46 protein-coding genes and 1 other RNA gene (1 of these 47 only partly in view) are annotated in these 57671 nt (G+C 45.6%); 14 read left to right on the forward strand and 33 right to left on the reverse strand.

The genetic code is table 11. From position 1 onward, the window contains the following. The 3 genes from IE163_RS17755 to IE163_RS05535 form a co-directional block, all read left to right on the forward strand. On the forward strand, window positions 1–1249 hold a 1249-nt coding region (locus tag IE163_RS17755; RefSeq protein ID WP_229833444.1), incomplete at its 5' end, for a PrkA family serine protein kinase. A gap of 13 nt (window positions 1250–1262) precedes the next feature. Then, window positions 1263–2528 carry a YeaH/YhbH family protein gene (locus IE163_RS05530; protein WP_189431075.1) on the forward strand — a complete coding sequence of 422 codons (1266 nt, stop codon included), beginning with the start codon at window positions 1263–1265 and terminating at the stop codon, window positions 2526–2528. Between the two features lie 11 nt (window positions 2529–2539). Continuing rightward, window positions 2540–4045 (forward strand): SpoVR family protein, encoded by a 1506-nt coding sequence (locus IE163_RS05535; protein WP_189431077.1) that lies wholly within the window; start codon window positions 2540–2542, stop codon window positions 4043–4045. Window positions 4046–4063: 18 nt separating this feature from the next. Here the strand turns inward: IE163_RS05535 and IE163_RS05540 are convergent, their stop codons facing one another. Further along, complete coding sequence (locus tag IE163_RS05540; protein ID WP_189431660.1) at window positions 4064–5032, reverse strand: sensor domain-containing diguanylate cyclase; 969 nt, start codon at window positions 5030–5032, stop codon at window positions 4064–4066. Next, a complete protein-coding gene (locus IE163_RS05545) occupies window positions 5032–6048 on the reverse strand; it encodes a response regulator (protein ID WP_189431079.1) in 1017 nt (338 codons plus the stop codon). The genes IE163_RS05540 and IE163_RS05545 overlap by 1 nt, the downstream gene beginning before the upstream one ends. A 63-nt stretch (window positions 6049–6111) precedes the next feature. On the opposite strand from IE163_RS05545, the gene tpx reads away from it, so the two are divergent. Further along, the gene (gene tpx / locus IE163_RS05550; RefSeq protein ID WP_189431082.1) at window positions 6112–6729 is read left to right on the forward strand and encodes a thiol peroxidase; all 618 of its coding nucleotides are present in this window, start codon (window positions 6112–6114) and stop codon (window positions 6727–6729) included. 73 nt (window positions 6730–6802) lie between these two features. On the opposite strand, the gene adk is transcribed toward tpx, so the two are convergent. From adk to IE163_RS05600, 10 genes are all read right to left on the reverse strand, one after another. Then, window positions 6803–7447, reverse strand: a complete 645-nt coding sequence (gene adk / locus IE163_RS05555) for an adenylate kinase (RefSeq protein ID WP_189431085.1) — start codon at window positions 7445–7447, stop codon at window positions 6803–6805. Window positions 7448–7670: 223 nt separating this feature from the next. Beyond that, window positions 7671–9599: a methyl-accepting chemotaxis protein gene (locus tag IE163_RS05560; protein ID WP_189431088.1), complete on the reverse strand. Its 1929-nt coding sequence runs from the start codon at window positions 9597–9599 to the stop codon at window positions 7671–7673. 180 nt (window positions 9600–9779) lie between these two features. Next, window positions 9780–11708, reverse strand: coding sequence for a molecular chaperone HtpG (htpG, locus tag IE163_RS05565; RefSeq protein ID WP_189431091.1), 1929 nt, complete (start codon window positions 11706–11708; stop codon window positions 9780–9782). Between the two features lie 234 nt (window positions 11709–11942). Beyond that, a complete protein-coding gene (gene recR, locus IE163_RS05570; RefSeq protein WP_189431094.1) occupies window positions 11943–12545 on the reverse strand; it encodes a recombination mediator RecR in 603 nt (200 codons plus the stop codon). A gap of 16 nt (window positions 12546–12561) precedes the next feature. Next, on the reverse strand, window positions 12562–12888 hold the full coding sequence (locus IE163_RS05575) for a YbaB/EbfC family nucleoid-associated protein (protein ID WP_189431097.1): 327 nt from the start codon (window positions 12886–12888) through the stop codon (window positions 12562–12564). Window positions 12889–12965: 77 nt separating this feature from the next. Beyond that, window positions 12966–15113, reverse strand: coding sequence for a DNA polymerase III subunit gamma/tau (dnaX, locus tag IE163_RS05580; RefSeq protein WP_189431099.1), 2148 nt, complete (start codon window positions 15111–15113; stop codon window positions 12966–12968). Window positions 15114–15155: 42 nt separating this feature from the next. Next, window positions 15156–15704 carry an adenine phosphoribosyltransferase gene (apt, locus tag IE163_RS05585; protein ID WP_189431102.1) on the reverse strand — a complete coding sequence of 183 codons (549 nt, stop codon included), beginning with the start codon at window positions 15702–15704 and terminating at the stop codon, window positions 15156–15158. 349 nt (window positions 15705–16053) lie between these two features. Beyond that, window positions 16054–19017: a TonB-dependent receptor plug domain-containing protein gene (locus IE163_RS05590; RefSeq protein WP_189431105.1), complete on the reverse strand. Its 2964-nt coding sequence runs from the start codon at window positions 19015–19017 to the stop codon at window positions 16054–16056. 308 nt (window positions 19018–19325) lie between these two features. After that, a complete protein-coding gene (locus IE163_RS05595) occupies window positions 19326–20264 on the reverse strand; it encodes a class I SAM-dependent methyltransferase (RefSeq protein ID WP_189431108.1) in 939 nt (312 codons plus the stop codon). A 95-nt stretch (window positions 20265–20359) separates the two neighbouring features. Then, window positions 20360–23023 carry a TonB-dependent receptor plug domain-containing protein gene (locus IE163_RS05600; protein ID WP_189431110.1) on the reverse strand — a complete coding sequence of 888 codons (2664 nt, stop codon included), beginning with the start codon at window positions 23021–23023 and terminating at the stop codon, window positions 20360–20362. 500 nt (window positions 23024–23523) lie between these two features. Between IE163_RS05600 and dinG the strand changes: the two genes are divergently transcribed. Genes dinG through IE163_RS05620 form a run of 4 tightly spaced genes read left to right on the forward strand, consistent with a single transcriptional unit; the run spans window position 23524 to window position 27879 of the window. Next, window positions 23524–25581 carry an ATP-dependent DNA helicase DinG gene (gene dinG / locus IE163_RS05605; RefSeq protein WP_189431111.1) on the forward strand — a complete coding sequence of 686 codons (2058 nt, stop codon included), beginning with the start codon at window positions 23524–23526 and terminating at the stop codon, window positions 25579–25581. Window positions 25582–25598: 17 nt separating this feature from the next. After that, window positions 25599–26384 carry a sulfite exporter TauE/SafE family protein gene (locus IE163_RS05610; protein ID WP_189431113.1) on the forward strand — a complete coding sequence of 262 codons (786 nt, stop codon included), beginning with the start codon at window positions 25599–25601 and terminating at the stop codon, window positions 26382–26384. Further along, the gene (gene priC, locus IE163_RS05615) at window positions 26381–26944 is read left to right on the forward strand and encodes a primosomal replication protein PriC (protein WP_189431116.1); all 564 of its coding nucleotides are present in this window, start codon (window positions 26381–26383) and stop codon (window positions 26942–26944) included. The genes IE163_RS05610 and priC overlap by 4 nt, the downstream gene beginning before the upstream one ends. Further along, complete coding sequence (locus IE163_RS05620; protein ID WP_189431118.1) at window positions 26941–27879, forward strand: histone deacetylase family protein; 939 nt, start codon at window positions 26941–26943, stop codon at window positions 27877–27879. Before priC ends, IE163_RS05620 begins: the two co-directional genes overlap by 4 nt. On the opposite strand, the gene IE163_RS05625 is transcribed toward IE163_RS05620, so the two are convergent. Next, entirely contained in the window at window positions 27850–28947 is a 1098-nt protein-coding gene (locus IE163_RS05625; protein ID WP_189431119.1) for a tryptophan 2,3-dioxygenase family protein, read from the reverse strand. The two genes, IE163_RS05620 and IE163_RS05625, sit on opposite strands and share 30 nt — an antisense overlap. Before the next feature lie 127 nt (window positions 28948–29074). Between IE163_RS05625 and IE163_RS05630 the strand changes: the two genes are divergently transcribed. Next, window positions 29075–29332: a late competence development ComFB family protein gene (locus IE163_RS05630; protein WP_189431121.1), complete on the forward strand. Its 258-nt coding sequence runs from the start codon at window positions 29075–29077 to the stop codon at window positions 29330–29332. A gap of 19 nt (window positions 29333–29351) precedes the next feature. Here IE163_RS05630 and ffs read toward each other — a convergent pair. After that, window positions 29352–29448: signal recognition particle sRNA small type (ffs, locus tag IE163_RS05635), an RNA gene on the reverse strand. A 108-nt stretch (window positions 29449–29556) separates the two neighbouring features. Beyond that, on the reverse strand, window positions 29557–30429 hold the full coding sequence (locus IE163_RS05640; protein WP_189431122.1) for a DUF3014 domain-containing protein: 873 nt from the start codon (window positions 30427–30429) through the stop codon (window positions 29557–29559). Between the two features lie 126 nt (window positions 30430–30555). Between IE163_RS05640 and IE163_RS05645 the strand changes: the two genes are divergently transcribed. Together IE163_RS05645 and IE163_RS05650 are read left to right on the forward strand one after the other, a co-directional pair. Next, window positions 30556–31704, forward strand: coding sequence for a patatin-like phospholipase family protein (locus IE163_RS05645; protein ID WP_189431124.1), 1149 nt, complete (start codon window positions 30556–30558; stop codon window positions 31702–31704). Between the two features lie 115 nt (window positions 31705–31819). Beyond that, window positions 31820–32761, forward strand: coding sequence for a GGDEF domain-containing protein (locus tag IE163_RS05650; RefSeq protein WP_189431126.1), 942 nt, complete (start codon window positions 31820–31822; stop codon window positions 32759–32761). Here the strand turns inward: IE163_RS05650 and tilS are convergent. From tilS to rpsB, 18 genes are all read right to left on the reverse strand, one after another. Further along, complete coding sequence (gene tilS / locus IE163_RS05655; protein WP_189431128.1) at window positions 32706–34058, reverse strand: tRNA lysidine(34) synthetase TilS; 1353 nt, start codon at window positions 34056–34058, stop codon at window positions 32706–32708. The two genes, IE163_RS05650 and tilS, sit on opposite strands and share 56 nt — an antisense overlap. 67 nt (window positions 34059–34125) lie before the next feature. Then, window positions 34126–35082, reverse strand: a complete 957-nt coding sequence (gene accA, locus IE163_RS05660) for an acetyl-CoA carboxylase carboxyl transferase subunit alpha (protein WP_189431130.1) — start codon at window positions 35080–35082, stop codon at window positions 34126–34128. Between the two features lie 17 nt (window positions 35083–35099). After that, window positions 35100–38603 carry a DNA polymerase III subunit alpha gene (dnaE, locus tag IE163_RS05665; RefSeq protein ID WP_189431132.1) on the reverse strand — a complete coding sequence of 1168 codons (3504 nt, stop codon included), beginning with the start codon at window positions 38601–38603 and terminating at the stop codon, window positions 35100–35102. Then, window positions 38603–39229, reverse strand: a complete 627-nt coding sequence (rnhB, locus tag IE163_RS05670; RefSeq protein ID WP_229833465.1) for a ribonuclease HII — start codon at window positions 39227–39229, stop codon at window positions 38603–38605. Before rnhB ends, dnaE begins: the two co-directional genes overlap by 1 nt. After that, window positions 39225–40388, reverse strand: coding sequence for a lipid-A-disaccharide synthase (lpxB, locus tag IE163_RS05675; RefSeq protein WP_189431136.1), 1164 nt, complete (start codon window positions 40386–40388; stop codon window positions 39225–39227). The genes rnhB and lpxB overlap by 5 nt, the downstream gene beginning before the upstream one ends. Before the next feature lie 211 nt (window positions 40389–40599). Next, window positions 40600–41370, reverse strand: coding sequence for an acyl-ACP--UDP-N-acetylglucosamine O-acyltransferase (lpxA, locus tag IE163_RS05680; RefSeq protein ID WP_189431138.1), 771 nt, complete (start codon window positions 41368–41370; stop codon window positions 40600–40602). Window position 41371: 1 nt separating this feature from the next. After that, a complete protein-coding gene (gene fabZ, locus IE163_RS05685; RefSeq protein WP_189431139.1) occupies window positions 41372–41824 on the reverse strand; it encodes a 3-hydroxyacyl-ACP dehydratase FabZ in 453 nt (150 codons plus the stop codon). 2 nt (window positions 41825–41826) lie between these two features. Beyond that, entirely contained in the window at window positions 41827–42882 is a 1056-nt protein-coding gene (lpxD, locus tag IE163_RS05690; RefSeq protein WP_189431141.1) for a UDP-3-O-(3-hydroxymyristoyl)glucosamine N-acyltransferase, read from the reverse strand. 4 nt (window positions 42883–42886) lie between these two features. After that, window positions 42887–43405, reverse strand: coding sequence for an OmpH/Skp family outer membrane protein (locus tag IE163_RS05695; protein ID WP_189431143.1), 519 nt, complete (start codon window positions 43403–43405; stop codon window positions 42887–42889). Between the two features lie 18 nt (window positions 43406–43423). Then, window positions 43424–45913, reverse strand: coding sequence for an outer membrane protein assembly factor BamA (gene bamA / locus IE163_RS05700; RefSeq protein WP_189431145.1), 2490 nt, complete (start codon window positions 45911–45913; stop codon window positions 43424–43426). Window positions 45914–45939: 26 nt separating this feature from the next. Continuing rightward, the gene (gene rseP, locus IE163_RS05705; protein WP_189431147.1) at window positions 45940–47295 is read right to left on the reverse strand and encodes a sigma E protease regulator RseP; all 1356 of its coding nucleotides are present in this window, start codon (window positions 47293–47295) and stop codon (window positions 45940–45942) included. Continuing rightward, entirely contained in the window at window positions 47295–48485 is a 1191-nt protein-coding gene (gene ispC, locus IE163_RS05710; protein ID WP_189431150.1) for a 1-deoxy-D-xylulose-5-phosphate reductoisomerase, read from the reverse strand. Before ispC ends, rseP begins: the two co-directional genes overlap by 1 nt. After that, a complete protein-coding gene (locus IE163_RS05715; RefSeq protein ID WP_189431152.1) occupies window positions 48482–49342 on the reverse strand; it encodes a phosphatidate cytidylyltransferase in 861 nt (286 codons plus the stop codon). Before IE163_RS05715 ends, ispC begins: the two co-directional genes overlap by 4 nt. Window positions 49343–49347: 5 nt before the next feature. After that, complete coding sequence (uppS, locus tag IE163_RS05720; RefSeq protein WP_189431154.1) at window positions 49348–50112, reverse strand: polyprenyl diphosphate synthase; 765 nt, start codon at window positions 50110–50112, stop codon at window positions 49348–49350. 159 nt (window positions 50113–50271) lie between these two features. Beyond that, window positions 50272–50829, reverse strand: a complete 558-nt coding sequence (frr, locus tag IE163_RS05725; protein ID WP_189431156.1) for a ribosome recycling factor — start codon at window positions 50827–50829, stop codon at window positions 50272–50274. Window positions 50830–50876: 47 nt separating this feature from the next. Then, complete coding sequence (gene pyrH / locus IE163_RS05730) at window positions 50877–51617, reverse strand: UMP kinase (RefSeq protein WP_189431158.1); 741 nt, start codon at window positions 51615–51617, stop codon at window positions 50877–50879. A gap of 99 nt (window positions 51618–51716) precedes the next feature. Beyond that, entirely contained in the window at window positions 51717–52589 is an 873-nt protein-coding gene (tsf, locus tag IE163_RS05735) for a translation elongation factor Ts (RefSeq protein ID WP_189431160.1), read from the reverse strand. A 107-nt stretch (window positions 52590–52696) separates the two neighbouring features. Beyond that, window positions 52697–53425 carry a 30S ribosomal protein S2 gene (rpsB, locus tag IE163_RS05740; protein WP_189431162.1) on the reverse strand — a complete coding sequence of 243 codons (729 nt, stop codon included), beginning with the start codon at window positions 53423–53425 and terminating at the stop codon, window positions 52697–52699. A gap of 452 nt (window positions 53426–53877) precedes the next feature. On the opposite strand from rpsB, the gene map reads away from it, so the two are divergent. The 3 genes in view from map to dapD are tightly spaced (at most 20 nt apart) and all read left to right on the forward strand, a layout consistent with a single transcriptional unit that may run on beyond the window. Then, on the forward strand, window positions 53878–54666 hold the full coding sequence (gene map, locus IE163_RS05745; RefSeq protein WP_189431164.1) for a type I methionyl aminopeptidase: 789 nt from the start codon (window positions 53878–53880) through the stop codon (window positions 54664–54666). Window positions 54667–54686: 20 nt separating this feature from the next. Next, window positions 54687–57311 carry a [protein-PII] uridylyltransferase gene (gene glnD, locus IE163_RS05750; protein WP_189431166.1) on the forward strand — a complete coding sequence of 875 codons (2625 nt, stop codon included), beginning with the start codon at window positions 54687–54689 and terminating at the stop codon, window positions 57309–57311. Between the two features lie 8 nt (window positions 57312–57319). Next, window positions 57320–57671: the 5' portion of a 2,3,4,5-tetrahydropyridine-2,6-dicarboxylate N-succinyltransferase gene (gene dapD / locus IE163_RS05755; RefSeq protein WP_189431168.1), read on the forward strand. Its footprint extends 476 nt past the window's final position; only the first 352 of its 828 coding nucleotides appear in the window; its start codon is at window positions 57320–57322; its stop codon lies off the right edge, out of view.

Raw genomic sequence — 57671 nt, forward strand, 5'->3', positions numbered from 1 at the left:
AGATATCAGGCAGCTGGAACATTTTGCTCAAAATGACCCAGACGCTTACAGTTATTCAGGCGCACTCTGCCGGGCCAATCAGGGGCTGATGGAGTTCGTCGAGATGTTTAAAGCCCCTATTAAGGTGTTGCACCCGCTGCTTACCGCGACCCAGGAAGGAAATTATAACGGTACTGAGGGGCTTGCCGCCCTGCCGTTTGATGGCATTATCCTGGCACATAGCAACGAGTCCGAATGGCAGACCTTTCGTAATAATAAAAACAATGAGGCCTTTTTAGACCGGGTTTACATTGTGAAAGTGCCTTATTGTCTGCGGGTTAGTGAGGAAATGAAAATATACCAAAAGCTATTGGAACACAGTGAGTTAAAACGAGCACCGTGCGCTCCAGGCACACTAGCTGCTCTGGCGCAGTTTGCGGTGCTATCCCGGTTAAAAACACCCGAGAACTCCAGTATTTACTCAAAAATGCGTGTGTATGATGGCGAGAGCTTAAAAGATACTGATCCTAAAGCAAAATCCTATCAGGAATATCGCGATTATGCTGGCATTGATGAAGGTATGACTGGGCTCTCCACCCGCTTTGCTTTTAAAATCTTATCGCGGGTGTTTAATTTTGATACCACCGAAGTAGCCGCAAATCCAGTGCACTTGTTTTATGTGTTGGAGCAACAAATTGAGCGTGAGCAATTTCCAGCAGATACGGCAGAGCGCTATCTGGAACATTTGAAAGGTTTTTTAACACCTAAGTATGTTGAGTTTATTGGTAAGGAGATTCAGACCGCTTATCTGGAGTCATACTCTGAGTACGGTCAGAATATTTTTGATCGTTACGTAATTTATGCAGACTTTTGGATCCAGGATCAAGAATATCGCGATCCGGAAACAGGGCAGCTATTTGACCGCTCGGCGCTAAATGCAGAACTGGAAAAAATCGAAAAACCAGCAGGTATCAGTAACCCCAAAGATTTCCGCAATGAAATCGTTAACTTTGTGCTAAGAGCCAAAGCCAAAAACAATGGCAAAAATCCAACCTGGACCAGTTACGAAAAATTGCGCACCGTCATTGAGAAGAAAATGTTCTCCAGCACCGAGGAATTATTACCGGTCATTTCCTTTAATGCGAAGACCAGTACTGAGGATCAGAAAAAGCACGACGATTTTGTGAATCGCATGATGGAGAAAGGCTACACTCGCAAACAGGTCCGGTTATTGTCGGAATGGTATTTGCGCGTCCGTAAATCTCAATAGCTCCGGAGGTAGTATGGCGCACTTTATTGATCGCCGTCTTAATGGAAAAAATAAAAGCGCGGTAAATCGCCAGCGCTTTATCCGGCGCTATAAGCAGCAAATTAAGCAAGCAGTTTCCGACGCCATTAGTAAACGCAGTGTGACAGATCTCAACAGCGGCGAGAGCATCAGTATACCGGCGCGGGATATAAAAGAACCGTTTTTTCATCAGGGTAAAGGCGGTAAACGCGATCGTGTTCACCCTGGTAATGATCAGTTTAGTCCGGGCGATAAAATCGCCAGGCCGCAAGGCGAAGCTGCGGGCAACGGCAAAGGTGATGCCAGCCAGGATGGAGAAGGCAATGATGATTTTGTATTTGCCATCTCAAAAGATGAATACCTAGACCTACTGTTTGAAGATTTGGCATTACCCGACCTAAAACAAAATCAGCTAGATAAGCTGGTGCAATACAAAAATGTACGTTCAGGCTACAGAGCGGAAGGCATACCGGCAAATATTGATATAGTGCGCTCGCTACGTGGCTCTTTGGCGCGGCGAATAGCTATGACGGCAGCAAAGAAACAGCAACTAAAAGATGCTGAACAACAACTTGCTGAGCAGGAGAAGCTTGCTGTACCAGACGAGCTACAGCGTCGCGCTTTAACAAAGCAAATTGCTGAACTTAAACAAAAGATTGCTGCAGTCCCCTTTATTGATAGCTTCGATCTCCGTTTCAGAAATTATCAAAAAAGACCCGAGCCTACCAGCAAGGCGGTGATGTTTTGTTTAATGGATGTGTCCGGCTCTATGGATCAAGCGACCAAAGAGATGGCAAAACGCTTTTATATTCTGCTCTATTTATTTTTAAGCCGTACTTATAAAAATGTTGAGGTAGTCTACATCCGCCATCACACCCAAGCGAAAGAAGTTGATGAACAGGAGTTTTTCTATTCTCAGGAAACGGGCGGCACCATTGTCTCTTCGGCATTAAAACTGATGCTGGACATTGTGCAAAAGCGTTACAACCCGCAAGAATGGAATATCTATGCTGCCCAAGCATCAGATGGTGACAACTGGGCCGAAGATAGCGCCCCCTGCGCTAAGTTACTGGCTGAGCAGCTACTTCCCTTATTAAGATACTATGCTTATATAGAGATCACGCCCAGAGCACACCAATCGCTTTGGGAGCAGTACCAGCAGTTGCTCGCCAGTCACCAGAACCTTGCCATTCAACATATCCGGGAAGTCAGTGATATTTACCCGGTATTTCGTGAACTCTTTAAAAAGCAAGCCGCTTAATAGGAGGCAACATGAGTAGCCTTGCCTTAAACACAGGACCTTGTTTAGATGACGGCCCAGATTGGAGCTTTGAATTACTAGAGAACTATCAACAGCAGATAGCTCGTGTTGCTGCATTATATAAGCTTGATACTTATCCCAACCAAATTGAAGTGATTACTGCCGAACAGATGATGGATGCATACTCCAGCATCGGTATGCCGCTTGGCTACAACCATTGGTCTTACGGCAAAAAATTTATCCAAACAGAACAGCACTATAAACGCGGCTATATGGGCTTAGCTTATGAAATTGTTATTAATGCAAACCCCTGTATCGCTTATTTGATGGAAGAAAACACCTTACCCATGCAAGCTTTAGTCATAGCGCATGCCTGCTATGGCCATAACTCATTTTTTAAAAATAATTACCTATTTCGAACCTGGACGGATGCCAGCTCTATTATCGACTATCTGGTATTTGCCAAAAACTATGTGAGCCGCTGCGAAGAAAAATATGGTATCAGTGCTGTTGAAGACTTCCTGGATTCCTGCCATGCGCTAATGAACTATGGTGTAGACCGCTACAAAAGACCACAAAAAATCTCGATGGAAGAGGAGCAAAAACGCCAGGAAGAGCGCGAAGCCTTTTTGCAATCTCAGGTCAATGCCCTCTGGCGCACCGTACCAGGAAAAGCTCAGAATGCAACAACGGTGAGCCATTTTCCGGAAGAGCCGCAGGAAAATATTCTGTACTTTATTGAAAAACATGCGCCCTTGCTACACCCCTGGCAGCGCGAGTTAGTCAGGATAGTTCGAAAAATTGCGCAGTACTTTTACCCGCAAAAACAAACGCAGGTGATGAATGAAGGTTGGGCGACCTTTTGGCATTATACCTTGCTTCAGCATCTGTATGCTGAAGGCAGAGTTAGCGATCGTTTTATGCTGGAAATTTTACATAGCCATACTAATGTTGTGCTACAGCCTGAATACAACAGTAAATTTTATTCTGGCCTAAACCCTTATGCGTTAGGCTTTGCGATGTTCACTGATCTAAAACGCATCTGTGAGCAACCCACCGCAGAAGATAAGAGCTGGTTTCCAGAGCTTGCTGGCAGCAATTGGTTGGAAACTTTACATTTTGCGATGCAAAACTTTAAAGATGAAAGCTTTATCAGTCAATATTTGTCTCCCAAAGTCATCCGCGATTTTCGCCTCTTTGCTATCACAGACGATAGCAAAGTCGCAAATCTGGAAGTGGCTGCAATCCATAATGCTGAGGGCTATCAGCAAATCAGACAACTACTCTCTGCTCAATATAATTTAAGCCAGCTAGAACCCAATATTCAGGTACAACAGGTAAATATTAATACCGATAGAGCATTAACCCTCAGGTATATACCTCATAATGGAATTCCTCTTGCAGATAATATGCAAGAGGTGCTACGTCATTTACATCGGCTATGGGGGTTTGAAGTCAGGCTAGAACAACAAGACAACCTTGGCAATATCACGTTACTCGCCAGTTGTCAGAGCTGAATAGGTATGCGGCTAAGGCTATAAGTCTGTTGTGTATTGCGTCACCTGATTCCGCCCTTGCGCTTTAGAAGTGTATAGGGCTTTATCAGCAGCCTCCATCCATTGGATATAGTCTTGGATAAAGGTGGAGCGTTCTGCCAAGCCAAAACTCATAGTAAAGGTGATTGCTTGATTATTATAAATGATCTCGGCCTGCTCTATTTTACGGCGGATCCGTTCCGCCAAATAGCTAGCCTGATCTTCTGTGGTATCCAGCAGTAAAATAGCAAACTCTTCGCCACCATAACGCCCGGCAATGTCAGTACTGCGCAAGCTTTTACGAATAATCTCAGCAACGTTTTTTATAACTAAGTCACCCGCAGCATGGCCATAGGTATCGTTGATCCGTTTAAAGTGATCGATGTCACACATAATAAGACTACTCTGGTGCTGAGAGTAACGTTGTAAGCGATTAAACTCTTGCTTTAAGCCCTCTTCCCAAGTGCCTCTATTACGCATTTGCGTTAAATAATCGGTGGTCGATAGCTGACGGAGCTGACCATTCATCGACTGTAATTCCAACTTACTGACAGCGGCATCAGTCACATCGTAAATAATAAAGCACAGGTGACTAACATTACCACGGGTGTCAGTTATCGGAAAAATTGTACTATTTTGATACATATAGTCGGCATTACCAGTAATAGGCCGATAATTTTTAAAACGAAAGATATACGGGCGCTGTTCCCATATCGTAAAAGCCCGGTTTTTTAACAGTAATACAGGATCGCATTTACGTCTTAGCCAATCCTCATCAATCTCAGGAAATAAATCAAACAGGTAGCTATCACGCACCTGCCGTGGTGTTAAGCCACTGTGATTCTCCATAAAACCGTTCCACAATTGAATCCGATAGTCCGCATTTACCACCACTAAGCCGACATCGACGGTTTGCAGCATATCCATTAACCAATGTAACTCTGAGACGCCTGTACTTGTATCAGTCATCATGCCTCATCCATCAAAAATGCCAGTTTATAACGTAATGTCTTTAAGCTGTCTTCGGTAAATAGTAATAGTAAGTCGCAATTGATATTAAAACTTTCTATCCCATAACTTAGCTCAATAGTGAGAGTGGTGCGCCAGCGCTTAGCATTAGCTTTAATTAACTCGCTAATCGGCGCATGCTGGCCAAGTACAACAGGGTGTCCCTGGCTAAAGGTCATATCAACTTGCTCAGCGATCCCTTTTAACACAGCACCAATCAAAATGTTAGAGACATCCATCAACAGCTCTAGCTCAACAGCACTATTAAGTTCACCATGGTAATTAAGTAAACGGGCGATATCCTGGAAGCTAGAATCGGTAAGAATCAGTAATGCTTCTCCGGCAACGCCACTACCGATAAAGCCCTGACAAATCGCTGAGGTTTTACTTTCAGGCTCAATCGAAGCTAGCGCCATCGTCAGCTCGCTTACTTCAATCAAATTAACATTTGGGATAGGTAATTTCACGAACACATTTAACAATCTGGCTAATAAGTCACCCGCTTGTCCCATGGCAACGTTAGCAACCTCTTGGAACACATCGCGCAGTTCAGCATCCAGCTGCACTACATCCGGTATCTTATGTTGACGTGTTTGCGCAAGTGTTTGCTGTTTTTCAGGAACGGTAGTTTGCAAAAATACCGATAATTCTGTCGCGCTAACCGGCTTTTTTAAAAAGGTTAAAGCCCCCATCGCCATTACCCGCTCATAGGCTTCAGGCTGGATATCACCCGATACCACTATAACGCGCACAGGTAACTGCAGTTTCTGTAATTCGGTCAATACTTGGTAACCATCCATTACCGGCATATTCAAATCCAGAAACAACCAATCTATCGCCCGTTTTTTCAGAGTTTCAAGCGCATCTGCACCATGACCAGCAAAAAAAATGGTTGGCTGCCATTCCTGTGGTAAAATTCTGGCCAGTTGTTTTCGGGCCAGATTAGAATCATCACAAATCAATATAGCTGGCGTCATAACTTTCTCGCGTGGCGACGGTCTTAACTAATCATAACGTTGATTGACAATCGGAGCAGCAAAATGTTTTTGAATTTTCAAAATAGTAGCAAAATACTAGCCGCCTTGTGCTTCAGCACCTTCAGTTTAAACAGTATAGCAATAGACAGCACTGAAAAACTAACGGCTAGAGTAAGTAATGTTAAAGCTGGTGAACGACAAATTGTACTATTGGGTAATAAGTTGCAAACTGGGCAACCTGCACCGCCTTTTAAAGTCGTTGACAATAACTTTAAAAGCGTAAGCCTGGCTGATTATAGCGGTAAGACACTGTTACTTAGTGTAGTACCTAGTATCGACACTGGCATCTGCTCACTGCAAACTAAGCGATTTAATGATGAAGTCAGTAAGCTGCCTGCAGATGTGGTGCTATTAACTATCTCCACCGATTTACCTTTTGCCCAAAAACGCTTCTGTCAACAAGAGCAGGTAGAAGCTATGGCAGTGTTATCTGACGCAGTATGGCGCGACTTTGGCAGTAATTATGGCTTGTTAATTAAAGATATGGGGTTACTGGCCCGCACTATCATTATTATTGATAAAAACGGTGTGGTTGCTTATCAACAAATGGTCCCTGAACTAGCGCAGGAACCCGATTATGACGCGGCACTAGCAGCCCTACAAAAAATCCTGGCCAGTTAATTCGTTGTGTTACCTTAACGCAGTAAAAAACCGGTACTCTTAAAGAGGTACCGGTTTTTTAGCTTTAGTGTATTTAACCTAGTAATTTAACTAAGTGCGCGCTAACGGTTTCCACAGCTTGAGTACCATCCAAGTGATGGTACTGGGTTTGCCCCTGCTCAGCTGCTTTACGATAATACCCTACTAGCAACTCAGTTTGTTCATGGTAGATAGCCAAGCGCTTGCGTACTGTTTCCTCAACATCATCAGCACGGATCACTAACTCCTCACCGGTTTCATCATCTTTGCCTGTTATTTTCGGTGGATTATAAACTAAATGATAAACCCGACCAGAAGCTGGATGCACGCGCCGACCGCTCATACGCTCGACGATAACATCGTCTGGTACGTCAAACTCTATAACGTGGTCAACCGAGATTCCAGCATCTTTCATCGCATCAGCTTGCGGGATAGTACGCGGAAAGCCGTCCAGTAAAAAGCCATTAGCACAATCGGCTTTTGCTACGCGCTCTTTTACCAGCCCGATAATCAAGTCGTCTGACACTAATTGTCCAGCGTCCATAATTTTTTTTGCTGCCAGACCAAGTTCAGAGCCTTCTTTAATGGCGGCACGTAACATATCACCGGTAGAGATTTGCGGGATACCGTATTTGCTCATTAAAAATTGTGCCTGAGTACCTTTACCGGCACCAGGGGCCCCTAACAAAATTATGCGCATCGCGTTTACCCTCGTATTCTGGGATTAATATGTAGTTTATATAGTGCTTAATCTTTGCATAATGCGCGTTTTGAAACAAGAAATTTGTCAACTGGTGCTACCTGAAGTGGCGTTGTTACTCGCCTTTAGTCGATAGCCTGTGCTATAGCGCCATCTCAGGTAATAAACAATGACAAGTGCCAAAAAATGACAATTTACTGCATAATTTTGCAACACTATCAGACTAAAGTCTGAAGCGACGTACCAATTCCTGCAATTGCTCAGCTAGTGCAGACAGAGCACTGCTGGCCTGGGCCGACTGACGAACATTCTCATTAGTTTGATAAGCTACATCACTAATTAAATGGAAATTTTGATTAATATCACGCGAAACCACTGTTTGTTGCTCTGTAGCGGTGGCAATCTGATGCGTTGTACTGCTAATTAACTCTACCGCTTCATTAATCGCCAACAAAGCTTGCTCTGCCAGGCTGGCTCGCTCAGCAGTTTGCTTAGCGGCTTGCTCACTGTTTATCGTCGCTTTTACTGCGTTATCAGTACCACGCTGTAATTTATCAATCATTTGTTTAATTTCGGTGGTTGAATCTTTTGTTCTGCTAGCCAAGGTACGGACTTCATCAGCTACCACCGCAAAACCACGTCCACTTTCACCGGCACGAGCCGCCTCAATGGCAGCGTTCAATGCTAGTAAGTTTGTCTGTTCAGCAATACTTTCAATAACTTGTAATATACTACCAATTTGATCACTGTCTTGTTTCAGCATACGAATAATATCCGCTGCCGAGCTTACTTCTTTTGATAACACCGATAACTCTCGCAGGGTATTGCTGACAACATCTCGGCCTTGCTTACTCTGTTGCTCCGCTTCGGTCGCTGCTTCTGCAGCTTGTTGGGTATTGCGCGACACTTCCTGCAATGTACTAGTCATTTCGTTCATTGCCACTGCAGCACTGCTAATCTCGGTATTCTGCCGCTGCATACCGTCACTGGTTTGCTGATTGATCTGTGAAAGCTCCGTAGAGGCGGCAGCAACCTGATCTGAATAATTACCCACCTCAGTGATCATCTGCCGTAATTTCTGTTGCATCATGGAAATAGATGCTAATAAGCTGAAAGTATCATTTAGAGGAACTTTGATGGCGGCACTTAAATCCCCCTCAGCAACCCTATGCACCACTGCAGCAGCATACTCAGGCTCCCCGCCCAAGGTTCGGGTGACTCCTCTAACAATCAACATACAAACACCAGAGGCGACTATTAACGATATCAATGCCGCAAAAAATAAAGTCCAAAGCATTTCCCTTACTTCAGCAAAGGCTTCATATTGCCGACTTTCCAGTATTAAACTCCAGCCAAGCATGGGAATAAACTGATAACTACCAATTACTGCCGTGTGGGATGCGTTAGTATAAAGACCTGTGCCGCTTTGTTTTTGCCGAGCAGCATTAGCAGCCACGGTATCAAGACTTTTATTTCCCTGAATAGAGGGAGCTGGCGTTATCGCTACACCGTCGGTATCTACCAAATAAATTTCGGTGTAATCATTGTGAGTTAACTCATTGACCTTGTTAAAAATGGTTTCGAGCTGCACTGCCCCGCGCATAACTGCCACTACCTGATTATTTTGGCGGATTGGGATCGCGACTGTGCTTACGGTCTGTCCAGTGGCTCGCGATACTACAGGCTGGGAGAACACATTTTGCCCGGCAACGGCCTGCTGAAACCAAGCTCTATCCGCCACATTAAAATTGCTTGTTTCAGCCGCAGAAAGCGTTTTAGCTAAACCATTAGCATAACTCACTCCAACCTTACCAATACCATTAGTACCCACCACAAATATAGTATCGTAGAAACCGCTATTCTGTGCCAATTGCAGTATTAGCTCCTGCGCTAAGTCAAGATCCAGTTGCTGAATTGACGGCAAGGTAGCCAACAAACGCATTTCATCTTGACGTACCAATAACCATTCTGTGAAAGATTCCGCATTCAGCTCTGCCGAACTTTGCAAGGCGGTTACCACGCCCTGAGTCTGCGTTGCTTTAAACTGAATAAACACCAGACTCGTTAGTGATGCGATAACAACCAGAAATAACGCTACCATAATTGAGGTTAAGCGAGCACCTAATCCCATGCGACGCCAAAGCTGAGCCATATCCCACCTGTCATTGATATTATTATTAATAATTGAGTATAGCTGGAATTCTTGCAGCTAAATATTTACGCCGGATTATTTGTAATGATGGGCAGCAACAGAAAGAGAACAACAGAGAGGAGCGAGCGGCTAAAAACATCGTACTACAGCGGCCACAGCGGCCGCTGTACAAGGCAAAACTTATTTAGCCAGCGACAACAGTAAACTGTTTAAACGGGTGACAAAGCTGGCAGGGTTTTTCAGACTACCACGCTCCGCTAATAAAGCTTGTTCAAACAAAACTTCAGCCCATTGTTTAAAGCGACCTTCGTCTTGTTCATCTGCAATGTGTTTCACCAATTGATGCTCAGGGTTCAGTTCAAAAATGGGTTTCACCTCTGGTACTTTCTGCCCCACAGACTCCATCAATTTGATCATCTGAGTACTCATATCATACTCATCAGTCACCACACAAGCAGGGCTATCAGTCAGGCGATGGCTTACTTTAACGTCTTTTACCTGCTCACCTAACGCCGCTTTAAAACGCTCTACCACGCTGGCAAAGGCTTCTTCCGTTTGTTGCTGAGCTTGCTTGGTTTCTTCGTCATCCAATTTAGATAAATCTAAGCCGCCTTTAGCTACTGAACGCAGTTTTTTGCCGTCAAATTCTGCTAGATGTTGAATTAACCACTCGTCGATCCGATCTGATAACAGTAACACTTCTAAGCCTTTCTTGCGGAAGACTTCTAAATGTGGGCTATGCTTAGCTGCTTCATAGCTATCGGCTACCAGGAAGTAGATCTCGTCCTGCCCCTCTTTCATCCGGCCAACATAATCGGCTAAGGCAACGCTTTGCTCGCTGCCTTCGTTATGGGTCGAAGCAAAACGTAATAAGCCAGCAATTTGTTCTTTGTTAGCCTGATCTTCAGCAGGTCCCTCTTTTAATACCTGGCCAAATTCATTCCAGAAACTTTGATATTGCTCAGTATCTTTTGCCAGCTTCTCCAGCATTTTCAAAGCACGACTGCTGCAACCTTTCCGCAAACTTTGGCTAACTTTATTGTCCTGCAGAATTTCACGCGATACGTTAAGCGGTAAATCACTTGAATCCAGCACCCCTTTGATAAACCTTAGGTAACTGGGCATAAACTGCTCAGCATCATCCATAATGAATACGCGCTGCACGTAAAGCTTTAAGCCATGCTTAGCTTCACGGTTCCACATATCAAATGGCGCTTTTTTCGGCACATACAATAAACTGGTGTAATTTGAATTACCTTCAACCTTATTATGACTCCAGCTTAATGGCTCGTTCCAGTCGTGTGAAATATGCTTATAAAACTCCTGATATTCCTCATCAGAAATATCTGATTTATCACGCGTCCATAAAGCGGTGGCTTTGTTTACTGCTTTAAACTGCCCTGCAGTCGCCGGAATTTTCTCGCCGTCTTCTTCACGTTCAGGAGTACCCTCTTGCCACATCTCTACCGGAATAGAGATATGATCCGAGTATTTGGTAACAATACTTTCTACTTTCCAGCGGCTTAAAAACTCATCTTCGCCTTCCCGTAAATGCAGTACGATTTCGGTGCCACGGCTGTCTTTAGTGATAGGCGTCAGGGTGTAATCTCCCTCACCGGCAGACTCCCATTCTATCGCCGCATCGGCCGCTAAACCGGCTTTGCGGGTGCGTACCGTCACTTTATCGGCGACAATAAAAGCTGAGTAAAAACCGACACCAAACTGGCCGATTAACTTGGAATCTTTACTCTGATCACCTGACAGCTGAGAGAAAAACTCTTTGGTGCCTGATTTAGCGATAGTTCCAAGATGAGAGACAACATCAGCCTGATCCATACCAATACCGTTATCAATGATGGTAATGGTACGGGCTTTTTCATCCAGACTAATGCGAACTTTTAATTCACCGTCTTCACCATATAAGCTGCTGTCTGATAATGCCAGAAAACGCAATTTATCAGCCGCATCAGAAGCGTTAGAAACCAATTCGCGCAAGAAAATTTCTTTATTGGAATACAGCGAATGGATCATCAGTTGCAGTAGTTGTTTTACTTCCGCCTGAAAGCCATGAGTTTGCTTCTGGCCAGCGTGGGCAGTGGTATCACTCATTTTATTTTTCCTCAACCTAAGATAACAAGGGTTCAGCAGACGCTACCTTAGCGCCTGCCGATCTTTAACAGCACTGGATATGGGGTTATTAAATTAAATTTCAAGCGTAGAGTGATTAAGCAAGAAGCGCTCAGTAGGGCACGCCGTTTCCAGGCGCTAACTTGGGTTTCCAGAAAATGTGCTTGCTAGACAGAGCACAGCAGGAAGAGCCTTGTCTGGCAAGATAGCGAAAGCTTAAAAGCGCTTTCGCCCGCTAAAGGCATGTGCCAGGGTAGTACCGTCAATATACTCCAGCTCACCACCTACCGGTAGACCTTGTGCAAGACGAGTGACACTGCAACCATATTGTTGGCAGAGTTCTGCAATGTAGAAAGCGGTGGCTTCACCTTCTACTGTGGGGTTAGTGGCCAGTATTACTTCATTAATCTGACCCTTAGCTAACAGTTCAGACAGTTGCTCCAATCCGAGTTCTGTTGGTCCGATACCATCGAGTGGTGATAAATATCCCATCAGCACAAAGTAACGCCCCTGAAATTGCCCGGTTTGTTCAATCGCTAACTGATCGGCTGCCGAGCCGACGATACAGAGCACATCGGCTTGTTGGCGTTTTGGATCGCTGCAAATAGCACAGAGGGGGGCTTCTGCAAAGGTCCGACACTGCTGGCACTGGCCAATACCCGCCATGGCAGCGGTTAAAGCTGCACCCAAGCGAACGCCGCCACCACGATTGCGCTCTAATAGCTGAAATGCCATACGCTGCGCCGATTTAGGGCCAACACCGGGTAGGATCCGCAGGGCTTCGATCAGTTGCTGTAATAGCGGAGTTAGCTTTGTCATAGCAGCGTTGCCGGCATTAGAATGGTAACTTCATACCAGGAGGTAACTGCATACCGCCGGTCACTTTTGCCATTTGTTCTTTATTATTTTCTTCCACCCGGCGCACCGCATCATTAAGCGCAGCGGCAATCAAATCTTCCAACATCTCTTTGTCGTCGCTCATCAGGCTGTCATCAATGCTGACTCTGCGTACATTGTGATTGCCTGTCATCGTTACTTTCACCAGGCCAGCACCAGATTCTCCGGTGACTTCCATACTGGCAATTTCGGCCTGCACTTTTTGCATTTTTTCTTGCATGGCTTGCGCCTGCTTCATAATATTGCCCATACCGCCTTTAAACATAGTCTTTCTCTCTTCTTTAATATGGCTGTGGATATTTGCTGGCGACAAGATAATAATTCAAGTCGCAAATTACAAGGTTAATTCACCTGTAAAGTATCTAATTGCAGCTGCGCAGCGAAACGTTGCTGAATAGCCTGTACTTTAGGATCCTGTTGTAGCAAGCGGCTGACATAGTCTTTGCGTTCTTGCTCTATACGCTGTTGGATGGCTAATGGACTGTCGCTAAGTTCATGCTGGTAACTAATTTCCAGCGTAAAGCCTGCGGCAAATACCGGGCTAATGGCCGCGTAGAGTTTTTGCCTAAACTCTCCTTTATCAAGATGTCGCTGGCTTCGTCCTACCCTTAACTTGACCGTATTACCCTCTTGCTGCATAGCACTGTGCAATAGGAACAAACGCATTAAACCGCCAACCGGTAGTTGCTCAATTAACCGGGCCCAGGGATCGACTTGTGCAGCAAACCGAATAGAAAAGCGCTGTTCATCCAATTCATCAGCATCGGCAGCCGGTAACGACATAAAACTTTGCTGCTGCCACCAGGCTTCAGTTAATGCCTGTTGCTCTGCGAAACTGACACTGTCATCATCTTGGTTATTATCATCAGTTGCCAGCTCTTTGGCCTTTGCCGCTGAGCTATTTCTCTCTGTTTTCCCGTCACCGCTACCTGAATGTTGCAATAGGGCCGTATCAGGAGGCAGCGTTTCAGTAAAGTCAGCTTTAGGTTGATTACTTACCGCAGAAAGAGGCGCCTCTGGGCGCTCAGGCTTTTTTCCGATGTTGTTATCTTGGGTATCCGTGTCCTTTTTTGTCGGCGGCAACGTCAGACCGCGTCGCTGCATAATTCGCGCGCTAACTGGGTCCATACCACCAGTGTCAAAATCCTGTGAGCTTGCGGCCATGGTTGACGCAGGCATTATCTCAACTGCGACCGGTGATTCTGCAACAATGGCGTCAGACTTGGTTTGCTCGATGGCGACAGCATTAGCACTCAAACTGTCAACCAAAACACTTGGTGAAGGTGCGACAGTTTGCGGTGTTGGATTTATAACTAAATCCGCACGCTCTGTGACATTGTTAGGCGCAGAGCTATTTACATAACTAGCATTCCGTTCAGGACGAGACCCAGCCGCAGGGTTTGTTACGGCCGCTGGCACAAAAGCCATGGCTCTTAACAACGCCATCTCTAAGCCAATTAAGGGTTCTGGTGCAAAAGGTAAATCTTTTTTACCACTAAGAAGTAATTGATAATAAAGCTGAATAGCCTCAGGCGTCTGTTGCCGCGCTAGCAACCGGATAAAATCAGCTTGCTCACTTAACTCTGCTGCGGCAGGTTGCAGCTGGGTTAAAGCCGTTAAATGTAACAAAGCCAGCATATCATCCAATACCTGTTGATAGTCTGATTGCTGGCTCAGTAACGCTTGTAATGCCTGCTGCAGTGAATTGATATCGGCAGCCAGCATAGCCGCCAGCAACTGCACTGACCAATTGCTGTCCAGCAGACCTAACATCTGCCGAACAGGCTCTACCGTTAGCTGGCTGTCGGTAAGCGCTATGGCTTGATCAGTTAAACTTAGCGAATCGCGTAAACTGCCTTTGGCGGCTTTAGCAAGTAAGGTAAGGGCCGCGCTATCGAAGGCTATGTGTTCAGCCGTTAATACCTGGGCAAGATGCTGCTCTATTTGCGTTACGGTCAGTGCTTTTAAACTAAATTGCAAACAGCGGGACAATACCGTTACCGGCAGTTTTTGCGGATCGGTGGTTGCCAATAAAAATTTCACATGCGGCGGTGGCTCTTCCAGCGTTTTAAGCAGGGCATTAAAACTATGCCGCGACAACATATGCACTTCGTCAATCAGATAGACTTTAAAGCGCCCGCGGCTGGGCGCGTATTGCACATTATCCAGTAAATCCCGGGTGTCTTCTACTTTAGTGCGCGACGCCGCATCAATTTCCATTAGATCGACAAAGTTGCCGGCATCAATTTCCTGGCAAGCACTGCAGTGGCCGCAAGGGGTAGCGGTAATACCTGTTTCACAGTTTAAGCTTTTCGCAAAAATGCGGGCAATAGTGGTTTTACCTACACCGCGGGTGCCGGTAAATAAATAGGCGTGATGTAAGCGGCTGCTACTAAGGGCATTGGCCAGCGCTGTTTTCACATGCTGCTGCCCAACTAATTCACTAAATTGCCGTGGCCGCCACTTTCTTGCTAATACCTGATAACTCATGCCGGCTGTCCTGAAAACATGCTAATTACCGCTAGCCTAAACTTAATCGCCCTGATACTCAACCAAACTAAAAATATTCAGCTTTAAAGCTTGCAGTCTTGCTACCCCACCCAGCTCAGGTAAGGCAATAACAAAGGCCGCATCCTGTACCTCACCACCCAGGCGACGTACTAATTTAACTGTCGCATCAATGGTGCCGCCAGTCGCCAATAAATCATCGACCAGCAGCACTTTATCGCCCGCAACGATGGCATCTGCATGGAGTTCCAGCGCATCTTCGCCGTATTCTAAGGTGTAAGCCTGAGAGATACGTTCGCGTGGCAACTTGCCCGGCTTGCGCACCGGCACAAAAGAGACCCCCAAAGCGTAAGCCAAAGGCGCACCAAAAATAAAGCCACGCGACTCAGTACCGATAATCTTGGTAATACCCGCATCCCGGTAGTGTTCGGCAAAGGCGTCGATGACCTTACGAAAACTGGCACCATCTTGCATTAAGCTGGTGACATCACGAAAAGTAATCCCTGGCTTAGGATAATTTTCAACTGTTTTGATGATTTGCTTTAGTTCCAGACTAAGCTGCTGATAATTCATAATAAAACCCTTAGTGGCAAACCGATAAAAAAGCCGCCCAAGCGGCGGCCATTAAGCTGGTGCTTAGTAGCATCAGGACAGGAGTTGTACCCAGCGCAAGATGGGCGCTAAACATAACAAACCGGCAAAACAAATAACGAACAATACTACCTGTTTTACGTTCAACGAGTCTTTAAAGTTTTCGTCAGCCATACTACTACACCACGTAAAAGTTGATCTAAATCAAAATGGGTGTCTATGGTAATGAATTTAGCTGGTATTGAAAAGTGACAATGCGGCAATCTGCAAAGAAAAACCCCTACAGCATGCTGCAGGGGTTTTATACAGGGAGAGTGGTATTACAATTTAATTAGAAATCGTAAGACAGCGTCATAAATACCCGACGGCCCAGATAATCTAATTGTGAGGCGAATAACGGTACGTTACCCACTACGTTAGACGCTGCAGGGCTCGCTTTTGGTGGTTGCTTATCAAACGCATTAGCAATACCAAAAGTTACGTCGAAGTTATCCATAAAGGTAGTATTAGCAGAGAACGCGTGTAACACATAGGTCGGCGTTTCGGCTAAGAACGTCACGTTACGCTCACCTGGTGTAGTTGGGCGATATGAAGTTAGATTGCCGTTCGCATAAATATGGTAATTAGAGGTTTTACCAAAGTAATTCATGCTCCAGTTAAAGCGCCAGCCATCACGCAAGAAACTGGTTTGCAAAGTACCCACTTCTTTTGGACTACCCACCCGACCAATAAAGCGCGTTTCTGGGTCAAGTGCAAACTGCTGATAATTACGTTCAATTTGTTGTGTATGCTCTAAACGTACCCGCACATCACCAAAAGAGAAAGAATCACGGTAAGTAAAGGCATAATCCACACCACGTACGGTTTGCTTAGCGGTATTTAAATAACCACCACGCACTGTCGCAACACCCCAGTCACCATCTACCCCGGTACGACGGGTAATCTGACGACAGAACGGCTCATTGGCGAAGTTCTCAGATAAATAACACTGGTTAAGCACAGCTGCGCCACCTACGTTAACGACCTGATTACGAATTTCCACATCATAATAATCTACTGACGCAGCAAAGCGGTTTTCGTCGCTGGTATAAACTAAGCCTATACCTTTTGAAACCGATGTTTCTGCATCTAATTGTCCCTGACCACCGCCTGTGATAGAGGTCATGCTTGAGCCTACCGCAACGATATAACTGGCAGGAACACCTGCTGCTTGACAGTTAGCTTTTAATAGCTCGTTTGAACTTTCAACCCAGTTGATACAAGGGTCACCATTTTGTGGTAAGAAACCGGTTTGGTTATCTAAGAACAGTTCAAATAAGGCTGGAGCCCGGAAAGACGTACCACGTGAGGCACGAATACGCCAATTATCGGTAATAGTCCAATTTAAACTCGCTTTATAAGTATTACCACTACCGTAGGTGTTAACATCCGTCCAACGACCTGAGGTGGTTAGCTCGACATTCTGCGCAAAAGGTAAATCACGTAATAACGGGATCTTTAATTCGCCGAATACCGCCTTAGTAGAAGAACGACCTGTAGTAATCCCTGCACCACTTAAACCGTGGGAGTTACCGCGTAAAGTTTCTACACCTGGGGTATCTTTAATAAAGTCGGTTTGGTAAGACAAACCATAAGCAGTACCCACCATACCGGCTGGTAATTCGAATAAATCACCTGTGAAGTATAAATCTAGGGTGTCTTGTTTGTAGTAGGTATTACCGGTTTCTTCACCAAATAAGAAATCACGCGCGCCCTGACTTGGATTACCATTTAAGAAATCTTTATCAAACCATTCCACCGCATAGCACGGGCGTTGTGATAACGGCGTCAGACCCTCACAGGCCTCGCCACGCAATACGCGCTGAGATTTTGTAACGGCATCAGCGAGAAAAATATCAGAACGGTAAGTACCATTGTTAAAGGTACGCTGATACGAAAGGTTCCAGATCCACTCACCAATCTCGCCTTCAAAACCGGCAACGCCACGAGTATAGTCAATGGTTGTATCATTGCCGAAATGGTTACTGATAGCGACAGGTAACACTGTAGCAGTGCCAGCCCAGCCAGGAATAGCTGTTACAGGTATAAAACCACCGTTTAAGAAAGCACCGTTACCACCGGGAGTTTGTGAAAATAATTGACGTACGCCGATTGTTTCAGTTTTACGTTGGCTATGTAAAAACTCACCAAACATAGTGACTTTATCATTTAAATCGTAGTTACCTTGCAAGTAAATTGAAGCAACTTTCGACTCAGGGATCATAGTAGATTGACGCTGGAATGGATGCTGACCATCTAACCAACCATCAGTTTCTTTATTCCAACCGGCATAGTACCAACCATCTGGAGTAGTTATTGGCCGATTATTAGCATTAGTGCCTGGTGCAGTAAAGGTACTGCTTGCGCTTGGGAAGCCAAAATTGGTGTAATCATATTGGAAACGACCACCAGAACCATTAAATAAACCATAACCAGTACCATTACAATGCGCTTGGCCGGTGCGAGGATCGATAGGATCTGCTAGATCACCCGTTGTAACATCAAATAGTAAGCGGGTATTACAATTAAAATACTCTCTATCATCACGGAGTAAACCGGTATTAACGTTATAGTCAGCAATAACACGCCATGAGCCACGGTCAAAAGTCTCGCCATAGGTACCATTTACCCGGTAAGTCTCGCCACCTGAGTCAAACGGCTTACTGCCAGAAACCGTAATATTAGCCGCATCATCACGCTTGGTAATAATATTAATAACACCCGCGACTGCATCAGAACCGTACAGTGAAGACGCGCCGTCTTTTAAAACCTCAACGCGTTCAATAGCTGAAATTGGTAAGGCGTTCATGTCAAAAGCAGAAACCTGACCGCGTGCGCCTGCAGGACCTGCACGACGTCCATTTAACAATACTAGAGTACGGTTTGCCCCTAAACCACGGAGTGAAATAGATTCTGCACCAGAACCACCGGCAGTCACAAAGCCAACTGAATAAGCAGAAATTAACTGATCTGAGCCAGCTGCAATAGTAGAGGTACGTAATAATTCGCCTAGGGTATTTAAACCCTGCTCTTGCGCAATAGAGGCACTGATTACGGTAACCGGTGTAGCACTGTCTAGACCATCAGTACGGATACGTGAACCGACAACTTGAATACGCTCTGCTTTTTCTTCTTTTTTTGCTTCTTCATCATCGTTTTCTTGAGCGGCAACAGTACCAGCAAAAGCTAGCGTTGATGCAGCACCAAACATCATAGCTAAGCGAACTGCTTTGCTAAGCTTGTTATTAGTGAACATAGTAGACTCCCTGGAACACTCTTGAAAGAGCGTCTCGATAGTTATTGTTTTTGATATTTTTAGTTTGATTGCAAAAGGTTAACTATTTAGCGCATAACCTCGCTAGCTAATATGCAGCAAAAAAAATTGTGGTCAACCCTAAATGCGATTAACTGCTTGCAAAAATGCAACTTTTTGCACTTTTTAATATCTTACGTAGGTTTTACCTTTAACTTGGTAAGAACCATATAACAACACAGACTTAAAACAATTAAATTAAAATAACAATAACCCAGAGAGCCAATAACAAAACGAAAAAACTGAACTGATTACCGGCTTACTTTTAACACCCAACCAAATAGTTGTTTATCAATCACCAACTCCTCATAACAAGCGTCTAACTGTTGCTGTTTAAAAGCATCAACCCAAAGCACAATACTTTCTTGATTCAGAGCAGCTCGATGCTGGTCCGTTAGTCGCTGGTAGGTCGCGACTAATTGTTTAAGCAGAGCCTTAAATCTTACTTGGTGATTAGTGTTAATATTGATAAATAGCGGTGCAAAGCTTTGCATGACAAAGCCAAACCATTCTTGCTCAAGCTCATTCCGTAGCTGCTGCTCTATAGCACTAACACTTTGTAACAACTGCTGGTTAGCCAAGCTCAATGCTTCTGCAGTCGCCGCGGATGTTGCCAGCGACAATAACTGGTTGGCATCGTGTTGAAAATTACTACCATAGAGAAAGGCAGCAATCACTTTAAGCCCAGCAGCACAATCATAAGCAATATCAGAGGCTTGATGATGCATAACAGCAACTAAACGCCCTTTTGGTGCTAAAACTCTGGCGCAAGCGGCAACGGCAGGCTCACATTCCGCATACTCTAGGGCAAACTGACTAAGCAAGATATCCACACTACCAGATTTAAATGGCATAGCTTCGATACTGCATTCTGGATGAAATTGTATTTGCCGTAAATCGCCGACAATATTGGCCTCATCTGCAAAAACAGCACAGGGGTTAATAGCCGCCGCATCAACGCCATGTACTAGGGCATTAAGATGATGCTGAGTGGCATAACGATATGCAGCCAATGCCAAAGCGCCATTTCCCGTACCCAAGTCGACGACTTGAGCATTAGCGCCAAGATTGGAAAACTGCTGTTGCCAAAAAGCTAACAATTCACCACGATAACCAAACGCATTTTCGCTAGCACTAAAACTGTTTAATGTTTTGGTGGTTTGCCAAAACTGGCTCCAATGAGCAGACACATTAACCTCCAAAGTATCAGCTTAAAAAAAATTGCTAAATAAACCCAATAAAAAAGGCAGGTTCTCACCTGCCTTTTGTTAATTAAGCGAATTTATCAGAAACGCTGAGTATAACGTACGTAAGAGATACGACCGTAAGCATCATACAGTGAGTAGTCTAAGTTACGACCTTCAGCTGATGACACACCGATTTGCGGCTCTTTAGCAAATACGTTCTGGAAACCTACAGTAATGTCTGCATTCCAGCCTGTGTTGTAAGTGAACTGCACATCATGCGTGGTGTAAGACGCAATGTTACCGCTACGCGTTGTTACGCCAGCTACAGTTGTTACGTTGTTAAACTGCTTACCGATAAAATTAGAGGCAAAAGAGATATCGAAATCGCCAATTGAGTAAGCATGTGACAACGAAGCGCGTTGACGTGGTACGCTCGGATCGCGCACTAAGTTACGGCCACCGTCGTTTGCATACTCAAGTACATGGCTGATTTGCAGATTTTGTCTTAAACGACCGTACTCACCGAAGTCAAAGTTCGTTCTGAAGTTAAAATCTAAACCAGAGGTATCGATAGTACCATCATTAGCAAAACCCGTGGTTGACTCTAGAATCTCATTAGTTACCGGGTCACGGACGATACCTAAACCCGCTGGGATAGGATCACCTGAACGTTGGCGGTTAATCAGCGTTTGTAAACCGATAGAACGGATAGTATCTTCGATAGAGGTGTTGTAGTAATCCACCGCGAAGTCTAACCAATCTGTTGGCTGATAGGCTAAACCTAAAGAGTACTGGGTTGACTGTTCAGACTGCAGCGCTGGGTTAGAGACCACTTCAGTACGGATCTGACGTGCTAAACAGTTAGCTGTCGGGATGCCTTGAATATCACACAATACAAAGTCTTGCACTGTTGGGTTACTTGAAGCTGGCTTCTGTGTTAACACATCTAAGCTAGGTGCACGGAAACCTTGACCCCATGAAGCACGTACCACTAAACCGTCGATTGGTTCATAACAGAAAGAAACCTTAGGTGCGAAGTCATTACCGTAGTCAGAGTATTTCTCATAACGGCCGGCAATGTTCATCTCTAACTTATCCATTAATGGAATTAGCGTTTCAAAGTAAGCTGACTTAACAGTACGATCACCGCCTGCAGAGTTACCCGCTGAACCACCAACCACACCAGCTTCTGATAATGAGTCGTATTGGTCATCGTAAATCTCTTTACGGTATTCACCACCAACTACTAACTGTACCGTGCCCGCGTCCATTTCAAATACATCGAAGGCCGCAGAAGCATAAGCTTCTTCCTGATCATATTGGCTGATACGAGAAATGGTTACGTTCATTGAGTTTAACAACGCTTGGTAAGCATTACGCTCGGCAACCGTAGTGAAACGCTCACCGAACGGATCGTTCAACATATAGGCGCCGCTTTCCATCGCTATGTTAGCAGCAGAACGCAGCAAGTAACCGTTACCAATGTTGTATACTTTGGTTTTGCTCTTACGAGCACCAAAATCTACGATAACATCATTAACATTACCTTCTAAACCCACCATAACATCGGTGTTGTAACCATCTACCTGAGTATCACGAGTACCCAGTGCCGCAAAACGGTGGAATACGCCGACAGGACGGGCATTGCCGCCGATAGTAGAGTCGAATAATGGGCTATTCGGGTTAGTTGGGTTGTTCGGGCTAGTTGCAGAGATAATGCTACCTGGATCGTTTAATGATGCAGCATAACGACCAAATGATTTGCTCTTAGAGGCCGTCGCGTTAGCATACACTTTCCAATCATCGTTGAAATTGTGGTTAGCACGGAAGAACGCAGACTGGTTACCTGTAGAAGAATCGTTAGCGTTAGTCTTTAAGAAGTCATAACTACACCATGGGGTAGTACCATTTACTGGGTTAACAGTGGTGTAATAAAGTTCGAAATCACACGCCTTAGCCAGTGAGAACTGAGAACCCGTCGCTGTGTTAGGACGACCAGTGGTGGCATTAATTTCTGACCAGTTGTTACCATAGCCAGATAAACCACGGTTTGGCGCGTTCCATGGGAAAGCACGCTCAAACACGATATCACGGTTATTCCAAGAGAAACCAGCTACCACGTTACTGCTTGAGTTGGCAGCACCAATTAAGAAACTACCTTCTTCACGATCACCACCTTCTGATGGCAAACCAACACGGGCTGTACCTAATTTCAACTCAGCACCAGTGTAGTCTTTGCGGGTAATAATGTTAATTACACCACCGATGGCATCAGAACCGTATACCGCCGACGCACCGTCTTGCAGAATTTCTACACGCTCTACTGCAGCCAGTGGGATCTGGTTAAGATCCTGAGCGCTACCTAGTAAAGGTGATTTTGGTAAACGACGACCATCGATTAAGATAAGAGTACGGTTTGAGCCCAGGCCGCGCAAACTAACCTGTGTTGTACCCTGAGCCGTGTTACCTGAAGTAGTACGATAAGAACCGAAAGAGTTAAAAGTCGTGTTACGCAGTAAGTCAGATACTGACATCTGACCAGACATATCAATAGCTTCACGGTCGATAACGGTAATAGGTAAAGCGCCCTCTAAGTCAGTACGCTTTAAACGTGAACCCGTTACTTCGATACGTTCAACGCGTGCTGAAGACTCTTCGTCTTGAGCAGCTTGTTGCGCAACTGCAGTGCCAACAAATGCAGAGGTAGCACCGAATGCGATAGCTAAGCGCACAGCCTTGCTTAATTTATTATTTGAATACATGTATATCTCCCTGGACCACGTTTTGTGATTCTGTTTTTAAGTTACTAATTTTATGGCGAGTTAGAACACCCATATCTTGCGGTGAATACTCCAAGTAACGCGCCCCGATAATAAACGTAATTTTTCTGCTTGGTCAACCGCTTTTACGGAACAATTTTATGAACAGGCTGTCTGAGGCCGCTTCGTCTAAAATCTAGCTGACCCGGTTTAGCATCATTCCATAACACTTCAGTTACATAGATAGAGGCCAATACGTTAAAAAAAACACTCAAGGTTAATTAAAGGATAAATTACCTGTTTTTTTAACATGAACCTATGATTTTTTCAGTCGCACAAAGTAAACTTATGATTACAATTTATAATCATCGGACCAGTTTAATCTACGAAAAAAAATATAATTTTTTCTCGCTAGTGGATGTTGTCCGCTAAAACAGGAATCAGTGGCTTAGAAATTTCACTCGGGTTACAATGGCAAGACTGTACATTCATACAGAAAAACCATGCTAAGCGATATCCTTAAACAGCAAATCCGGACCATACACCAGCAATTAAAAGCCAGCTTACCAGGGTATCAGCCCAGGCCAGCACAAAATAAACTTATTGCGGAGATTGCCTCTATTATTGCTGGTAACTATCATCGACATGATCGAATTGGGCTAATTGAGGCAGGGACAGGAACAGGTAAATCCCTGGCTTATTTGCTCGGTACTCTACCCTATGCGCTCAGCCAGAAAAAAACGTTGGTGATTGCCACTGCAACTGTGGCCTTGCAAGAACAATTGGTTTTAAAAGATCTCCCTTTTTTTCATCAACACAGTGGACTGTCTTTCAACTTTACGTTAGTTAAGGGCAGACAGCGTTATGCTTGCATTGAACGCTTACAGCAACAGATCCAGCAACCAATGTTATTTGCCACTACAGAACATGCCGCAGAACAACAACCGCTGTTACAATCCTTGTTAACCGCCTGGCAAGAGCGGCGCTGGCTTGGCGACCGGGATACCTTACCTGAAACGATTAGTGATGAGTTATGGTATAGCTTGCAAGCCGATGCTCATTATTGCAGTAAAACACAACGACGCCATTTACATTGCCCCTTTCATCTGGCTCGCGCGGAGATGACTGACTCACAGGTATTGGTGGTAAACCATAGTTTGTTGGTGGCAGACTTAATCAGTGGTAATGCTATCCTGCCGCCGCCAGAAGATTGTATTTATGTGATTGACGAAGCTCATCACCTGGCCAGCTGTGCCAGAGAATTACTCAGTGCCAGTGCACAACTTACCGATAACGGTCGCTGGCTTGAAAAACTCCGTAAGAATCTGCAGCAACTGCAAAGCATACTCCCTGACACGGCTTTGCGCGATATCCTTAAACTAGACGACGCAGTTAGCGACTTTTATGCCGCATTAAAACCTATTGAACGTAATTTAGTGGATTATATTCCCCGCTGGTTTACCGAAAAGGCCCAGCTAGAATATCGGTTTAAACATGCGGCTTTACCGAAGCTTTGGCAACAACAAGCAGAATTAGTGTGGCAAAGTGCCCAAAAAGCCTCGAATGGCTGCGAAAAATGTTTAACCGAGTTACAAACTAAGCTGGCAGAGCAGAGTAAACCAGTAAAAAACTGGTACAGCTTACTGCAAGATTTAGCTTATGCCCGGCAACGCTTTGAGCAACAACAAGCACTTTGGCAATTATTACACCAAGAACAGCGTGAGCCGGCCTGGCAAGCCCGCTGGCTAAGTAAAGAGGCTAAGGTACCAGAGCAGTTGCAACTGCATGCCAGTCCGTTATCATCAAGTTTACAACTAGAAAATTTGCTGTTCAGCAAAGCCTATGCCGCCATACTTTGCTCCGCGACCTTAACCGCGTTAAATTCTTTTGACTATGCCAAACGCGAGCTGGGATTAACCGAGCACTCAGGATTGCACTGTGTGCAGGTAGAGTCTCCTTTTGCTTATCATGAGCAAGCGGAGATTGTGTTACCCAAAACACACTGCGAACCGACCGATCCAGCATTTACTGATGAACTTGTGCGTCTCCTGCCTCGCTATTTACAGCAGAATGAAGGCTCACTAGTACTGTTTGCTTCTTATTGGCAAATGCAGCAAGTGGCTGCCGCACTGCGTAAAGCTGGGTTTTCATTGTTAGTGCAAGGTGAAGCTTCCCGACAAGCCCTGCTACAGCTGCATGCGCAACAGGTACAGCATGGGCAACGCAGTATTTTATTTGGTACCCAAAGCTTTTCGGAGGGTTTGGATCTACCAGGTAAATTACTGACAAATCTGATTATTACCAAGCTACCTTTTGCTGTGCCTACCTCACCGTTAGAAGAAGCCTTAACAGAAGCGATTAGCGCGCGGGGTGGCAATGCCTTTTTACAGCTGAGTATTCCGACTACAGCGAAAAAATTGGTACAGTCTTGTGGTAGACTACTGCGCCAGGAGCAGGATCAAGGGCGCATTGTCATTTTAGATCGCCGCCTGATCAGTAAAACCTATGGTAAAGCCATGTTAGATGCCTTACCTCCCTTTCGACGCGTTGTTGAGTATTAACAGGACAGTTCACGTTCATGCCAGATATCACACTTACTACCGAACTCTTGCTATTACTTTGCAGCGTGGCTTTTGTCGCTGGCTATATCGATGCCATAGCGGGTGGCGGCGGTTTACTAACGGTACCCGCCTTACTCACCGCCGGCCTGCCACCACATGTCGTATTAGGCACCAATAAACTGGCCGCCACTTTTGGCTCACTTACCGCCTCTGTTACTTACTACCGCAAGAAACTCTTTAATCCTGGTTACTGGCGCTACAGTTTAATATTTACCGCTTTGGGTGCTTTGCTTGGCACCCTGGTTGTCGATCAACTCAGTACCGCGCTGCTTGAGAAAATTCTGCCACTGCTGATCTTATTTGCCGCCATTTATACCTTGTTTAACCGAATGCAACCTGATGATCGCCTCACTTTGCCGGCCGCCAGCTCAAAACTTTATTGGCAACAACGTATTCAAGGCCTGACACTAGGCTTTTATGATGGTGTAGCAGGCCCCGGGGCAGGTGCATTTTGGATGGTTTCTACTATGGCTATCTACAAAATTAATCTGTTACTGACGAGTGGCGTGGCCCGTACTATGAATTTTGTCAGCAATGGCTTTTCACTGGCGGCCTTTATCGTGCTGGGTCATGTGCATTTTACCCTCGGCATCGCCATGGGACTTTGTTTAATGTTAGGCGCTTGGCTGGGCGCGCATTCCGCTATTCGCTTTGGTAGCAAATTTATTCGCCCGATTTTTATCAGCGTGGTGATTGCTATTGCTATGCGCCTGGCATGGCAGGCGTGGAGTCAAAGTGGATGAATAACCTCACTCAAACGCAAATCAAACAGCTAAAAGCATTATTACAAAAACTGCTGGAGTGGGCACAACAACTTGATCGTAAAAAAAAACCCGGCAAACCGCAACACTGGTTTGACTCTAGTTTATTTAGTTGTCACTCGCCCGATTTAGCCGACTATGTTTTAGATAGCCTGCGACATCTTGAGCATTTACAGCGCCAAGGCGACACCTTATCAGCAGCAGCTCGGCAGCGCCTAACAGAGCGTTTAAACGAGCAAGTAGCAGCACTTACGCTAGCGTTCCGTAACCGCGAAGTACGCCAGCCGCAAGTCAGCCTACCCCGTACCAAAGCTGTCGTTCAACATTTAGCGGCTAGCAGCCAACAACTGTATCAGCAGTTAAGTGAATACCAGCAATTTGAGAACAGGTTACTTGATATGGTCAGGTTGGCTGAACGGGATAATAGCAGCGAAGCAACCAACAAAACCCTAGCATTGCATGCTCGTTTAGGCCGTTGCCGCAGAGCGATTAATGAAGTAGAGCAAGCCATACAACAACTTGAGTCTGGTCATCGAAAATGAACCCTGCATTACCGCCACTGGTTTATCATTCTTGCTACAGTGAACTCGCATTACCCGCCAATCATCGCTACCCCATAGGTAAGTACCGTACTCTGTATCAAGCGTTACTCGCTCTGGGCGTGCCAGCTAACCATTTCTCACTGCCATCGCCCGTAATGGCAGAGGAACTCTGCGCCGTGCATTGTCCTGAGTATGTTAACGCACTTTGCCAGGGCAGTATTGATGCCAAAGCGATGCGACGTATAGGCTTTCCATGGTCAGAGCAGCTTATACAACGTTCACTTACCTCGCTTGGCGGCACCTTGAAAACAGCTGAATTGGCATTAACACAGGGGCTAGCTGTGCATTTAAGTGGTGGCTATCATCATGCATTCCATGCTGAAGGTAGTGGTTTTTGCCTGTTTAACGATTTGGCATTCACCGCTTACACTTTACAGCAAAGGGGAATTGGCCCAATTTTAATTTTTGATTTGGACGTACATCAGGGAGATGGCACCGCGCAAATTTTTAGTCATAACAAGCAAATTATTACTGCATCTATCCACTGTGAAAAGAACTTCCCTGCCCGTAAGCAAAACTCCGATTGGGATATAGGAGTCAGTACTGACTGTACTGATAACCTCTACTTGGAAGCTGTGGCACAAAGCCTGAATAGTTTGCTCAATTGGTATCAACCCGAATTTGTGATCTATGATGCGGGAGTTGATATCCATCAAGATGATGATCTGGGCTTATTACAACTTACGACCCATACCATAGCTGAGCGCGATCGCTTGGTATTAGAAAGCTGCCAACAACGGAAAATCCCCGTTGCGGCAGTTATTGGCGGTGGCTACCAGCGCGATCTCGCTGCCCTGACAGCCGTGCATCTGCAACTTTTCAAGGCCGCATTTAACCTCAACGGCTCAGGCCTGGGGGGAAAAATAAAAACCTAACTGGCGCTTTATCGCTGACGGTAAAGCTGGTAACGCCGATTTAGGTAGTAGAAAAGTCGCCATACTAAATAAATCGGTAAAAATCCGATTTTTTTCAGTCGTGCGCTTTAAATAATCATGACCAGAAGAGCCGCCAGTACCAATTTTACTGCCTAACATACGCTGAACCATCATGGCATGCTTATAACGCCAAATCGTTAACTGTTCATCCACTTCGGTCAGGCAAGTCAGCAGTTGAAAAGGTAAGTTAAACATTGGTTCTTCTTGGTATAAGTTGATAAACAAAGCAGATAACATCGCTTTTTGACTTAACCTGAAAGTCCCTTGCTGTTGTAACGCCTGATACTTACTTTCATCCAGCAGAGCCGCAAATTTTTCATAGGTACGGCCAATCTCATTTAATTGCATGTCGCGTTCATGTTCAGCTATTTGCTCAATTTGTTCGACTATCGCTTTATCACGCGCCAACATAGTATTAGTCGCCTGCTGATACATTTGCCAAAAACTAAAATCATTAAATTGTAAAAATGGCATCCGCTCCAGCCATTTCTCGACCCGCTCAAACAAACTGGGCTCTTGCTCCAGCGCTTGTAAAAACTCGCGATCAGGCTGATTTAAACGGCTATAAAAAGAATTTTTATCAAAATCGATGCGGTATTCGCTTTTTAAACCCAAACCAATTTCCAGCATCTTAAACTGGATACTCTGAAAGCCTGAGGCTGGTACCAAATAATCGCGAAACGCCATAAAGTCTTGCGGTGTCATCGTCTCCAAAACAGCTATCTGCTGGTTTAGCAGTTGCTGAATACTAATAATGCGCTTTAATTTATGAACGATACCTGTCAGTTGCTCATCTTTTACTTCAGCGCCAGCAAACACTGCCATCACGGCTTTTAATTCATGTAATATTTGCTTAAACCAAAGCTCGTAAACCTGATGCACAATAATAAATAACGTTTCATCATGGGCTTCCACGCCGTAGCGGGCACTTTCAGGTGCCTGTGCTGTCAGAACTTTGTCTAGCTGCAGGTAATCGCCATAATAACAAGGTGTCGTATTTTTTTGCATTGTGAGGACCCGTTGAGTTGTTTGGCAGCATTGTAACAAGGCTAACTACTAACTCAATCTTTCAGTGGTCTTTTCTGTCGAAGCTGATTATGCTTATACTTAAACAACGTTAATGGTGAGAGTACTAATGAAACTGGACGATGACATTCATAATTACTATGAAAAATTGGTATTAGAGCATATTGCAGAGCTTGGCATTGATCAGCAAAAAGATAGCGAGTATCTGGCCGATTTATGTTGTATATCACTTAATTTACTGCCGCCACGCTACATTCGCTACGAAGTAGATATGGCGTTTTATTTACCGCAATCTGAGCGGTTTGAAATGACGCTTAAGGTAAAAGAAGCAGTGGCACGAGCAAGTAGCTTTTTGGAAAATCAATAAGCGGAGTTTTGGGTGGCAATCCCACCAGCCACATCCCGGCACATACGTCATAAACTGTGGCTGCTTCCTTCCGGACCTGACCAGGTTCGCCTACTAGTATTGCGAGAGGACCAATGGGACTACCATTGTAACCAATTAAGGCAGCGCGCATTATCCGTAAAAGCGCTGCCTGTTGCAAGCGCTATCCCACTCAATAACACTTCACTGCTGATAAAATCAACAGCTTAGTTACCTAAAGCTTGCTGATAAGTCGCCAATAAAGCTTTGAAACGTTGCTGTTGCTCAGGTGACAGTCGTAGTACTTGTTTTTGTGCCTCAGGTAAGCCTTCTAAGCGCTCGTCTGCATAGGTGTACATTACCGACGGACGGATTAACTCTGCGTTTGTGGGAGCGGAGGGCGTTGCTAATAATAATGCAATAGCTTGCCGTAAACGCTGATCAAAAGTCAATTCCGGGTAGCCCAATTCAGCAAAGGCCTCTTCTAATAGCGGTTGATAACGTTGCTTTAACGCTAATAATTGCCGAGCTGGCACGCTTTCTAACAATTGAATGTACGGCTCATAGCGCTGTGAATTGCTGCCAGCCATTTTAAAGCGGTTTTGTGCTATCTCTTCCACCTGATAACCACTGGCAGGCTTCACCAAGACAGGCTGCCCAGCAACTAGCTGGCCTTGTGCCACATTGTCAACGGTGACGACAAAATGCCTGATCATCTCTTCGCGATTAAAGAGCGCGGCAAGCCCTGCTTTCCAATTTAACGCCAGCAAATCGGTACTAAGCGCCGAGTCGGATTCATTTAGTGCAGGCAGCGGCGGCAAAGCAGGTGCAGATTTCTCCAAAACAACAGGCTCAGATTCGGTGATGACTTGTGCAGATTCAACATTAGGAGTTTCAAGCTCAGGTACTTCTGGCGACGCTACAGCCTCAGGAGCCGCCTCTGGCACGGGTAATTGCACAATTTGCGGTAATGGCGCTGGTGCAACCTGCTCCTTGTCACCACTAAAAAGCAACCAAAATGCCACAATAATAACCACAATAACACCGGCTAACCCGGCATAATAAACGGCCTGACCACTACCTGAACTTTGCTCTGACATCGCACTTCACCTATCCTATCGGAAAAACTTGCCTATTAGGGCACTCAGCATTGCATTAATTCGAAATATCAGCAATATACTATCTGAAGAGCGATAAATTTAGAAAAAGTTCAGTTAAGGATCTTAATGCCAAAAACAGCCGTAGCGACAACAGGAAAAACCGCACTACTGCTCACAGGGGGCGGAGCACGAGCCGCGTATCAGATCGGGGTATTAAAAGCTATTGCCACCCAGTACCCCCGTAATAGTCCCTTACCATTCCAAATTATTTGCGGCACCTCTGCCGGCGCAATTAATGGCGCCGGCCTCGCATGTTATGCCTCATGCTTTCATCTTGGCGTAAAAAAAATAGAGTCCGTCTGGCGAAACTTCCACACTAACCAGGTGTACTATTCTGATTACCCCCGCTTATTACGGCATCTCTTTAGAAGTGTTTACAGCGCCTTTCAGGCAGATTACGCTAATAAAAAACCAGTAAGCCTGTTAGATAGCAAGCCCCTAAAACAACTATTAACCCGCATTCTCGATTTACAACGTATCGACCGGAATATAATGCGTGGTTATCTATCAAGCTTTTCAGTCACTGCGTCCTGCTATAACGATGGAGATTCAATTAGCTTTTTCCAGTCAGAGAGCGCTAACGAATGGCGTAGAGCAAGACGTTGTGGCCAGAAAACGCTACTCGGTATCCACCATCTTATGGCCTCTGCTGCAATTCCACTACTATTTCCATCAGTGCGCATTCACCAACATTATTATGGTGATGGCTCCGTTAATCAGTTAGCCCCTCTGAGCGCGCCAATTCATTTGGGGGCCGATAAAATTCTGATTGTCGGAGTAGACGACCCCAGGCCGACAGAACTGAAGCCACGACAATTGCATCACCCAGATTTGGCAACAGTGGCAGGCCATTTGCTCGATACCGTCTTTACTGACACCCTAAATTCTGATTTAGAACGTATGAAACGGGTTAATAAAACGGTCGAAGTGTTACAGCAGCATAATATTGCAACAGAATTGAAACCGGTCCAAAGCCTACTGATTAATCCCAGCCAAAACTTCAACCAACTGGCCAGTGAAAATTTCTTATGTTTTCCGTTAGCTATACGTACGCTTCTGAGGATGGTTGGTATTAGTCAGCATTCTGACTCTAGTTTAGTAAGTTACCTTCTCTTTGAACAAAAATATACACGCCGACTCATCGATTTGGGCTATCAGGATGGTATTCACCAGTTGGACGCTATCATGCAATTTCTTGCCGTTGCTAAGGAATAATACTGTCAAAAAAACGTCCAAGCTCAAGATTGTCACAATAAAAACAATACATTAAATAAGTGGCCCACCAATTGCATATTAAATATCAGAGTAACTTACTAAATGTGGTGTTGATATGTGGCAGGAACAGGGCAACTTAACAAACGCTTTCGGTGACCTAACTTTTGGCAGCAGTTGGCAGGACACACCAGACTGTAGCGAGAATAGTCTGGTTAGTCAGTTGCAAACGACCTTGGACCTGCAGCAGCAGCTTGATATCTTTTCCATGAGTGCTGGGCGTGCCTTAACATTAAATGGCCTCACCCTAAAAACTGCCCTTGGGGAGTTTCAAGCTACAGGTTCTAAAGCGGGTGAGTACCAGCATAAAACCAGCTTGAGTTTAGATCAGCAGGTACTAGCTGAACTTAGCTATGAGTCACAATACCCATTTACACCTTTAGTCCAACAACAATTACTGATTTTAGAGTCAGAGTGGTTGTTTTCACTACGCAACGCCTTAGTAGTCAGTCGCTTACAACAAATGGCACTCAAAGATCCGTTAACCACTCTGGGCAATAGACGGTTTTTTGACGATAGCTTTGCCAAAGCAGTGCAATTAGCCAAACGGCATCAATCACCTTTTGCTTTATTACTGTTAGATTTAGATAATTTTAAGCAAGTTAACGATATCGAAGGGCATAGTATTGGCGATGATGTCTTACTAAAAGTTGCCGATTGTATGCGTGAAACGCTACGGGTAACCGATAGCCTATTTCGCTTTGGTGGTGACGAATTTGCGGTACTTTTAACAGATACTGATGCAGAGCATGCAGAACGTGTTGCCGAACGTTTGCTTAGTGCTATAAAGTCAGAATCATTTTTAGTTAAATTAGGGGTTGGTTGCAGTATCGGTCTGGCAAGATTATCACATGAACAGCAGCCAAGAGATTTATTTCATTTAGCTGATGAAGCACTATATCAGGCCAAGTCTTCAGGTAAGGGTAAGGTGCGGCATAGCCAAGTTAGTCGTGCAAATTTAACGGATAAACTAACTCATCCGATGCGGGTTGCCAGTTAAGCCATACAGTCGCTTGGGCTGATTTAAAAACACTCGCATAACCAGCCACGAGTTGCAGTTCACCAGAGTGAAATAATAAAGGCACTCTAGTGCGTTGCCAGGGTGGTACTTGCCAGAGTTTAAACCATTGTTTAAGCGGTTTACCTGGTCGGCCTGCAGGTTTAAACACGCTACTCAGCAAACCAAAAGCCAGGTTAAACGCTGTTGCGCTGCCCGCCACCGGCAAACTATGTGCAGTAGGCTCTTTATCCCAGGTAAAATAACCCAGACCATTAGCCAATTGCAGGTTCTCTCCTACGTTTAACTTCAGGTTCTCATCATTTAATATTTCTGGTCGCTCAGCCAAGCAATACAACCAATGTTGATAACGGCGGATCTGCAGTTTGCCTAGTTGTAATTGCGGCATCGCATCTTGTCTAGCATTTATGACTTGTTGCTTTAAGGTTGTAAGCCACTGCGTCTCGGGATTTAAGCCTGCCAAACCTAACCAACTGCGCAATACCAAATCTTGCTGTAAGGGATGGAATTGATGTAATTGCTGTAAGTTCAACCGGTTATTAAACAGGCATTGTTTTAGCGCTTGCTTAGTATAAAAGTCGGCTAATTCTGCTGTATTTTGTAAGTGCTGCAGACTACGGCTAACGGTTTGCAGCAACGCAGGCCAACGTTGTTTTAAAATAGGTGTTACCTGCTCTCTTAAAAAATTCCGATCAAAGTCAATATTTTGATTGCTGTCATCGTCAATCCATGCGAGTTGCACAGAGTGTGCATAATCATGGAGTTGCTGTCGGCTAATAGCAAGTAATGGACGCACTAGCTTACCGGCAGCAAAGGCTCGTACCGCGGGCATGGCCGACAATCCCGTTACGCCAGCCCCACGCTTTAACGCCAACAACACGGTTTCTAGCTGATCGTCAGCATGATGGGCGGTTAATAACAGGGTGTTTGACGTAGATATAAAATCTGCCAACGCTTCATAGCGGGCTGTCCGGGCTTGCTGCTCAATATTACCTGGCTTTGTTAGCTGAACATAACGGATGTTAAAATCCACTTGCCGCCGCTGGCACTGCTCCTGACAAAAAGCGGCCCAGCTATCAGCTTTAACATTTAAACCATGGTGAACATGTACTGCACTAAAGGGGATAGCCATTTGTTGGCAAAGCGGGGCTAACAGATGAAGCAATACTTGCGAGTCCAGGCCGCCGCTATAGGCTAACACCAGCCTGAGCTCTGCGGGCGGGTGTTGTTGCAGCTGCTGCAGCAACGCAGCCTTGATATGCTGCTGTAGATTTAACATTCTGCGTTAGCTTTAGCCTGGTTTATTACCAGGTTACCTTGGTTCTGACCAAAGTAACCGGCAAGCGTTAACAATAACCGTAAGACATTAAACGCTTATAGCGTCTGTCCAGCAATTCAGGAATACTGAGCTTTTGTAGTTTTTCCAAATCACGCAATAAAGCAGTTTTCAGTGAGCTGGCCATCTGCTCCGGTGCGCGGTGCGCACCGCCGAGTGGCTCGCTAATCACTTCATCAATCAATTTTAGCTCTTTTAAACGCTCAGCCGTAATCCCCATAGCATCCGCAGCCAATGGCGCTTTTTCAGCGCTCTTCCATAAAATAGAGGCACAGCCTTCCGGTGAAATAACCGAATAGGTACTGTATTGCAGCATATTCACTTTATCGCCAACACCGATAGCTAAAGCGCCACCAGAACCGCCTTCGCCAACCACAGTGCAGATCACTGGGACTTTTAAACCGGCCATCACTTTTAGATTGCGGGCGATGGCTTCAGACTGACCACGCTCCTCTGCACCTATACCTGGGTAAGCCCCAGGAGTATCAATAAAGGTAATAATAGGCAATTTAAAACGCTCGGCCATTTCCATCAGACGTAAGGCTTTGCGGTATCCCTCTGGTCGCGGCATACCGAAATTACGGCGAATTTTCTCTTTAGTATCGCGCCCTTTCTGATGCCCAATTACCATCACAGCCTGCTCACCAATGCGCGCAGTACCGCCAATAATAGCGTTGTCATTGGCATAGGCACGATCACCACACAATTCATCGAAGTCGGTGAAGATATTTGCCAGGTAATCTAAGGTATAAGGCCGACGTGGATGACGGGCGATTTGTGCAACCTGCCAGGCACCCAGCTCTGAAAAGATTTTCTTGGTCAGCGTCAGGCTTTTTTCTTTTAGTTTATTAATTTCTTCTTCTAACCCAAGATCATAATCGCCGTTGCGACTGACGTTGCGTAACTCGTCTATTTTTGCTTCCAGTTCAGCAATGGGTTGCTCAAACTCTAAATAATTCAGCATCATCGACTATCATTACCTAATTAATTAAATTCCAATTCTATTGTCGCAATTTGCTTTAACTGATGCAACAAAGCGTCTGCGGGGGTTACCCACCAATCTGTACCGAACTGCAGTCTAACCTGCCCTTCTTCTCGCTGGTACCAAAGATGTACCGGGACAGTGCCAGCTTTGTAATCATTTAGCACCAACGCTAATTTTTGCAGATAATTCTGATCAATCTGCGTTGATTGTACCGTGATATTCAGAGATTTCAGCGATTTTTCGCGCATAGCGGTAATTTCGCTGACATCGCGGCCCGACATTGTAAGGCCACCATTAAAATCATCAAAGCTGACCTGTCCGCTAACCAACAAAATCCGGTCTTTTTGTAACAAATGCTCGAAGGTTTCCAGCTGTTCTGTGAAAAACCGTACATCCAATCGTGCTGATTTATCATCCAGGGTGACTATACCCCAGCGCCGACCTTTTTTATTGATCATGATCCTGACGGCGACCACTAAACCAGCAACCTGCACACTTTGATCTTTTTTGGTTGGCTGCAAATCCACTAACCGGCAATTCACATAATGTTTAATTTCATCCTGATAGCGATTTATTGGATGACCAGTAAGGTATAAGCCTAAGGTTTCACGTTCCCCTTCCAACCACATTTCATCTGGCCACAAGGGCACGGTTTTAAAACTCTGGCTAGTGGTCGCTTCATCTTCTCCGCCTAACAGACCAAAGAGATCGTCTTGCCCTACCGCTTGTGCCTTGGCGTGTTGCTCCGCCGCTTTCATTGCCTCTTCTAAGCTGGCCATTAAGATCGCACGCAGCGGCCCAGGGTGCTGCTGTTTACTACGCTCTGGGCCCAGTCTATCCATTGCGCCAGATAAAATAAGCTTTTCCATCACCCGTTTATTCAGGCGTTTTAGGTCTACCTTAGCACAAAAGTCGAACAAATCATTAAATTCGCCATAATCACGCCGCGCTTCAATAATGGCCTCAATCGGTGCTTCACCCACCCCTTTAATGGCACCGATGCCGTAAACAATATGGCCTTGCTCATTCACGGTAAACTTATACTGTCCCGTATTTACATCGGGCGGGATCAAGGTTAGCTTCATCCGCTCACACTCATCCACCAGCGTCACAATTTTGTCGGTATTGTCCATATCGGCCGACATCACAGCAGCCATAAACTCAGCCGGGAAGTGCGCTTTCATCCAAAGTGTTTGATAAGACACCAGAGCATAGGCGGCAGAGTGTGATTTATTAAACCCGTAGCCAGCGAATTTTTCTACCAGATCGAAAATTTTAATCGCAAGCTCTGGATCTATGCCATTTTTAGCGGCACCTTCCTGGAAGGTATCACGCTGCTTAGCCATCTCCTCTGGCTTTTTCTTACCCATAGCCCGACGTAGTAAGTCAGCCCCACCTAAGGAATAGCCAGACAGTACCTGAGCAATCTGCATAACCTGTTCCTGATACAAAATAATACCGTAGGTCGGTTCCAGAATAGGTTTTAATGAATCATGCTGCCAGGTTGCGTCTGGATAAGAAATTTCTTCGCGGCCGCGTTTTCGATCGATAAAGTTATCTACCATGCCCGATTGTAGGGGGCCTGGCCGGAATAGCGCCACCAGAGCAATCATATCTTCAAAGCAGTCAGGCTGCAGACGGCGGATCAGATCTTTCATACCGCGCGATTCTAGCTGGAATACCGCCGTGGTGTCAGCGCGCATCAGGACCTGAAAGCTATAGCGGTCATCCAGCGGGATAGTATTAATATCAACCGGGGCCTTGCCTTCCTTTTGCAAGCGGGCATTTGCCATATTTAGCGCCCATTGCAAGATAGTTAGGGTGCGTAAGCCTAAAAAGTCAAACTTCACTAGGCCGGCGTATTCCACATCGTTCTTATCAAACTGGGTAACCGGGTTTAAACCATGTTCATCGCAATACAACGGAGAGAAATCGGTAATTTTCGTAGGAGCGATAACCACACCACCGGCGTGCTTACCGGCATTTCGGGTAACCCCTTCTAACTGCCGCGCCATATCAATCAGATCGCGCACTTCTTCATCTGAATCATACAATTCCGGCAAACGCGGCTCTTCTTTAAAAGCTTGCTCCAGCGTCATACCCGGCGTGGGGGGAATGAGTTTTGAAATACGGTCGACAAAGCCATAGGGATGGCCTAGTACCCGACCGACATCGCGAATAACCGCTTTGGCTGCCATAGTACCAAAGGTGATAATCTGTGATACGGCTTCGCGGCCGTACATATCGGCGACGTGCTCAATCACTTCATCACGGCGATCCATACAAAAGTCGACGTCAAAGTCAGGCATCGAAACCCGCTCTGGATTTAAAAAGCGCTCAAACAGTAAATCAAATTCTAGTGGGTCTAAATCGGTGATTTTCAGCGCGTAAGCCACTAACGAACCGGCCCCTGAACCACGGCCTGGTCCCACAGGGATATCGTTATCTTTGCTCCACTGGATAAATTCCATTACCACCAAAAAGTAGCCTGGAAAACCCATCTGGTTGATTACATCCAGCTCTATTTGCAAACGCTCATCGTATGGCGGTCTTTTTTCGGCACGAAGCTGCTCATCTGGGAATAACTGCAATAAACGGTGTTCTAAACCCTCACGGGACTTTAGTACCAGAAAATCTGCATCAGATAAGCCACCGGTTGGAAAGGCTGGCAAAAAATACTCGCCCAAGCGGATGGTCACATTACAGCGTTTGGCAATTTCAACGCTATTTTCCAGTGCTTCAGGTATGTCTGCAAACAACTGCTGCATTTCTTCACTGGTTCGAAGATATTGTTGCTCGGAGTAGTTTTTCGGCCGCCGTTTATCATCCAAGGTAAAACCATCATGGATTGCCACGCGAATCTCATGCGCCGGAAAATCACTGGCTTTTAAAAAGACCACCTCGTTGGTTGCTACCACCGGCAATTGCTCAAGCTCAGCTAACTGAATTGCTTTTTGAATATAACGCTCTTCATCTGGCCGGCCGGTGCGGGTTAATTCCAAATAGTAGCGATTAGGGAAATGCTGCTGATAAAAACTTACCAGTTGCTGCACGCTTTGTGGATTTTCTTTTAATAAGGCTTTACCCAGCAGACCATCTTTAGCTCCCGAGAGCAAAATTAAGCCCTCAGCATGCTCTATTAACCAATCGTGATCTAGCTGTGGCTTACCGTCAATATGACCCCGCAGATAGGCTTTAGAGATCAGGGTAGTCAGATTTTGATAACCGGTATTATCAGCACATAAAATCAATAAGCGGTTTAGCTCACCCGGGAAGATGGCATGTTGTACCCAACAATCAACACCTATTAGCGGTTTAATACCTGCATCGTGCGCGGTACTGTAAAACCTTACCAGACCGCAAAGATTCATCTGGTCCGTCAATGCCAAGGCAGGCATTCCGGCTGCTGCGGCGGCTTTGACGATAGGTTTTATTTTAGCGACGCCATCAATCATGGAGAAATCGCTGTGGACCCGTAAATGAATAAAGGCAGGCTCGCTCATCAGCTTAATGCTCTCTGTTCTGTTGGCGTCGCAACAGCATCTCGCTCAACGATGATACGTACCGGTTTAAAACTGCGACGATGCTCAGCTAAAATACCGTGCTGCTGAATCGCTGCTAAATGAGCAGCTGTGGGATACCCCTTATGCTCAGCAAAGCCGAACTGTGGATAACGCTGATGCAAAAGTGCCATTTCTTCATCACGTGCCACCTTAGCTAAAATTGAGGCGGCACTGATCTCCGGCACCAAAGCATCGCCCTTTACCACCGCAGTCGCAGGCATGGCTAACAACGGGCAACGATTACCATCTATCAGTGCCCACTCTGGTTGAATAGCCAATGCGGCGACAGCGCGCTGCATTGCAAGCATAGTGGCATGTAAAATATTAAGTTCGTCAATTTCAGTGGGCTCTGCCCGGCCCAACGCCCAACATAAGGCTTTGGCTTTAATTTCTATCGCCAACTGCTGGCGTTTTTTTTCACTGAGTTTTTTAGAGTCGGCTAAGCCCTGAATGGGCTGATTCGGATCCAATATTACTGCCGCCGTTACTACAGCGCCAACTAAAGGGCCGCGCCCCACTTCATCCACACCGCAAAGCAAATTGACGTCAGGACGCTGAAAATTAATCATCGGTGATCACCCGTAATACGGTATTGGCAGCGACAACACTAGCGTTCTGCTGCAACTGTTGGTGGATCGTCTGATAGTCAATGGCGAGCTGGCCATCAATACCGTGCAGTAATGGCCGCATAGCTTTTAACAAGGCAGACACCGTCAAATCGTCCTGGAGTAATTCGGTAACCATTCCCCGCCCCGCCAACAAATTGGGCAAGCTGACATACTTAAGCTTTACCAAGCGTTTAGCAATTTGAAAGGTCAGCCAATTGGTTCTATAGCCTACTACCATGGCACATTTGGCGAGCATCGCTTCTAAGGTGGCGGTACCGGAAGCAATATAAGTTGCCTCTGCAGCCAGTAACACCTGACGAGCCTGACCAATAAACTCCGTGATCTCAAGTTCTGGCGCATATTGCATTTTAAGCTGACGCCAAAGTTCAGCTTTTTCCGGTGTAACCATATTCGTGATCAGCTGCAGCTCTGGTTGTTGTCGCTTCAATTCAGCAGCGGCCTGCAAAAAATCTGGAGCAAGCAGTTTAATTTCATTGGTACGGCTACCCGGCATGATTGCTAACACCGGTTTATTCGAATCTAATGCCAACGCGGTTTTTGCTGCAGTTTTATCCACCTGCAATGGCATACTATCTGCTAAGGTATGACCAACAAAGGTACAGGGTACCTGATATTTATCATAAAAAGCTTTCTCAAAGGGTAATAACGCCAAAACCATATTAGTCGCTTTGGCGATTTTAAAAATGCGTTTATGGCGCCACGCCCAAACTGAAGGGCTAACGTAATGTACAGTTTTAATGCCTTGCTGTTTTAGCGAAAGCTCTACCGGAATATTAAAGTCGGGCGCATCAATACCAATAAACACATCGGGTTTAGCGGTTAAAATAGCTGCGGTGATCTCTCGCTTAACCTGCAACAACCGGCGTAAACGACCAAGTACTTCGACCAGGCCCATAACGGCTAACTCTTCCATATCGAACAGCGCCGTTAAGCCTTCGGCTTGCATTCTTGGGCCACCAATACCGAAAAACTCAGCAGTTGGGTGCTGTTGTTTTAACGCTACCATTAAGGCAGCTCCCAGAATATCCCCTGAATGCTCGCCAGCAATGAGCGCAAACTTTAGTGGGCTAGTTTTTGATAGTTCTAAGTCAGCCATAACGCAGCAAATATTTCCTACTAGATAACCTTAGTTATCCAAATAATGTTAAAAAAGATTATCTTACCCGCTAAGCGCTGACAGTGAAACTGCGCTATAAGCAAAACGCTCTGCTAGCATAAACTAAACAGAGCGCTTAATGGTACGAAACGAGCTAGCATTTTTTAATAGCAGCAACAGGCTCGCAACGACAATGATGTTGCAATACGCCTTAGCGCACTATGCCTCGCGAAGCATTAGCAATAAAATCGGTAAAGGCCTGAACCTCGGGCATAGCGGCAGATTTTTCTGCCAAGGCTTGTAATGCTTCAGGCACCGTTTGCCCCTTACGATAGACTTCTTTATAAGCCCGGCGGATCTCCAGCAGAGCTTCACTACTAAAACCGCGCCGCTTTAGGCCCTCAGTGTTGATACCAGCGGGTACACAAGGAGCGCCGTGCACCATAAGATAAGGCGGGACGTCTTTTAGTACGATAGAACCACCGCCACAGAAACTATGAGCACCAATATGCACAAATTGATGCACGCCGGTCATTCCACCCAGAATAGCCCAGTCACCCACCTGCACATGTCCTGCAGCTTGCGCACCACTAGCAAAAATCACATTATTACCAATGATACAATCATGGGCAATATGCGTGGTGTTCATAAACAGGTTATGACTACCAATGATGGTTTTACCTTGATCTTGCACAGTACCACGATGCACAGAACAACCTTCGCGGAATACATTGTAGTCCCCTACAATTAGTTCTGTGGGTTCGCCTTTGTATTTCTTGTCCTGACAAGCTTCGCCAATACTGGCAAACTGGTAAAAGTGGTTACCTTTACCAATAGTAGCAGGTCCTTTAATTGCCACGTGTGTTTCCAACACGCAGTCATCACCTAACACTACATTGTGACCAATATAGCAAAAGGCCCCTACTTTGACATTTTGTCCCAGCTTAGCGCTGGCTTCGATTACTGCTGTAGGATGAATCACGTTACATCTCTCTTCTGGCACACATCAGTTCGGCACAGCATACTACCTGGCCATCGACCTTGGCTTCACCATAAAATTTCCAGAGGTTCCGGCGTTCTTTCAGAAACTTAACTTCCAGGATCATCGTATCGCCCGGCACCACTGGTTTTTTAAAACGCGCTTCATCGATAGCTGCAAATAAATACAGCTCATTCTCAGAACGTTCAGTGGCCGTTTTGAATCCAAGAATACCGGTTGCCTGGGCCAAAGCTTCAAGGATTAAGACCCCTGGAAAAATCGGCATACCAGGAAAGTGGCCAGTAAAAATGGGCTCATTGATAGTCACATTTTTTACCGCTGTCAAAGTTTCGCCCGGTGTATAATCCAGCACTTTATCTATCAGTAAAAACGGATAGCGATGTGGCAATAATGCCATGATTTCCTGAATATCCAGGCTATTAAGTTGGTTCGCCAAAATTATTCCTCAGTTGACGAAGCGGCCGTTTGTACTGGCGCCGCCAATTGTTTTTCGAGTTGTTTTACCCGCTGATATAGCTGATCTATTTGCCGTAGCTTCGCTGTATTACGGCGCCACTCAGCATTCGAAGTAGCCGGTAAACCTGAAGTATAGACGCCTTTTTCAGTGACCGGCTTCATTAACATCGCCATACCTGAAACCTGAGCACCATCGCAGATGTCAATATGTCCATTAATAACAGCTGCGCCACCGATGATGCAATACTTACCGATAGTGGTACTACCTGCTATAGTGGTGCAGCCCGCCATTGCGGTATGATCACCAATTTTAACATTATGTGCTATTTGACAGAGGTTATCGATGATCACGTTATTGCCAATAACCGTATTCTCGATAGCACCACGGTCGATACAGGTATTGGCACCAATCTCACAATCATCACCAATAATAACTGCGCCTGTTTGTGGGATCTTCAACCATTGTCCACGTTCATTAGCAAAACCAAAACCATCGGCACCGATTACCGCACCACTTTGCACCACACAACGTTCACCAATCTTAACTTTATGATATACAGTGACGTTAGCCCACAAACGTGTGTTAACGCCCACTTCCGCACCTTCGCCAATAAAGCAACCCGCACCAATTTGCACACCTGATGCGATAACCGCATTAGCAGAGATAACCGCCTTAGCACCGATAGCAGCATCAACAGCAATCTGTGCGCTGGGATCAATTACTGCGCTAGGATGAATCCCAGAGACGGCACTACGCGGTGTGGTATCAAGTAACTGCGCAGCCTTGGCAAAAGCAACATAAGGATCTGCTACCACCAAAGTGCTGACCCCAGGTGCAACAAAGGGAGCATCTTCGGCTTTTATTAACACCGCACCGGCCTGAGTTGTCGTCAAGTAAGAACGGAATTTATTATTTGATAAAAAACTAAGCTGACCTGGGCCAGCTTTTTCCAATGAGGCTACAGCAGAAACGCCGCAAGCGGCGTCTCCATGTAACTCTGCATTAAGCTTTTCGGCTAGAACAGATAATAAAATCACAGTCTTAGTTCGCCTTTCCGACCTGTTGAATCACTTTCTCAGAAATATCAAACTCTGGTTTAGCGTAAACTGCTGAGTTAGCATTTAACACCACATCAAACTTTTCACGTTCAGCAACCACATCAATAGCGGATTTAATTAAGCCCAGAATGCGATTACGTTCTTCGTTTTGACGCTGACGAATTTGCTCATCTAATGGCCGCGCCAGGTTTTCATATTGCTCGCGCTGTTTGTTTACGGTCGCGGTCAAGTCTTGCTGTTGTTTTTCGCTCATAGTTGGGCCATCACGGCGCAGCTTTTCGATATTAAAATTAATATCGGTTTCCAATTTGTTCACTTCAGCAATCTTAGCTGCAAACTCAGTACGGATAGTTTCCTGTACTTGTTGCGATTGTGGAATACTAGCCGCAACAGCAGCAACATCCACAAAACCAATTTTGACTTCTTTTGCCTGTGCAGCACCGGCAAAAAGCATAGTTGCAACAACAAAAACAGCAGATTTAAATAAATTATTGTTAAACATCTTGATTCCTATCATGTTCTAGAAAGTTGTACCAATGTTGAAACTAAAGTTCTCTTGTAAATCGCCTTCGTACTTTTTAATAATTTTCGCCAGACTGAAGGTCAGTGGTCCCATAGGTGATATCCATTGCACAGACACACCGGCAGAAGCACGGATTAAGCTTGCATCAGAATAATCGGCTATGAAAGGTTCGCGATTATCTTGGCGCAACTGTACCAAATTGGCATAACGATTAATATCAAATTCTGTGTCCCAAACGTTACCGGCATCAACAAAAATACTGGTGCGCACTGAATTACGGTTTTCGTCTTTCAGGAAGGGTGTGGGGGTAATTAACTCCAACGTTAACATGGCTAACGCATTACCACCAATGGAGCGGGTTGACACATTATAAAAATCGTTTGTCGGATCAGTGGGGAAGTTGGTACCGCCATTGATTGGATCCGGCACCCCAGGTACAAAACTAGGACTGCGGAAAATCGCCCGCGGACCAATGATGCGGTTCTCAAAGCCCCTTAAGTTGGTACCACCGCCATAGAAGTTCTCAGTAAAGGGCAGCGTGTAGTCATAGCCATTCTTATTGCCATAGCCATTACCGTAACCTAACTCCAGCTTAGTACGGAACGACCACTGGTGATCATTACTTAGCGGGATATATTGCTGGGCTTCAAAATTCGTTTTGAAATACTGCAAGTCTGAGTTAGGGGTGGTTGCCCGCAAGGTAAAACTAAACATGCGGCCCGCAGTCGGGAATAAACCACGGTTTAAGGTGCTATGTAACCAACCTGAACTTAACTCTAAGTTAGTGAAATTGTAGCCACCATCTGGGTTTTGCGCATCGAGCAAGACAGCACGGAAATGGCGTAACTGATCATACTCAGTAATGGAGTTAATTTTATTGACCGAGATATTGGCACCAAAGTTCAACCGGTTAAACTCGTTGATAGGGTAACCAATGTTTCCACCTACACCATAGCTTCTTCTGTTGAACGATTCCAAGTTAGAGGAAGCGCGGCTATAATCCAAGTCAGAATAGAAAATCTGCCCACCTAAACTGACACCATCCAAGGTAAAATAGGGGTCGGTATAGCTCAAAGTCACACCTTTCTGGAACTTGTTGGTATTAAGACTAATACCCGCTGAGTTACCTGAGCCCATAAAGTTAGTTTGTTCTACCCCAACCTGGAATGACAAGCCTTGGAAACTGCCGTAAGACACACCGGCATTAAAGCTGCCTGAAGGTTGCTCTTTAATAGTAAAACCCACATCCACTAAATCATCTACACCAGGTACTGGTGATGTAGCGAAATCAACCTTTTCGATATACATTAGGCGTTGGATCCGGTCTTTTGACAACTCCAACGAGTCATTCGAGAGCCAGGCACCTTCCATCTGCCGTAATTCACGACGAATAACCTCATCCCGAGTGTTGGCATTGCCTTTTACATCAATACGCCGCACATAAACCCGCTTACCCGGATCAACGCTGATAGTTAAGGCAACCTCTTTGGTCACATCATTAATGTTAGGGATAGTACGAACTCTGGAATTGGCATAGCCAAACCGCGCCAGCAAACGGGCAATATTCTCTTCGGTGAACGTTACCAGTGCGCCATTATACAACTGGCCTTTTTCCAACGGCAAAATGGAGCGAATAAACTCATCCTGGCCAATCAGATCACCAACAAAATTGATATCACTGATTTTATACTGCTCACCTTCGGTCACGTTTAACGTCACATACACAGCTTGCTTATCTGGGCTTACTGCCACTTGTGATGAATCGATATTAAAGCGCAAGTAGCCACGGTCCAGGTAGTAGCTATTAATCTTCTCAAAATCACCTTGTAATGTTTGCTTTTGGTAACGGTCAGAACTCCAAAAACGCCACCAAGGCATATCTTGCTTAGATTCAACAACAGACAACAGTTCTTCATTTGGAAAAATGTGGTTACCAACGATATTAATCTGGCGAACTGAAGCAGGATCACCTTCTTCAAACTCAAACTTTAAGTTAACCCGGTTACGCGGCAGATAGGTTACTTTAACATCCACCTTCGCCTGATATTTACCCACACCGTGATAAAATTCGGTTAAACCATTCTCGATGTTTTTCAGAATAGTTTTATCCAGCGGCTCGCCAATCTGGATACGGTTGCCAGCTAAACTATCGTTCAACTGATCATCTTTAATATCTTTGTTGCCAGAGAACTCGATATTGTTAATTGTTGGCCGCTCACGCAGGCGATAAATTATGGTATTGCCATCACGAAATACGCGAATATCATCAAAGTGCCCGGCGCCATAAAGGGTGCGGATACTGCGCGATAGCGTATATTCGGTAACTGTATCACCAATGTTAAACGGCAGGTTATTCAGCGCAGCACCTAAGGCTACACGTTGCAGGCCTTCGACCTGAATATCCTGAACGGTAAAAGATTCTTCAGCAAGCACCGAGTTACTGCCTGTAGCAAGCAACATCGCAGCTACTAATCGTTTAATTGTCATTATTTGAACTACTTATGATTAGTTTATTACAAACGAGAAATATCGTTGAGCAGCGCAATTCCCATTAACATCAGCAGGACTAAAGCACCGAAGCGAAAACCTATTTCCTGCGCTCTCTCAGAGACAGGTTTACCGCGTATTAGTTCCACCACAAGATACATTAAATGGCCGCCATCCAAAATAGGTAACGGCAATAAATTAATAACACCCAAATTAACGCTTATCAGCGCCATAAAGGATAAAAAAGCAATTAACCCCATACTGGCGGTAGTACCAGCGCCTTGCGCTATCGAAATAGGGCCACTTAAGTGCTTCACCGACAAATCGCCGGTCAACAACTTCGCCACCATGGCAAAACTAAGCCGGGTTAGCTGCCAAGTTTGGCCTATTCCTTCTTTAACTGCTGCAAAGATGCCATATCGTTGGGTATAGCGCAAATCCTCTGGCCAAGGTGAGGCGGCTGGCACTATGCCAAGTAACCCTTGACTAAAACCATCCGCACCTTGCGTTAACTCCGGTGTAGCCTGCACTAAAAGCTCCTGGCTATTACGCAACAGCATCATGTCCAACGGCCGTTCCGGGTTTTCTTTAATCAGTCTGTCAATTTGCCCCCAGGCAGTGATGGCTTCACCATTAATGGCTAGAATGGTGTCCCCAGCTTGTAAGCCTGCTCGCTCCGCTGCAGAATTTTTACTCACTATTGCTACCGTACTGGTAGCTTGAGGGAGCAATAAATTCAGTCCTAAACTGCCAAAGACACTTTCTGTCTCCGGATTAAATTGCCAATTACGAATGTCCAGCACTCGCTCTTGTACTTGTAAACTCTCGCGCTGCTGCAACGTTAAACGAATCTCAGCACGTCCCAATTGTTCAACCAATAGCAAATTTGCTGTTCTGATGTCGCGTGCTGGTCGGCCATTAATCGCAATAATTTGTTCATCCTCACCCACGCCTGCCACCGCAGCGATAGATTGACTTTGCGTGGTAGCGATAACAGGCTTAACCTCAGGCACCCCAATCAGATACATGACCCACAGCAAAAAGATAGCAAAAATAAAATTAGCTGCAGGCCCCGCAGCAATAATAGCAATGCGTTGCCACACCGTTTTATGATTAAAGGCTAAATCTTTGTATTGTGGTAAGACGGGGTCAACCCGTTCGTCCAGCATTTGCACATAACCGCCGAGCGGAATGGCAGCAATAACAAATTCTGTACCCTGACGATCGCGCCAGCGCACTAAGGCTTTACCAAAACCAATGGAAAAACGCTTTACCAAAACGCCATTTTTGCGCGCAACCCAAAAATGCCCAAACTCGTGCACAGTAACTAAAATGCCTAATGCCACGATAAAACTCAGCGCATTCCATAAAAAAGCCGACATTATACAGTCCCCAACAGCTGATGGGCATAAGCCCGGGTTTCGGCATCAAGCGCTAATATATCATCCAAGGCTCTTGCCTGATAGCTTAGGAAACGATTCAAACACTGTTCGTTTACCTTACTAATCGCAGTAAAACTGATTTTTCCAGCGAGAAATGCCGCTACGGCAACCTCATTCGCGGCATTAAGCGCTGTTGTTGCACCTTGTCCGGCAGCACTGGCAGCCATCGCCAAATACAAATTCGGATAGCGGGCGATCTCAGGTTCACTAAAGGTAAAAGATTGCAGACTAAAGAAATCTAATGGTTTTACCGGGCTACTGATCCGCTCGGGAAATGCCAATGCATGGGCAATGGGCGTGCGCATATCTGGCTGGCCCAATTGTGCCAGTACTGAACCATCGGTATATTGCACCATTGAGTGAATGATGCTTTGTGGGTGGATAACCACCTGAATGTCACTTGCCGCACAATTAAACAACCAGCGCGCTTCGATAAACTCCAAGCCTTTATTCATCATGGTTGCGCTATCTACCGAGATTTTCTGCCCCATACTCCAATTGGGGTGCGCGACCGCTTCAGCAACTGTAATTTGCTCAAAACTGGCTAACGGCCGCTGTAAGAATGGGCCGCCACTGCCGGTGAGCAATAACTTTGCAATACCATAGTCTTGCAACTGAGCTTGGCAACCAGCCTGTTGGATAGGCGCAGGTAAACACTGGAAAATGGCATTATGTTCGCTATCAATAGGCAGTAAAGTGGCACCGTGGTTAACCACCTTTTGCATAAACAATTCACCGGTCATTACCAGCGCTTCTTTATTAGCCAACAAAACCGTTTTACCCTGTTCGACCGCAGCCAAAGTTGGCAGTAAACCGGCAGCACCGACAATAGCTGCCATCACAATATCGGCCTCTGGGTGAGCGGCCAAAGCGAGCAATCCCTCTGTGCCACTAAGTACCTCAGTGGCTCTACCCGCATCTTTTAATTTACGCGCTAACTGGAGAGCTGCCGCAGGGTCCTGCATCGCCGCAAAACGGGGATTAGTCTGAATACACTGCTCGAAAAGTTTGTCGACTCCGGTTGCCGCGGTCAGCGCTAATACAGCAAACTTCTCTGGATGCGCGGCCAGAACCGATAAGGTGCTGCAACCAATAGAGCCAGTCGCCCCCAATACCACGACTTGCTTCATAAAAATTGCTTACCAAAAAATGCCAGCAATAATGCATACAAAGGCGCTGTGGCGGTTAAGCTATCTATTCTATCTAAAATTCCGCCATGCCCCGGTAAAAAGACGCCGCTGTCTTTTTTCCCTGCTACCCGCTTAAACATACTTTCACTTAAATCGCCAAACACTGAGAGCAAGGTAAGTAATATCGCCGCGACATACCAATGATAAGGTTGCCCTGGCCAGTCTAACCAGATTAATAATCCGGTAACGACCAATACCACAAAGGCTAAACCACCTAGTAGCCCTTCTAGGGTTTTTCCCGGGCTGACTTTAGGCAGTAATTTAGTCCGACCAAAGGGCTTCCCGACAATATAACCACCGATATCAGCCGCCCAAACTAACCCTAGCAACGCAAAAATTAACCAAGCACCATAGAAACTGGAGATATCATAATTTACACCGCGAATGAACAGTAATGCTGCCCAGGCAGGCAATAAAGTACACCACCCCATCAGCGCTCGACGCCAATCACTGTTCGCCCAAAATTTCTGACTCGCAGGAAATGTCAGTACTAAAATGATGGCCAATAACCACCAGGCTGCACCGAGCAATAATAAACTAAAAAGTAACCGATTTTCTGCCAGCTCACCGCTTAATGGCGTCATATAATAAAACAATGTCATCAAGGCGGCGGTAAGAACAACGTAAATTGCCCGTATCCGGCGTTTGTCTAAACCACAAAAACCGCTCCATTCCCAGGCACCAAGCAAAAATGCCAATGATAAAAAAGCAGCAAAACCTGCTAAAGGTAAATAAAACACAGCCCAAAGAGCCAGTGGCGCCAAAATTAGCGCAGTAAGTACGCGTTGCTTAAACAATATTATTATCCTTTATTTTCAGCAGCCAGTTCTCTGATTTGTGCGCCGGTACAGCCAAAACGCCGCTCTCGATTGATAAAGGCGGCTATGGCTTCCGAAAACACTTGCTGATCGAAATCTGGCCACAGTGTTTCTGTAAACCAAAGTTCAGCATAAGCGGCTTGCCAAAGTAAAAAATTACTAATCCGTAAATCGCCGCCGGTTCGAATCAACAAATCCAGTTCTGGTTGCTCCGCCATTTGCACCTGCTTTGCAAATAGCGCTTCGTTAATCTCTGCAGGCTGTATTTCACCTTGTTGCACCCGCGTTGCCAACTGCTGGCTTGCTGCCACTATATCCCAGCGACCACCATAATTCGCTGCAATATTAAGTGTCATCGCATTATTAGCCGCAGTAAGTGCTTCTGCTTTTTTGATACTTTGTACTAACTTATCGCTAAACGCAGACAGATCACCAATTATTTTTAACCTGATATTATTTTTATGTAGTGCTTTGACTTCTTTTTGCAATACCAACAAAAACAGCTGCATTAAGGTGCTAACTTCTTCTTCTGGTCGACGCCAATTCTCACTACTAAAGGCAAATAAGGTCAACGAGCGAATACCGAGTTCCCGGCAGAAGCTCACACTACGTCGGACGGCTTCAACCCCTTTTTTATGACCCCAAACACGTGGCTTGCCTTGTTGCTCTGCCCAGCGGCCATTACCGTCCATGATAATTGCCACATGTTGCGGCAATATTTGCTGTTTAAGCTGTGGTACTACAGTCATCAGTTTAACCTGTCCAGTTCTGCTTTAAAATGCTTAGTCTGCTCGGTAGCTCGTCCGGTTCAACCCACTTATAACAAAAAAGCGCCGCGAAGCTTAACTGGCACGGCGCTTGGTTTATAATAAATCCTGATAAAGGGTAAAAAGCCTGTTAGTCTGAAATCAGACTTCCATCAGCTCTTTTTCTTTATCGGCTAACACTTCGTCGACTTTTTTAACGAAGATGTCGGTCAGCTTCTGGATTTCATCTACAGCTTTACGTTCATCATCTTCACTGATTTCTTTGTCTTTTAACAAGGCTTTTAAATCAGAGTTTGCATCACGGCGAATATTACGAATAGCCACTCGGCCACCTTCAGCCTCGCCACGGACGTGTTTTACCAGGTCACGGCGGCGCTCTTCGGTCAAGGCTGGTAATGGTACCCGAATGACTGTACCAGCAGACATTGGATTTAAGCCCAGATTTGAAGCCATAATCGCTTTCTCAACCGCTTGGGTCAGGCTTTTATCAAACACGGTAATCGCTAAGGTACGCGAGTCTTCTACTGATACATTGGCTACCTGGCGCAGTGGTGTATCTGCACCGTAATATGAAACCTGAATGCTATCCAGTAAGCTAGGATGAGCGCGCCCTGTGCGCACTTTAGTTAATTGAACTTTGAGAGCATCAACGCTTTTATCCATGCGGATCTTAGCATCAGCAATAATGTCGTTAATCACGATCGTTATCCTTTTTTGTTTATGCAGCAGTAACGCAGTGGGCTAGTTTACTGTAAATTTTCTGCGTGGTCGATGACTGTACCCTCTTCCTCGCCCATTATCACCCGCTTTAATGCGCCAGGCTTGTTCATATTAAAGACGCGGATTTGTAAATTATGGTCTCGGGCCAGGGTAAAGGCAGCCAAATCCATCACTTTTAGCTCTTTATCCAGCACTTCGGTATACGTCAGCTGGCTATATAGTGTAGCAGTAGGATCTTTTACTGGATCGGCTGAATATACCCCTTCAACCTTAGTAGCTTTAAGTACGGCATCGGCTTCAATTTCAATACCGCGTAAACAAGCAGCAGAATCGGTGGTAAAAAACGGGTTCCCGGTACCGGCAGAGAAAATCACCACCCGGCCCGATTTTAATAAACTAATCGCCTCGGCCCAGCTGTAATTATCACATACACCATTCAGCGGAATAGCACTCATCATCCGGGCATTAACATAAGCACGGTGCAAAGCATCACGCATCGCCAGGCCATTCATTACTGTGGCTAACATGCCCATATGATCACCCACGACCCGGTTCATCCCTGCTTTGGCTAAGCCTTCACCGCGGAAAATATTACCACCACCAAGTACAATACCGACTTGCACGCCTAGCTCAACCAGCTCTTTAATTTCCTGAGCCATCCGGTCCAGCACTTTGGGATCAATACCAAAGCCTTCATCTCCCATCAGGGCTTCACCGCTAAGTTTAAGTAAAATGCGACGGTAGGTTGGTTTTGGATTGGTGCTCATAGTTACCCCATTATGCTAGTTGTGTTAGTCAGGCAAAAAAAAACCGCGACTTTGGTCGCGGTTATTTTAGCGTTTTTCAGCCAATTGCTAAAGCGTAAATTACTTTTTAGCAGCAGCGATCTGCGCAGCAACTTCGGCAGCGAAGTCTTCTTCTTTCTTCTCGATACCTTCGCCTACTTCTAAACGAATGAAAGAAATTGCTTTAGCACCGTTTTGCTTTAAGAATTCACCAGTAGTCACTGATGGATCTTTTACAAATGGTTGACCTGTTAAGCTTACTTCACCAGTGAACTTAGTCATCCGGCCAGCAACCATCTTCTCAGCGATTTCTTTTGGCTTACCAGAGTTAACCGCGATATCGATTTGAATTTGACGCTCACGCTCAACCACTTCAGCAGAAACATCTTCTGGGTTAACATAGCTTGGGTTGTTAGCAGCAACGTGCATAGCAACGTCTTTAGCGATATCTTCGTTACCGCCTTCTAACACAGCTAGTACACCGATACGGCCAGAGTGGATATATTGACCAATCACAGCACCGGCAACTTTGGCAATGCGGCGAACGTTGATGTTTTCACCGATCTTGGCAACTAAAGTTGCACGGGTATCTTCAACTGAAGTACCGTTTAGATCAGCAGCTAACAGAGCTTCAACGCTGTCGATGTTCTGAGCTTGTGCCAGATCAGCAACGCTGTTTGCGAACGCTAAGAAACTGGCATCACGCGCCACGAAATCTGTTTCACAGTTAAATTCGATAGCGATACCAACACCGTTAGCAACACGGGTAATTACTACACCTTCAGCAGCAATACGGCCAGCTTTCTTGGCAGCTTTGGCTAAGCCACTTTTACGCATCGCGTCGATTGCCGCTTCGATATCACCCGCGGTCTCTTCCAATGCTTTTTTACAATCCATCATGCCAGCGCCAGTGCGCTCGCGCAGTTCTTTTACTAAAGCGGCAGTTACAGCCATGAGTGCTTCCTCGTAATTGAGTTCAGACAAACAGGGGCTTACGCCCCTGTTGCAAAGTGATTCTGTATTTCAGCTGGTAATATTAAATGCAGCTGATGACAGAAAAATTATTCTGCTTCAACGAAGGCTTCAGCTTCAGCTTGCACTTCGATGTTTTTGTCACGACCTTCCTGAATCGCTTGGCTAACAGCACCCAGATATAACTGGATAGCACGGATAGCGTCGTCGTTACCAGGGATTACGTAATCAACACCTTTAGGATCTGAGTTAGTATCAACGATAGATACTACTGGGATACCCAGGTTGTTGGCTTCTTTGATAGCAATGTGTTCGTGGTCAGCATCGATTACGAACAGCACGTCTGGCAAGCCGCCCATATCTTTAATACCGCCTAAGCTCTTTTCCAGCTTGTCCATTTCACGGGTACGGTCTAAAGCTTCTTTTTTGGTCAGCTTGTCGAAAGTACCGTCCTGGCTTTGCGATTCAAGATCTTTTAAACGCTTGATTGACTGACGCACAGTTTTCCAGTTAGTTAACATACCACCTAACCAGCGGTGGTTTACGTAGAACTGGTCAACGTTAGTTGCGGCTTCTTTAATTGCTTCTGAGGCTGCGCGCTTGGTACCTACGAACAGGATTTTACCTTTTTTTGCAGATACTTGCTGGATGAACGCTAAAGCGTCATTCATCATAGGAACAGTTTGTTCCAGGTTGATGATATGAACACGGTTACGTGCACCAAAAATGAACGGCTTCATTTTTGGGTTCCAGTAACGGGTTTGGTGACCGAAGTGAACGCCCGCCTGGAGCATGTCGCGCATAGAAACTTTTGCCATGATATTTATTCCTGTTAAGGGGTTAGGCCTCCATGCATCCCATATGCCGACTTAGGTTTAACCCCAAGCACCCCGGAATATGTGTCGATGCATGTGTGTTATTTAATTAAGGTTAATGCAATCTGCTAAGCAAAGACGGTTATGACTTATCACCATAAATTCTGTAAAGCTACAGACCAACGGCGCTAAGTTAGGGTACAATGCGAATTGCTAAATTGCGGCGCGCTTTATACCATAGTATGCTCGCAAACACAATAAAATGTGTAATTTTACAGCAGTTATACCCAAGTAGATTTCGAAATGCACGTAGGCGGCAACTGAGGGCATCCCCAGGAGCATAGCACACTATGTGACTGGGTCGGACTGACGCCTCAGTAAGTGAAGGCAGCCAACACCCGTGCATTTTGAAAGACGAAGGGTATACATTTGATGATTTACTAGAGAGAACAGGCATGACAGCACCTATCAAAACCCTGGCCGAAATCGAAAAAATGCGCATTGCCGGCCGCCTGGCAGCCGAAGTGCTGGAGATGATTGAACCACATGTGCAAGCAGGTATCACTACTGACGAGCTCAATACCATTTGCCATAACTATATTGTTGATGTGCAACAAGCGATTCCGGCACCACTTAATTACCATGGTTTTCCTAAATCTATCTGTACCTCAGTGAATCAAGTTATTTGCCATGGCATCCCCAATGACAAAGCCTTAAAAGACGGCGATATTATCAATATTGATATCACGGTAATTAAAGACGGCTATCATGGCGATACCTCTAAAATGTTTGTAGTAGGTAAACCGAGCATTATGGCCGAACGGCTGATTCGGATTACCCAAGAAGCCATGTATTTAGGCATTAAAAAAGTGAAAGATGGCGCGCGCTTAGGTGATATTGGCTTTGTTATTCAACAGCACGCCGAAAAACACAACTACGCCATTGTGCGCGAATATTGCGGTCACGGTATTGGTGCCGTGTTTCATGAAGAACCGCAGGTGTTGCATTACGGTAAGCCCGGTACCGGCGAAGTATTAAAAAGCGGTATGTGCCTGACTATCGAGCCGATGGTGAATGCCGGTGGCCGCCACAGCAAGTTGTTAAAAGATGGCTGGACAGTCGTGACCAAAGATCGCAGCCTGTCAGCACAATTTGAACACACTATTTTAGTCACCGACACCGGTTGCGAGATTTTAACCCTGCGTAGCGATGATACCATTGACCGTATAGTCATCGCCGAATAAACCATTTTAAGGAGTAACGTGTGACCCAGGCCCTGAGTTTTAACCGCCCACTGCCAGAACATTACTCCCTTGATGCTTATAAAAAGCTCTTTGCCGACTTTCAGGAGTTCCAAGCCCGGGCCTTTCATAGCCAGCCTATTAATACGCTGGTTAAAGCGCGGGCACGCTTTGTTGATGAGGTACTGCTGGAGTTATGGCAACATTGCGAGCTGTCTAAAGATAAAGGTATTAGCTTAATTGCCGTGGGCGGTTATGGGCGTGGCGAGCTGCATCCTTTTTCCGATATTGATTTAATGCTATTGGTGGATAAAAGACCAGGCGGCAGTCAACAAGATGCCATTTCCCGCTTTATTACCTTGCTCTGGGATTTACGCTTAGAAGTCGGTCATAGTGTTCGCACCTACAAAGAAACCATCAGTCTTGGCAAAGACGACATTACTATTGCTACCAATTTGCTAGAAATGCGCCTGTTAACCGGCAATAAAACCCTGTTTAATGAGCTGCAACAAGCGGTGATGGCAGATAATTTTTGGAGCAGTCAGGCGTTTTTCCAGGCCAAACGGCATGAGCAACAACAACGCCATGCGCAGTACCATGGTACGGCGTACAACCTTGAGCCCAATTTAAAAGCCAACCCCGGTGGCCTGCGCGATATTCAAACCATTGGCTGGGTGGCCAAAAAGCACTTTAATACCCGCACCATGCGCGAATTGGTGGCCTACCAGTATTTGACCGAAGATGAATACCAAGAGCTGATGGAGTGTGAAGCCTATCTGTGGCAGATGCGTTTTGCCTTGCATTTAGAGGCCGGCCGTAATGAAAACCGCATTCTATTTGACTATCAGCCAGCAGCAGCGGAGCGCTTAGGCTTTGGTGCCGATGGTAAAGCATCCGTTGAACGGATGATGAAGCGGTTTTTCCGCACCGTGCAACGCGTTAGCGAGCTTAACGAAATGCTGTTGCAACACTTTGAAGGCAGTATTTTAAACTCGCAGCAAAAAGTTAAAGTAAGCCAACTGGATGATTATTTTGAACTACATGGCCATCTAATTAAGGCCAGTGATAACGCGGTTTTTGCAAGGCGCGACAACCTGCTACGGCTATTCTGGCATATCGCCAATAATTCAAATATTACCGGTGTTCACTCTACTACTATTCGCTTAATCCGCCAGGTACGGCGACGTTTGATGGGTGATTTGCAAGATTACGAAGCCTGCCGCCAATTGTTTTTAACCCTGCTACGCCATCCGCGCGGTATGGATAAAGCGATAACCCTAATGCATCGCTACGGGATTCTGGCAGCCTATTTACCGCAATGGCGTAATATTGAAGGCCAGATGCAATTTGATTTGTTTCACGCCTATACCGTGGATGAACACACCCATCGCTTGCTAAAAAATCTGTATAAATACAGCTTACCTGAGCATGAAAGTGAATTTCCGCTTTGCACTGACATCGTGAAAAAAATGGAGAAACCCGAGCTGTTGTATCTTGCCGGCATTTTCCATGATATTGCCAAGGGGCGCGGCGGCGACCACTCTGAATTGGGCGCAATGGATGTGCGGGAATTTGCCAAGTTACACAAGCTTAGCGACTTTGACAGTAAACTCATTGCCTGGCTGGTCGAGCATCATTTATTGATGTCGGTTACCGCCCAGCGCCGAGATATTCATGATCCGCAAGTGGTGGCGGAATTTGCCGAAAAAATCCGCGATGAGACCCGCCTAAACTACCTGTATTGCCTAACACTGGCCGATATTCGGGCTACCAATGATAATTTGTGGAACGACTGGAAAGGCTCGTTATTACGGGAGCTGTTTTTAGCCACGCAAAAAGCCTTTCGCCGTGGTTTGGAAAAACCGATGGATTTACGAGACCTTATTCGGGAAAACCAGGCAGAGGCCTTGCCGCTCTTAATCAAGCAAACCTTTATTGAGAGCGAAATATTGCAATTATGGAGCCGCATCAAAGCCGACTACTTTGCCCGCTATAGTCCAAAACAAATTGTCTGGCACTGCGAACATATCTTGCGCCACAAAAATACCGACGAACCGCTGGTATTGGTCAGTAAAGCAGCGATTAAAGGCGGCACTCAGGTGTTTGTTTATACCAAGGATCAACCGGGCCTATTTGCTCGCATGGTTGCCGCTTTGGATAGCAAAAAGGTTAATATCTTTGATGCGCAAATTATGACCAACAAAGATGGGTATGCTATGGATACCTTTGTGGTGCTGGAGCAAAACGGTGAAGCGGTTACTTCCCCTTCACGCCAGCAAAGCATTAAAAAAGCGTTGGAGCAATTTATTGCCGGTAAGCCAGATTTTTCCAGGCAAAAACCACGGTTATCCCGACAAATGCGCCAGTTTACGGTGCCGCCTAAGGTGGTTTTCTTACCAGGTAATACCAAACACCGCACTATGCTAGAAATGGCCGCATTAGACACGCCGGGCTTACTGTACGATATAGGTCAGGTCTTTCAGCAATGCGGTGTAAATATTCATGCTGCTAAAATCACTACCATTGGCGAGCGCGCCGAAGACTTTTTCTTAATTTCCAACGAGCAGGACGATGCTTTAACACCAGAGCAGCAAAGCCAGTTAAAACGTAGTCTGATCGAACAACTCTCACAGCAAACAGAAGGCTAAGTAAACCGATGTCTGATTTAAAAAACCTGATTGAAACCGCATTTGAACAACGTGCTGATATTACGCCAAAGACCGCCAGCGCCGAGCTAAAACAGGCCGTAGAGCAAGTACTACATATGCTGGATAATGGCAGCGCCCGCGTGGCTGAGAAAATTGCCGGTGAATGGGTTGTACATCAGTGGCTGAAAAAAGCGGTGTTACTGTCTTTTCGGATTAACGATAACGAAGTCATGGATGGTGCAGAGAACCGTTTCTTCGACAAAGTACCGATGAAATACGCCGCCTATACCGATGCGCAATTCCGTGCTGATGGTGTGCGCATAGTGCCGCCAGCAGCCGTACGCCGTGGCAGTTACATTG

Source organism: Alishewanella longhuensis, assembly GCF_014653435.1.
GTDB lineage: Bacteria > Pseudomonadota > Gammaproteobacteria > Enterobacterales > Alteromonadaceae > Alishewanella > Alishewanella longhuensis.

Coding starts and splice junctions, on each gene's coding strand:
- tsf (WP_189431160.1), bottom strand. CDS start 52,589: ATGGCTGTAACTGCCGCTTTAGTAAAAGAACTGCGCGAGCGCACTGGC.
- dinG (WP_189431111.1), top strand. CDS start 23,524: ATGCTAAGCGATATCCTTAAACAGCAAATCCGGACCATACACCAGCAA.
- IE163_RS05540 (WP_189431660.1), bottom strand. CDS start 5,032: ATGACTGATACAAGTACAGGCGTCTCAGAGTTACATTGGTTAATGGAT.
- tpx (WP_189431082.1), top strand. CDS start 6,112: ATGTTTTTGAATTTTCAAAATAGTAGCAAAATACTAGCCGCCTTGTGC.
- ispC (WP_189431150.1), bottom strand. CDS start 48,485: ATGAAGCAAGTCGTGGTATTGGGGGCGACTGGCTCTATTGGTTGCAGC.
- IE163_RS05625 (WP_189431119.1), bottom strand. CDS start 28,947: ATGCAAAAAAATACGACACCTTGTTATTATGGCGATTACCTGCAGCTA.
- IE163_RS05560 (WP_189431088.1), bottom strand. CDS start 9,599: ATGGCTCAGCTTTGGCGTCGCATGGGATTAGGTGCTCGCTTAACCTCA.
- lpxB (WP_189431136.1), bottom strand. CDS start 40,388: ATGGCTGACTTAGAACTATCAAAAACTAGCCCACTAAAGTTTGCGCTC.
- dnaX (WP_189431099.1), bottom strand. CDS start 15,113: ATGAGTTATCAGGTATTAGCAAGAAAGTGGCGGCCACGGCAATTTAGT.
- IE163_RS05545 (WP_189431079.1), bottom strand. CDS start 6,048: ATGACGCCAGCTATATTGATTTGTGATGATTCTAATCTGGCCCGAAAA.
- pyrH (WP_189431158.1), bottom strand. CDS start 51,617: ATGAGCACCAATCCAAAACCAACCTACCGTCGCATTTTACTTAAACTT.
- IE163_RS05590 (WP_189431105.1), bottom strand. CDS start 19,017: ATGTTCACTAATAACAAGCTTAGCAAAGCAGTTCGCTTAGCTATGATG.
- priC (WP_189431116.1), top strand. CDS start 26,381: ATGAATAACCTCACTCAAACGCAAATCAAACAGCTAAAAGCATTATTA.
- IE163_RS05630 (WP_189431121.1), top strand. CDS start 29,075: ATGAAACTGGACGATGACATTCATAATTACTATGAAAAATTGGTATTA.
- IE163_RS05645 (WP_189431124.1), top strand. CDS start 30,556: ATGCCAAAAACAGCCGTAGCGACAACAGGAAAAACCGCACTACTGCTC.
- IE163_RS05535 (WP_189431077.1), top strand. CDS start 2,540: ATGAGTAGCCTTGCCTTAAACACAGGACCTTGTTTAGATGACGGCCCA.
- apt (WP_189431102.1), bottom strand. CDS start 15,704: ATGAATTATCAGCAGCTTAGTCTGGAACTAAAGCAAATCATCAAAACA.
- IE163_RS05600 (WP_189431110.1), bottom strand. CDS start 23,023: ATGTATTCAAATAATAAATTAAGCAAGGCTGTGCGCTTAGCTATCGCA.
- htpG (WP_189431091.1), bottom strand. CDS start 11,708: ATGAGTGATACCACTGCCCACGCTGGCCAGAAGCAAACTCATGGCTTT.
- IE163_RS05640 (WP_189431122.1), bottom strand. CDS start 30,429: ATGTCAGAGCAAAGTTCAGGTAGTGGTCAGGCCGTTTATTATGCCGGG.
- IE163_RS05695 (WP_189431143.1), bottom strand. CDS start 43,405: ATGTTTAACAATAATTTATTTAAATCTGCTGTTTTTGTTGTTGCAACT.
- tilS (WP_189431128.1), bottom strand. CDS start 34,058: ATGTTAAATCTACAGCAGCATATCAAGGCTGCGTTGCTGCAGCAGCTG.
- IE163_RS05650 (WP_189431126.1), top strand. CDS start 31,820: ATGTGGCAGGAACAGGGCAACTTAACAAACGCTTTCGGTGACCTAACT.
- accA (WP_189431130.1), bottom strand. CDS start 35,082: ATGATGCTGAATTATTTAGAGTTTGAGCAACCCATTGCTGAACTGGAA.
- IE163_RS05575 (WP_189431097.1), bottom strand. CDS start 12,888: ATGTTTAAAGGCGGTATGGGCAATATTATGAAGCAGGCGCAAGCCATG.
- IE163_RS05610 (WP_189431113.1), top strand. CDS start 25,599: ATGCCAGATATCACACTTACTACCGAACTCTTGCTATTACTTTGCAGC.
- rseP (WP_189431147.1), bottom strand. CDS start 47,295: ATGTCGGCTTTTTTATGGAATGCGCTGAGTTTTATCGTGGCATTAGGC.
- IE163_RS05530 (WP_189431075.1), top strand. CDS start 1,263: ATGGCGCACTTTATTGATCGCCGTCTTAATGGAAAAAATAAAAGCGCG.
- rpsB (WP_189431162.1), bottom strand. CDS start 53,425: ATGGCAAAAGTTTCTATGCGCGACATGCTCCAGGCGGGCGTTCACTTC.
- map (WP_189431164.1), top strand. CDS start 53,878: ATGACAGCACCTATCAAAACCCTGGCCGAAATCGAAAAAATGCGCATT.
- bamA (WP_189431145.1), bottom strand. CDS start 45,913: ATGACAATTAAACGATTAGTAGCTGCGATGTTGCTTGCTACAGGCAGT.
- dnaE (WP_189431132.1), bottom strand. CDS start 38,603: ATGAGCGAGCCTGCCTTTATTCATTTACGGGTCCACAGCGATTTCTCC.
- adk (WP_189431085.1), bottom strand. CDS start 7,447: ATGCGCATAATTTTGTTAGGGGCCCCTGGTGCCGGTAAAGGTACTCAG.
- recR (WP_189431094.1), bottom strand. CDS start 12,545: ATGACAAAGCTAACTCCGCTATTACAGCAACTGATCGAAGCCCTGCGG.
- IE163_RS05620 (WP_189431118.1), top strand. CDS start 26,941: ATGAACCCTGCATTACCGCCACTGGTTTATCATTCTTGCTACAGTGAA.
- uppS (WP_189431154.1), bottom strand. CDS start 50,112: ATGACTGTAGTACCACAGCTTAAACAGCAAATATTGCCGCAACATGTG.